This is a genomic window from Paenibacillus phocaeensis (genome assembly GCF_900021165.1).
Taxonomy (GTDB): Bacteria; Bacillota; Bacilli; order Paenibacillales; family Paenibacillaceae; genus Fontibacillus; species Fontibacillus phocaensis.
In genome coordinates, this window is record NZ_FCOQ01000009.1 from 396,833 (window position 1) to 452,242 (window position 55,410).

Here is a 55,410-nt window from a genome sequence, read left to right on the forward strand (position 1 = left end):
TCCCTTCTTGAAAATGCTGCCCAGCACGCTGCCTGCCAATATGGCAGCCGCGTTCACAATCGTTCCGATCATCTTCCTGCTCCCATCCGTCCAAAATCTTGCGTCTCATAAATGATAGCGCAATGCGGATTCGCCGTCTAGCCAAGCGGGCCGTTTCGGCCCAGCAACAGGTTCACGTCCACCGTGATCTCCGCGTGATCCCGGTTCGTAAACGCCGCAATTTTCGTAGGCTCCGCGGACCAGGCAAGCGGGCTCATCCGCACCAAATCACGCAATTCCTCCGCCTCCAACCGCTGGCGGTACTTCAAATGCACCACTTCCATCCTGGAAAAATGTTGGCGGAACAAAGAAACGATATTGGCGTTGGAATATTCCTTTCTCCGGCTGCCGACATACAGCGTTTCCCGCAGCTCCCGTAAGTAATCCGAGCCCGGAACGACTTTGACGAGGACGCCTTCGGGGGCAAGAATCCGTTTAAACTCCTGATAATTAGCCGGGGACAGCAGGTTTAAGATCCCTTGAGCCGATTGATCCCGAAGCGGCGCTTGGGCCAAATCCGCAACGAGCCAAAGTTCGTCCGCATCCCGACGGGCCGCCATTCGGATGCCTTCTTTGGACAAGTCGATCCCGAGGCCAAACCCATCTGATCGGCCTACTCCGTGCAAAATACTTCGCAAATGCGAACCTTCCCCGCAACCCATATCGACCATCAGGCCGCCAGAAACGGAGGGGTCCCCGCAGTTCGCCAGCCTTTGCGCGATCGTCTCGTGCATCGGGGAGTATAATCCGCTCCCCGTAATGATCCTCCGCCTGGCGGCGAAGAGCTCCTTATCGTAATGACCCTGGGCCGGACGGGTCGTCAGATTGAAATACCCTTGCTTCGCCCGATCAAAGGTGTGTCCTTGAGCGCAAACCAAGCTGAGCGAGTTGATCGGGAGAAACGGCCCTCCGCATACCGGACATTTTAAGATGGAAATATATTTTCTCGCGCGTTCTGCGCCGTTATCTGGTTGATTCATGCTTTCCCTTCCTTTCCTTTGCCGCACAGCGTAAAGGGGAAGAAAAGCCCATGAACATCGAAGCCCGGCCGGGCATGCCTAAATAAAGCCAATTAGGCGCAAAAAAAGAAAGACAGCACGGCCGCCTTCCTTCCATCAGTTAAGATAATTTACCGATGAAGAGTTATGAAAAATGGGCAGACTGATCCCGTTTACCCTGTTCCGGCGAACAGAGCCTTTGAACTTATAAAATTACTTGTTCAAAGCGGAAAGACGCAGTCTGATGTAATGCACCATTGAACTTAACCCACCTTATTCATCATTGAGATACCTTCCTCATTATAATCCAACTCCAAATAAAATCAAACCGTGCCGCCAAGCAGCTTGTAGCATCCTCTCTTTCTCCATCGGCGAAAGTTTTGATATACTGGGAACAAACAAACCTAGAACGGAGGGTCAAGCGATGAAAGACCAAGATATGCTGGCTGTGTTAAAGGCCCTTTCCAACGAGACCCGGCTCAACATCCTAAGCTGGCTGCGGGAACCGGAGAAATTGGAGCTCCATCTGCCGGACGTCATCAAGCAGGAATTTCCAGGAAGCGTATGTGTCGGTTCCATTCAGGAGAAGTCCGGATTAGCGCAATCCGTCATTTCCTCTTATTTATCCACCATGCAGAAAAGCGGGTTGTTAGAATCCCGACGTTACGGGCAATATACGTATTATCGGTTAAACGATGCCGGGATCGACGCCTTCCTGGAGCAATTCGCCGCGAGATTGAAAACGAAGACCTAATGAAGTGGAAGTTTTTCAGTTGGCTTGCCTATTCGCTTGTTAATCTATATATTTAGATATATGTATAAAAACTAATTGCTAAGAGGAGAGATTCCCATGTCCATTTCCAAAACGGCGGCCTCCCTGTTTCAACCTTTTGAAGGCGGCGGGCTGAAGCTTGCCAATCGGGTCGTGATGGCCCCCATGACCCGATCCTTCTCGCCGGACGGTGTTCCGGGCCCCAACGTGGCCGGGTATTACCGCCGCAGAGCGGAGAACGGCGTCGGACTGATTATCACCGAAGGCACTGTCATCAACCATCCGGCCGCGCCTGCGGATCGGAACGTGCCGCATTTCTACGGGGAGGCAGCGCTGGCTGGATGGCAGAAGGTCGTGAATGAAGTGCATGAAGCCGGCGGAAAAATCGCTCCCCAAATCTGGCACACCGGTACAGCTCGCCAGCGCGAGACCTTCCCGGAGTCGAACGTCGATCCGATCGGTCCATCCGGTCTCAGCTTAACCGGCGAGCCGGTCTCCGAACCGCTGACGAAGCAGGAGATTCAGCAACTCGTTCAGGCTTACGCCCATTCTGCCGCCGATGCGAAGCGGCTTGGCTTCGATGCCGTCGAAATCCACGGGGCGCACGGTTATTTGATCGACCAGTTCTTCTGGGACGTCACCAATAAGCGAACCGATGAATATGGCGGCGACCTTGTCGGGCGCACCCGCTTCGCCGTTGAAGTGATTGAAGCGGTCCGGGCCGCGGTCGGGCCGGAGTTCCCGATCATTTTCCGCTTCTCGCAATGGAAGCCGGTCGACTACAGCGCCAAACTGGCCGCTACGCCCGAGGAGCTGGAACGCTTCCTGGCTCCGCTAAGCGCTGCCGGCGTTGATATTTTCCATGCCTCCACTCGCCGTTTCTGGGAGCCGGAGTTCGCGGGTTCAGAGCTGAACCTGGCCGGCTGGACGCGTAAGCTGACCGGCAAACCAACCATCACCGTAGGTTCCGTTGGCTTGAACTCCGAGTTCACCAGCTTGTTCGAGTCCGGCAAAGGTGGAGAAACAACCGGGATTGAGCAGTTGATCGAGCGCCTGGAGCACGGCGAATTCGACCTCGTTGCCGTCGGCCGCGCGCTGCTGACCGATCCGGCCTGGGCGGCTAAAATCCGCGATGGCCGCGTGGATGAACTAAAGCCGTTTACGAGAGAAGCTTTGGCTACGCTGAGCTGAGCTGTTGTACTGCTGAGCTGTTGTACTAGTGTTTCTACAGCCACTTTGTGACGATTATCCCTTTTGTTCAGTTGGTAGGACTCAACTCAAACCGAGCTGCATTCCCCAACCTCATTTTTCGAGTTTATCTTCTATCTTGCTACCTGATCAAACGGGATAATGGTGCAAAGGGGGCGACAGCAGGAGTTCGCGATGAAATTGCGCTCATGCATTCATCCGCCGCCTCCATTTTCGAACTTCTTTTACCGTTCGTTCTCATATGATAAAATAGGGGGGTGGAAGGGGTGACACGTTTATGGCACGCAGTAAGGAATTCGAGGAAAATGAAGTCCTCCTGAAGGCAATGCGCCTATTCTGGGAACAAGGGTACGAGAAGACCTCGCTTCAGGACCTGGTGGAGCATATGGGAATTCACCGCCGGAGCTTATACGACACGTTCGGGGACAAGCACACGCTGTTTATCAAAACGATGGAGCGGTATGCGAAGCTTACAGACGCTACCCTTAAGGCTGAAGCGCAGCGCGGCCGTACGGCAAAGGAATCCATCCGCCTGATCTTTGACTATCTGATCGAAACCAACGGCGAGCAGCCGATCGGCTGTTTCTTTGTGAACTCGGCAACCGAGTTGGCTTACAGGGATCCCGCCGTAAACGAATTAACGAACGAGGGATTTGGCAAGGAAGAGCAATTGCTGAGAGAGCTTATCCAACAGGGGCAGCAATCGGGGGAAATCTCGGCAAATCAGGAACCCGGCCTGCTTGCATCAAGCCTGCACACGACCATGATTGGCATCCGCGTCCTAAGACGTGCATCCGCCGATAAGAAGAAACTTCATCGGATCGCGGACGTCTCGATGGCCATGCTCGACCACTAAGAGGAAGGATCGAGGGTGTCCCAAAAGTCATCATAGATGACTAGGGGCGACCCTCTTTTTCATTTCGTCAAACAAAAAGAAACCACTCTTTGGTAAAATGGAGGTACCACCCAACCATAAACCAAAAGGAGACGGTTTCTTTGTACATTCAATATACCATGGATCAACTCTGCTTACCAATGGATTTAGAAGAAGATATCCCCGCCAATCACCTCGTTCGTGTGGTCAACGCCGCCGTTAATCGTCTCGACGAAGCCATCTTCGACGCAGCTTACCCTGGAGGCGGACGAGACAGCTACCACCCTAAAATGCTCACCAAAGTCATCATTTACGCCTACACGCAGCGTATCTACTCCTCTCGCCAGATCGCCAAAGCGATCCGTGAAAACATCATGTTCATGTGGATCGCGGCCAGGCAAAAGCCGGATTTCCGCACCATCAACCGGTTTCGTTCAGAGCGAATGAAAAACGTACTGGAGACGGTGTTTACCGCCGTTCTTCAGTTTCTGGCCGAGGAAAACTACGTGCAGCTTGAGCATTATTTTTGGACGGCACGAAGATCGAAGCGAATGCCAACCGATATACGTTTGTATGGGGGAAGGCGGTAGTGAAGCATAAAGCCAAGCTCCAAGAAAAAGTCCAAACCTTGTTCGCCGCCATTGAGGAAGCTGAGAAACAAGAAGAACGTGCTCACGGGGGCCAGGATCTTCTTGAACTGGGCGAGTCCTCTGCCCTCACCGGTGAAAAGCTGGAGCAAGCCGTCAAACAATTAGAGGAGCGTCTGCAGGAGAAACCAAAGGACAAGCCGCTCAAGAAGGCGATGCGCACGCTCCGCAAAGACTTGCTTCCTCGCCTTCAGAAGTATGAGACGCAGGAAGCGATTTTAGGCACGAGAAACAGCTACAGTAAAACAGACCCGGACGCCACGTTTATGCGGATGAAAGAAGACCACATGCGAAACGGCCAGCTAAAGCCAGCCTATAATGTTCAGATTGGCACTGAAAATCAATTCATTATCGGTTACAGTTTGCACCAGCGGCCAACCGATACGCGCTGCCTCATCCCGCATTTTGAGAAGATAAAATCGCAGTTCGGCAAGCTGCCAAAAAAAGTCATCGCCGATGCAGGCTATGGCGGTGAAGAAAATTACGACTACTTGGAGCGAAATGAAGTCGAAGCCATGGTGAAGTACAACACGTATCACCGCGAAAAGAGCAAGGCCTGGCAAAAAGACATCAGCAAGATCGACAACTGGACCTATAACAGTGAACAAGATACATGGACATGTGCGGCCGGACAAACGCTCCATTTCCGAAGAGGGAGTAAGGAGAAAACGGAAAGCGGGTATGAAATCGAATACCGACATTACCGAAGCGCCGGCTGTGAGGGTTGTCCGCTAAAACCGCAGTGTACCCAAGCCCAAGGTGATCGCGAGATCAAGGTGAGTATGAAGTATTGGCGGCTAAAGAACCAGGCCAGGCAAAAGCTCCGCAGTGAAGAAGGTCATGCCCTAGCCGTAAGGCGCATGATCGAGCCGGAGCCTGTGTTTGGCCATGTAAAGAACAACCGAGGCTTTAAAAGGTTCCTGCTTCGAGGCTTACCCAAAGTAAGTCTGGAGGTGGGGTGGCTTTCCCTTGCCCACAATCTGCTCAAGAAAGCAGCGGTGGACGCCAAAAACCAAGGAGCTAAGCGAGAACAGACCGCCTAGCTCCTTGGTTTTTTATGAATCCCATCCAATTTGGCTGCTGAGGGTGTCCCAGAGTTTACTTTTGGGACACCCTCTTTCGTTATTCGGGTCGCTAGGGAAATCGGATCAAGCCGTCTCGATCCGCAGCGCTTGTACCTGGGCTTCGATGCACAATGCCGCCGCTCTAAAAGCATGCTCCTGCGTCATCGCGGTTTCCGTCCCGTTCAGAATATCCAAAATCAATTCGCCGAAATAAGGGTAACCCACTTTACCAGAGCAATCATAGTGGAATTCGCCTTCGTGATTGACCAAATAAAGATGATTCCCGGAGGGTTCCCGGCCAATGTCGATGTACTTGCGAATTTCGATATATCCATCCGTCCCTAAGATGAGGGTTCGGCCGTCGCCCCAGGTGCCGAGCCCGTCGGGAGTCAGCCAATCCACCCGGAAGTAGAAGGTCGCCCCGTTATCCGCAACCAGGGTCGCATCGCCGAAATCCTCGAACTTAGGGTAATCCTTGAATTTGTAATTGGCGACCTTGCTGTGCAGTACTTTCGCCTCCTTGGCGCCAGCATAATGCAGGAATTGCTCGATCTGGTGGGAACCGATATCACATAAGATCCCGCCGTAACAGTCGGGGTCGAAGAACCAATCCGGTCGGCTCTGGGGATTGGCGCGATGCGGGCCTGTGCCGATCACCTGTACGACCCGGCCTATCGCGCCTTCTTCGATCAGTTGACCGGCGAATACGGCGCTCTCCACATGCAGGCGTTCCCCGTAATAAATTCCCCATTTGAGCCCGGTCTCCTCCGTTTTCCGGCGCGCCCGATCAACCTGCTCCAACGTGGTGAAGGCCGGCTTATCCGCAAAATAATGCTTGCCGTGCTCCATCGCCCGAAGTCCCAACGCACATCGATCGGAAGGGATACAAGCCGCGGCAATCAGCTTGATCTGCGGATCTCTGAATATCTCCTCCTCGAATGCCGCCGCTTTCGCCTGCGGGAAGGCTTCTATGAATCGCTTTACCTTCTCCGGATCCGGGTCATAAACCGCAGCCAGTTCAGCTCCGGCCTCGATCAACCCGTTGCACATCCCGTAAATATGCCCGTGGTCCAAACCAATCGCCGCAAACCGGAATTCCCCCTCTCCGACTACCGGGTTCGGTTTTCCTTTCGGCGCGTAATTCATGCCATCCTGCTTCTTCGTCATGGCGTTTGCCCCTTTCCCTCTCAACTGTTGCCTCCCGAGGTGATGATGTTGTCGCTGAAGTTCTCCACGCTGGTCTTCTTCTCATAGAAATAAGTTGCGTTCTGCAATATCCCCTGCTGCGTATAAAAAGGACTCTCCGGGCCCAGCGGCAGCTTCACCGGCTGCCTTGTGCTGGCCGACTGATAAATCGCCGTAATCAGCTCCAGCGTTCTTCGGCCTTGAATGCCGTCCACCAGAACGGGCACGCCCCGTTCAATCGCTTGCAGGACGTCCTGAATCTGACCGCGATGACCTTCATGCGGAAGCTCAGGCTGCTCGTCGTAGGCCTGCTGGATCCGGGCCTCCCGCTCGACATCCCGCTGGGGGAACCCGTTTGGCATCGAAGTCGAGGCGGCCACTTTCCAAGGTGCAGACACCCGTGCATGCTTCCCTTGAAAGATCAGCTGCTGCTCCTGGCCATGATGCACGACGGAGCTGGTGAGTTGGGCTAGGGCTCCGTTATCGTATCTGGCGATGGCGATGGAGAGATCCTCCACCTCGGCATTGTCGTGGGAAGTGTTGCTCATCACCGCGGTGATCTCGGCCGGCATGCCGTTCATCCATTGGAAAATATCGATATGGTGCACCGCATGGTTCAGCGTGCAGCCGCCGCCCTCCTTCTCCCAGGTTCCTCGCCACCACAGATCATAATAACTATGGCCTCTCCACCAGTACGAGTCGACTTGCGTGTGCACAATCGGCCCCATCAGCTGCGTGTCCAATACCCGCTTCAGCTTCATCATGGGGGTGGTGAACCGGTTTTGCGCCACGACGGATAAGATTTTCCCACTGCGCTCCGCCGCTTCATTCATCCGATCGCATTCCTCCAGCGAGGAAGCCATCGGCTTCTCGACAAGGACATGCTTGCCGGCGTTCAGGAAAGCCACCGCCGTGTCTGCATGGGTATACGGCGGCGTGCACACCGATACCAGGTCAATGTCGCTTCGCTGGAGCAATTCCGTATAGTCGGCGTAAATATCCGCATTTAATTGAAATTGATCCGCTTTTTGCTGCGCCTTCTCCGGGTAAATATCGCAAATCGCCACGATCCGGCACTGCTCCGGAAACTGCAAGTACGCTTGAATATGGGCCGGGGATATTGCACCGGCGCCGATCACTGCTACCTGTATCAAATCGGTTCCCTCCCTGGACTCGGATGTGAATCGGGCCTCTCCAGCGAAAGCGAACATTCCCCGGAAGGCCCGATCGGTTACGGATTACTTCTTGTAAAACTCGTCATAAGCGGCCTGTTTTCCTTCAATGACCGCCTTGCCGCCCATCGACATATATTCCTCGACCTTCTGGTCATAGACCTTGTCGAATTGATCCGGTTTGGCCGTAACGATCTTGGCCAACATCTCTTTCTCGAAATCCTCCAGGATTTTGGCGTACTTGATCTCGGCATCCACCGCAATATCCACACGCGGCAAGGTATAGCCATCATTGGTTCCGACTTGAATGCTGTTGACGGTGAAATCCTTAAAGTCGGGGTCAAAGGCATTCGCCGCAATGTTCTTGTTCGGATCTTCCGTCGAGATGTATTTCCCGTTCAAAATAATGCAGTAATCGTAGTAGTTATACAGCAGGTTCTGAGCCTCCGGCGTATTCAGCAGCAAAGGCAGCCCGTCTTCGCTCATCTCGTACGATACGCCTTCCTCCCCGTTTTGCAGTACCAAAATATTGCTCGGGTCGGCCATCCAGTTCAAATATTTCACAGCCGCCTCCGCATTCTTGCTCGTCGCCGGGATCATAATGTAAGCCCCCGTCGGATCATAGACCGGCTTCGGATGCTTCCCGTCAGGTGTAGAGAACGGATCGATCGCCTCCAGCACCGCATCCGGATTGTTCGCCTTCAGGTTGGCGTAGTAACCGTTATATACCGGTTCATTGGTGTTCGGCGTACCCGCCCCGGCAATACTGTTCACGACCTGCTGAGCGAAAGCTTGGCTAAAGTCATCGCTGAGCGCAAAATCCGGATCAATCAGCCCTTCGTTGTACATCTGATTCAGCAGCCGGTAGCCTTCTTTGCTTCCCGGCTGCAGCCAGCGGGGAACCGAGTACAAATTTTTATCCGTAATTTCGTCCCATTTCCAGAAGGAGTTGACCAAAGGCATCATATGAAAGACGTCAATATAGCTGTAAGGAACGACTTTGCCTCCCGTCTTGCCGGGATCCTTCTCTTTAAAGGCGCGCATGGCATTCACGAATTCCTCGGTCGTTTGCGGCAGCGGAAGATGGAGTTGATCCAGCCAGTCCTTGCGAATAAAGGTAGTGGTCTGGGCTTGGATCACGCGCAGCGCAGGAAGAGTATACTGCTTCCCGTCAAAAACGCCGTAAGGCAGGGAGGGCTCCAGCACCTTCTTCAGATTGGGCCCATACTGATCCAGGAGCGGCCCCAGGTCGGTCAATCCTCCGCTTTTCACATAGTTCTGTACGGTGGGTTTGTTGTACGTGAACACAATGTCGGGAGCGGAGCCCGAGGCCATAAGGACATTCAGCTTATCCACCTCTTCAGCGCGCGGCACCGTGACGAATTCGACGTCGATGTTGTTCGGGTCGCCGAAATTTTTCTGAATAAACTGGGTCATGAAGTTGTCCGTAATGGGCGGCTCTCCCGCCGGCGTATTGTTTCGGTCGAACAGCTCCACTTTTAACGTGATCCGTTCCCCCTTCGGTTCGGATTCCTTGGAAGTGTTCGTGGCCGCGGTGTTCCCGCCGCCATTCCCTTCGCCGCCGGATTTGCCGTTGTTCCCCCCGCCGCCGCAGCCAGCCAAAGCCAAGCTGGCGGCCATGACCAATGCCACCAGGGCGAACATCGAGGAGCGAATTGGTTTGCGCATGGTGTTGCCTCCCTTTTCATTTTGGTTGTGGTGTATATAGTGACCTTCGGCGCAGCCGCCTAAAACGTTGGCGAGGATCGCCGAAGAGCAGCTATCGAATTCATGCGGCCTTTATTGCCGGGCTACCCTTTAACCGCCCCTTGCAGCATCCCCGAGATGAAATACTTCTGCAGCCAAGGGTAAACCAGCAAGATCGGCACAGTGGCAAACATGATGCTGGCGGACTGAATACCCTGGGGAATCGGGGTTGCGGCGTTAAAGCCTTCCTGCGCCGTGGCATCGTTCACCTGGCTGTTAATCACCATCTGGTAAAGCTTGAGCTGGAGCGGGTACAGGTTCTTATCGTTGATGTAGAACAAAGCGTCCTGAAACATATTCCAGCGATCCACGGCCGAATATAACCCGATGGTGGCGAGAATCGGCAACTGGAGCGGCAGGACAACCTGAAGCAGAAACCGGAAATGGCCGCAGCCGTCCATCCACGCCGAGTCCTCCAGTTCGTGAGGCACACCGGAGAAGGAGGTCCGCATAATGATCAGCAGGAATGCATTAATCATCAAGGGCAAAATGAGCGACAGCGGCGAATTAAGCAAGCCCAGTTCTTTGATGAGCATGTAATTGGGGATAATCCCGGGGTTAAAAAACATCGTCACCACGATCACGCCAAACATTACGTTTCGACCTCGGAAGTTTCTGCGGCTTAAGGCATAAGCCGCCATAATGGTCATGACCAAGGCGACCGCCGTATAGACGACGACCAGGACGACCGTCAATCCCAGGGAACGCATCATGGAAATGTCCCCGAATACCGAGGAATACGCATGGAAGTTCCAGTCGACCGGCCACAGGAACACCTCTCCCGACATAATGGCCCGGTTGCCGCTGAAGGATAAGGCGAAAATATGGACCATCGGCACGACGCAAAATAATGCGAAGAGCCCGATGAGCACGATCACGATGGCATCGATCACTTTATCAACCGGATTTCGGATCACGCGAGTTCCCTCCTTGTCTAGAAGATTCCTTGCTGGTTCACTTTTCTGGAAATGAGTTCGGCCGTGAGCAGCAGGATCAGCCCGATGACCGACTGGAACAATCCGACGGCGGTAGCCAGCGCGAACTGCGCAGACTGAATCCCCACCGTATACACATAGGTGCTGATGACCTGAGCAACGTCCATTACGTAACCGTTCTGCAGGGCGTACGGTTGCTCAAAGCTAATGTCCGCCATATGGCCGATTTGGATAATAAACAAAACAATGATGGTCGGCTTGATCCCGGGGAGCGTGATATGCCAGATTCTTCGCATTCGGCTGGCCCCATCCACCTCAGCGGCTTCATATAACTCCTTATTGATACCTGTAAGCGCTGCCAAATATAAGATCGTTCCCCAGCCCGCGTAGTGCCACACCCCGGCTCCTGTATAAGTCAGAACCCACAACACCGTGTCTTCAAGGAACGGAATCGGTCGACCTCCGAGACTCTTGATCAACTCGTTGATACTGCCCGTATTGGTGGACAACAATTGAATGACCATCCCCCCGACAATGACCCAGGAGATGAAATGAGGCAAATACAGCAAAGTTTGGCTTAACCGTTTGTACCACTTGACGCGCAGTTCGTTCAGCATGATCGCCAGGATAATGGGAATCGGGAAGGTCAGCAGAGCGATAACATTCAGCATCAGGGTGTTGCGCAGCGCCTTATAGAACTGCGGCATCCCGAAAATCTCCCGAAATACATCCCATCCGACCCACTCGCTGGCCCAGACCCCCTTGAAAATGTTGTAGTCCTTAAATGCAACCGCAACCCCCGCCATAGGAATGTACTTAAATACGATAAAGAACGTCATCGGCAAGAGCATCAGCAGATACAACGGCCATTGCCGCTTAAAGGCGGCCATGCCATTCCGCCGCTTGACGGGGAGCCACGATCTCGCCCGGTTCAATTCGGTTTGCATCGGCATCCTCCTTTCGGTTGGTAAGTCCATGGCTTGGTTGCTGCTTACTATACAACAGCGGGCGGATGCCGCGATATTCTCCTTTTTTGGGCGCTTCTTCTCTTTTGGAAGCGGTCGGTTCACCTTTTTTATACGCCTACCCTTTATTTTGTCGAGGTTCCGAATAGGCCGCACCACGCAAAAAAAACGCCCCGCGAAGGGATTCCCCCTCGCGGGACGCGTTGGCTTCGTAGACAGACGCCGCTTTACTCCAGATCGCTAGTCTGCTGTTGATAAGCTTGATGCCTCTCCTCCCGGACCTGCTGGCCGCCCATCATTAAGTACTCCGCAACTTCCTCATCGTATACAGCATCAAATTCCGCCGGATCCGCCGTAATCACCTTCACGAAGATCTCCTCATTCTTCTCGCCCAAAAAGGCGGAATATCGAATTTCGGAAGGAAGGATCGCAGGGATCCGGGGCGGCTCGATACCGTCGTTCATCCCGTACTCTACGCTCTTGCGGGTGAACTCCTCAAATTTCGCATTGGACGCGTTGGCTTTCAGGTTCAAGCGATCGTCGCTGCTGCTCACATATTTTCCATTCAAAATAAGGCAATAGTCAAAATAATTAAACAACAGGCGGTCTGCTTCCTCGTTCTCCAGGGTAACCGGCACCCCTTCCTCCATCCGGTACGTCACCCCCTCCACGCCGTTCTGCAGCGTGATGATGTTCTCCGGCTGCGCCATCCAATTCAAGTATTTGACGGCGGCCTCGGCATTGTTGCTCGTTTTCGGCACCATGATGTACATCCCCGTACTTTCCAGAATCGGCTTGGTCTTCTTCCCGTTGGCGTTCGTGAAGGGATCGATCGGCGTCAGGATGGCGCCCGGATCGTTCCTTAGCAGCTCAGTCAAGTAGCCCATATACACCGGCTCATTCGTATTCGGAGTCGCAGCTCCTACGCGGCCCTTAACCAGGTCCTTCTGGAATTGCTGGGCGAACCGGTCCAAATGGAAGTCGGGATCGATCAAGCCCTCATGATACAGGCGATTCAGAAACCGGAACGCCTCCTTGTTGCCGGGCATCGTCCAGCCGGGTTCGGCGTATAAATCCTCCTTCGTGATCTGATTCCAATCCCAGAACGAGTACCGCAGGGGAGCGGTATGATAATCATCGATATGACCGTAAGGGTAGATGGTCTCCCCGCTCTTCTGCAGCCGATTCTCCTTCATCGCGCGAAGCGCCCGGTAGAAGTCCTCCGTCGTCTCCGGCAACGGCAATCCGGCTTCCCGGAGCCAATCCTCGCGGATTAAGGTGGTGCTTCGCGCGGTCAGCACCCGTTTGGCCGGAATCGCAAACTGAGTTCCCTGAATCCGGCCATAGCTGAGGATTTCCTCCCCCAACAGCTGCTTTAACCCGGAGCCGTGTTGTTCCAGTAAAGGCGACAGATCGGTAAGTTTCCCTTGCAGATAAAAGTCGTAGACCGTAGGCAGGTCGTAGGTGAACACGATATCGGGCGCCTGATTTGCAGCCATCAGCACCTGCAAGCGCCTGACTTCCTCCGCGCGGGGAATGGTTACGAATTCGATCTTGATTCGCTCCGGATCTCCAAAATGCTCCTGAATGTACTGCGTCATGACATTATCGGTAATGGTCGGTGCGCCCGTCGGCTTGTTGCTCCGCTCGAACAATTCGATTCTCAGCGTATCCCAGCTATCGTCCCCTGATGCAAACGCGTCAACCTCAAGAGAACGGATCGGGTCTGTTCCCATGCCCGGTCTCTCCATCCCCTCGATACCGCTGCAGCCCGCCACTAATATTCCCAATGAAACGATGATTGTCAGTTGGAATAACCACGCTCTCCGAAGCGGCATAACGAACCCTCCTCCCCTGATTGAGTAGCAATGCTCTAAATGGTTCGGTACCTATTGCGGTACTCTCCCGGCGGAATATCCTGAAATTTCTTGAAGGCGCGATAGAAGGAGTTCACGTTCTGGTATCCGATATGCTCAGCCACCGATTGAATCGAAGCCTCAGTCTCCAGCAAGAGCTGCTTGGCGTGCTGCATCCGAACCTTTAACACGTAATCCACAAACTTCTCTCCCATCTCCTCTTTGAAAATCACACTCAGCGCGCTGGGCTGCAGGTTCAGGTAGTCACTGACTTGGACAAGCGACAGCCCGGGGTCGGCAAAATGCGCATCGATATAGTGCTTAGCCTGCATCGCCAGACTGTGGTGCCTTCGAGCTTGGCGGTCTTCTTCCACGCAAGCCTCGAACTGATTCATTTGGCTCATGAACTGTTCCTGGAATTCATCCAGCGTTTCCGTCGTTTCCGTCAAGCTTGCAAAGCGGTTCAGATCGTCGTTCTTCCAGCGGCTCTGAACCGAAGCGGACAAGGCCAGCACGGCCTGATCCATCCGTTTGATGAACGCCTGGGCAAACTCCGCCATATCCCGCTTGCGAAACCGCATTTTACCGAGTTCGCCGAAGATCTGCGTGAGCTTCTCCCGCCATTCGCTGTCGTTCATGCGGAAGGACTGGACGGCATAATCCAGAGCTTGCAGATACGCGTATCGATCCAGGTTGAGAATACCGGCACTTCTCCGGTTGTCGATGAGGGAATGCGTGCCGAAGATGGTTTTGAGCTCCACGTTCTCGTACGCGTTCCGATAGGAGTCGGCAAGGGTCTCAACCGATTTCGAATCCGCGCCGATTCCAATGGAGATCGTCAGCTCCAAATGCTGATGAATCCACCTCTTGAATTCCTCGGCATAGACCGCAGCCGGTTGGTTGCTGCTCGGATCAGACGCGGTATGATGCACGACGAAGGCAATGCGGTGCGGCTCCATCCAAGCGTGCCATACGAAGGAATGATGGCTTTGCCCTATATCGCGAAAGGCGCTTTCGATGATAAATTTAAGCAAATGCTGATCTTTGACCTTATATTTGTCCGTAAATGAGCCATATCGGTCCAGTTCCGCCACCATCACGCCTAAGCGGTCATAGGGGGCAGATAGATTCAACTCGGACAGCCGCTGCTGAAATTCTTCATCCGTCAGGACGAGATGCCCCGCCAGCAAATCGTAAAACAGCCGCTGCTGCCGCAGCAAACTATCCTCCTTATGCAGGTGCTCGTAATCCAGCGAACGCTTCAGCAGATGGTCCAGCGCCCTCTCGATGAATGTAAACTCGTTGTTCGCTCCTTTAATGCCGAGCTCCTCGCTTTTCCGGTTCGAGAACTGGCTCACCTTCTCCATAATGGATTGAATCGGCTTGTAATGAATGTGGGTCACGATCGTAAACCCGGCCAGGGCCAATACGATCAAGACCACCCAAATGACCATCCAGACGTTGGAAAAGAGCGACAGCCAGTTGTATCTCTGGTCATTCACCCCCTCGGAGACATAAGTCCAGCCGGTATAATCGGATTGAACTCGAAGGGTATCCATCGTTGTTGCTGCTGAATCTGCCGAACCCGAGAGAGCTTCCTCCGAAGCAGCATCAATCAGTCGAACCCGGTTGTAACCGCTTTCACTTAAGGAGTTGAGATACTCCAGGAATGAGCGTTGATACACGTTCACCACAAGCGCCCCGCGCATGTCGTCTCCGGTATAAGAGAACTTCACCAGGGACACGACCTGCTGCGCATCCTCCCCCCGGGGCAAATAGGCGAAGGAACGCGGGTTGAACCAACCTGCGGATTCCTTCCTGCCGTAATTGGCGGATAGGAATTCCGCATCGCCAAACGCCCCCAGCGAATACGAACCCAAGTCCGAGATAATCCGCTGCTCCGAATCATTGTAAATATAGAGGGTGTTGGAGAAGGGCAGGGCCAAACTCAATTCGATGAGCTTCTTCTGCAGGAGAAAGTCATCCAATGCTTCCTTGCGCCCGTTCGAGAAAAACTCCTGGATCTCGCTGTCCATCAATAATTTGCTGACGACATTACGCTCGATCAGCATCAGGTTCGCATCCGCGTTAAAGACGATTCGGTCGAGGATCGCTTTGTTGGTCTCCAGGTATTTCTTCTCGGAAGCGTTGTTCAAGGCCAGGAAAATCATGAAGATCATCGAGGAAATAATGACGAAGAGAATCGGAGCATAGGAAAGAATCGTACGGTAATACCAGTTCATTCTCATCTAACCAACTCTCCCAAAACGTTTCATTCATTATAAGAGATCCCTTACCCGTTGTTAATTCACAATTTATTCAGGACTCTCTTTTTTTATTTAAGTTTTAAACTATTGAAACGCCCCGCCACTCTTTGCCGGTTGGAGAGCGACAGTAGGTGCGATTTCTTTGACCGTATACATTGGTTTGACTTCCTCGAAGGGGATTCGTAAACAAAACAAGGAACTAAGCGGTCTGTTCCCGCTTAGTTCCTTGTTTTGTTGAGCTCAAACCTTACTCATGAGCCAATCTGAGAAGCAACGTCACAGCTTCCGCCCGCGTCACAGGATCGTTAGGGGCAAAACGGTTGTTCTCTTTGCCTTCGATCAGACCGGCTTGATACAGCGCCGCAGCGTAACCCGCTCCCCATGAAGGAATTTGATTCGAATCGGCAAAAGGCAAGGTCGCATTCGTTTCGGGCTGCAAATTCAGCGCGCGTGCAACCAAGGCTACGAATTCCATCCGAGTGATCTTGGCGCCGGGGCGAAAAGTTCCGTCCTCGTAACCGTTCGCCAATCCGGATTTGACCGCACCGGCAATATAAGGTCTCGCCCAGACCGGGATCTTGGCGGCATCCTTAAACGACAGTGGCATATCTTCCTGTTTCAAACCAAGCGCACGGCTCAGCATCACCAGTATTTCACTGCGCGTCACCGCGCCATTCGGGCGGAACGTCCCGTCTTCGTAGCCTTTGATGATCCCGCTCTCGACCGCTGTCGCAATCGCTTCACGCGCCCAGTGGTTCGCAATGTCCGTAAACTTCGAAAAGGTCGTTTCCGTATTTCCTTTAGCGCCGCTGTTGTTACCGTTACTAGTATTCCCACTGTTAGTGCCATTTCCATTGGTTCCGTCATTACGGTGGCTGCCATCGCTATTATTGTTGGTTCCGCTATTGGCACCGCCGCTGTTTCCTCCGTTGTTTCCGCCACCGTTGCCCGGATTTCCGGGATTTCCGTCAGGCTTCGCCTTGGCGGTCAGAACGAAGGTCTTCTGCATCTTCACTCCGTTCTTTTCTAAAGTAGCGGTCAGCGTTACTTGCGTCGTGACGGAAGGACGCTTAACGATCCCCGTTTCTGAGATCACCCCCGGATCGCTGGAAGCCCAGGTAATTGTACTTCCATGCTCCCCTGTTTTCCCCAACGTTACGTTTTGGGTTACCGAGGAATCCGAGTCTCCGGCAGTAAATCCAATTTTCAGTGCCGCGTAATCCAATTCGACATCCGAAAGCCCTGGCAAATCGGCTAACGTAATGGTGACCGAATCCGTGTTGATTGGAACGGTAACGATTCCTTTCCCCTCATCGACCACACCGACGGAGGTTTCCAGAATATTGTTCACCATGCTAGGCAACTGAATGCTGAAGCTGGCGTTGTCCGTATCCGCTTTCGCTTGCTCCAAACGGCGGGTTAATGTAACGATGAGTTGGTTTGCTTGTCTTTCGATTTTATAGCCCACTCTACCGCCCTGGAAGGCAGGATAGTTCTGTACTTCGACCACGACATGATTATGCAACGCGGCGTTCTCAACCCATTCTTTAGGGATCCCGCGGCCAATGATAATCTCGTACTTCTCGTTTTGATCAAAAATCCTTTCGGCAATAAGCGAATCTCTCAACACCTTGGAGTTGACCGCCTGCCCCCACATATGCTGGGCTGATCCGCCGCCGCCAGGCGTATTTTGAAGGCCTAGCCACTCATTCGTCGCCGTCCATGGACTTGATGCCGCAGGATAGGCCACGCCTTCCCACCAACTGAACGGTCCGCTCATAGAGTTTTCAATCATAAATTCATACGCTTTAATTCCCATATCTCTGTACTGTTCCCCGCGAAGCGCCGAGCTGCCGTAACCGGCATTATAAGCGCTGGAATAGAAGCCATGCGGATAACCGCCAAAATTATAAGGCGAGTCGGTTGTTTGCTCGTTCATGCGTCTTTCGATGCCATACGTATAAGTATCATCCATCATCGTCAGGTTGATATTGTCTTCCGGCTGCTCCGCGCCGTATAGATATCCATCCCACAGCCATCTTCCGAACAGGTACATGGAAGCCCAGTTGGCATCCCTGGAATCCCTCATCCGGTTCTTGTCGTTGCTTTCAACCACAGAGGCCGGAATGTAGTGGAGGCCGTTATCGGTAATCGTCTTTTGCAATTTGTCCGTGAATTTTGTCAGCAGATCGGCATGTTGGGCTTCGGCCCAATCGGCTTCCGCCAAATAGCTTGCGTCCCCTTTGATCCGATAGAGTTCGCGGGTAATGTACTCATAAGCCGCCAACCCCATAAGAGCGGAATAATTGTCAATGGTCCAATAGCCTTTATCATCGATGGCATAGGTTTCTTTCATAATGCCGCCGTCGCCCATGCGATCGGTTTCAATACTCCTTGCCCCGATCTTGACTCTTTTCTCAAATACGGTTCCCTGCGAACCGTCGTCCCCCGTCATCATTTTATCAAAAATGGAGGCATCCCCTGTTTTGCTTAAATATACGGCATAGGCCCAAGGAAGCTTCCAGTTGGCATCCCAATATTGGTCGGGATCCACTTCACCGGTCTCGATATTGATTCCTCCGGTCAAAGGAATACTGTTCAAATAATCCTCGGCATAAGCAAAATCACCGCTTTCGATTAATTGCACCAGGATGCCGATCGTGTCGTGAGAAAATAATCTTGCATACCCGTTCTCCCCGACATGCAGATAAGTGTCGTCTTTGATGATTAAGGTATAGATATAACCCGCTTTAAAAGCATGAACCAGTTCCTGATTCGGCAAATCGAGATCTACAATGGCGGAGAGCCTGTTATTCCAATATAACTTCATCGCATTGTAGTTATCGTCAAAATTTCCCTGTCCAGCTACTTGCTCTCTGGTTAAAGAAGTGAAGACTGTTTTACCCTCGTCAAAATATTCGTACTTATCCGCTTCGATCGCATAATCGCGGATCACGGTTTCCCCCGGAGCAATCGTATACACCTGATTGGCCGCCTCATTGATGGGAATCAAGTTATTCGATACGACGGGCAGCAATCTAGTCTCGCCGGAATGATTGGTGACGGTCATTCTGGAATAGTTGATCACGTAATCTTTTCCGTCCACCGTATGTTTATTGGCAAAAGATTCGATTTTATATTCCATTTCATTCTTGGCATATTCGTTGATGAATGCCGGCAGATAACCCTCGGCATTATACCATTTGATGTTTGATGTATCCGTTACACCGAAAGTGACCATCTGTTTCGGAGCGACAGGTCCATGTTGATAATGACGGTAACCCCCGATTTGATACGAGCCGTCAAGAAAAGCCAGCGAAGCGTTCTTGTCTCCCTCGAACCCAAATGCAGCCGTCATTTGCGGATGGGCTTCAAATTGATATTGGCCTTCCCCGCGCAATGACTCCAGTGCGTTCAGCACCTTGGAATAAGCCATGATCCGATCCTGTTCCACAGCTCCTGCACCGAGTGCCAGCGCTTCTTGAACGGCCTTCTTCAGTTCATCCACCGATTGTGCCGTATAGCCAGTCACAACCGCATTTCGAATGGAGCCGATCTGTTCCGCCACTTCATCCAGCCCAATGTTCAGCACCAGGTGGCTTATGGCTAACTCTAACTGATCATAAGCCAGATCAAGATCCGCTTGCTTTACATCCATATTGTTCAATTGAGCACGGGCTTGTGTCAGTGCGATTTCAACTTGAGACCAGCTCGAACTATTGAACAGCCTTCTGTTATATTGTTCGGCGTCCTTGACGAGAGACTGCAAACCGCTTCGATCCACATCGCTCTTCTCGACAATGCGCAGCATTCCCGTGCCGAGATCCGATTCGGATTTGAAAACGCCCGAAACCGATTTGCCGAAATACTCGTTTTGCGATTCGAAGCTTTTGTTCATTACCTTCCAGCGGTATTCGCCCGAACCCAGCGCTTGCTGCGATAAAACAAGGGCGTACCGCGTATTTTGTGTTAGAGCATACTGGAGCGGAACCGTTGTGATCGCGCCGCTTATCACCTGATTCTGAGCGACGGACGTCTCGGCCAATGCCGTCCCTGTCGGCAGTCCTTGGCTGTCTGTCGCATACAATTTAACCAACAGATCGCTGACCGGCTCGTTCGCTCTATTGACTACAACCTGAACATATTCCATCTCGAAACTTTCATTAACCGTAAACGTCTGATATCTGTCCTGCTGGTCCCCTTTAGCGCCGAAAGTATATTCTTTCGATCCGCTGCCCATAAAGTCAATTTTAATCCGGGTCTCTCTCTTTTTGAGAGCCGCCTGAGCGTCTAACAAAGCTTGGAGAGCGTCATCGATTTCCTGCTGCGTTGCATCCGGCTTCTCAAGGAGGGTCTTGGCGGTTTCCCTCGCGGTTACGAAAGCTTGCCAGGAAACGTCCGTGAATAGCCCCTGCGTCATATCCTTAACTTTGCTATATTCATTCTGCAGAGCAATTTTGTCGACAACGTCCGCGCTGCTTAGCGCCAATCCGGAAAACGTCATGTTCCCGTCTCTTGCTTTGACTTGTGTCAATCTGCCTTCCACTTTCAAACTTACGTTCGCTGGGATCGCGATCTGATACTTATAGATCTGCGAAGCACCGCCCGCACCTATTTTTCTTGTCTCGACCCGAACATCGTCACTGTAAATGTGGATGTCCGCATCCGCTTGCCATACCCCGATTCCGAATACGACAGTGCTCTCTTGCGACTGCGGAGCGATATCAAAATTCCAGCCTACATTGTCGTAAGTCCCCGGATCGCGGCTTGCTTTTGGAAAAAAGATGCCAAACCCGGTGTCCCTGTCCCCTTGCTCGTACCCGGCCATGCCATCCGTCCAGGAGTAAGACAAGTAATTGGCATCCCCGCCCTTGTCGGCTTTCCCTTCGGTTTCCGTGTCTCCATACACGCTGAAAGTGACGGTACTGGAGGAAGCTTTTTTAATTACTTCCATCTTCCCTTGAGCGTCCCTTTTAAGATGCAGCCAGTCCACATTGCCGACCTGCGACAGATCCAGCTTGTATTCGCCTTGAACCTGGCCTTCCGTAACCTGCAGCCCCGGCGCGGCGTGGGCAGTTTGAAACGGGCCAATCGACGTAACAAGCAGACCTCCCAACAGGATCAGCGAGGTTAGTTTGGTGAGCGTTTTTTTCATTGCCCCTCTTGCCTCCTTCTTGATTTTCGAGAAACGGCTGGACCTTGGCATAGCCGAAAGTCCAGCCCGGTAATTAATTTTCTCCGTATTCGTCTTGCAGATGGTTCAGCAGTTGCTCCACCGTCAATCCGTCTTTTTTGAAAATAATTTCCTCCACGCCTTTTAACAGATCGGCATGAAACGCTTTGGTTTGTTCCGGATAAGCAAACGGCATCCCGACTTTTTCCATATTGTCAAATACCGGTTTCAATTCCGGGTTTTGTTCCAGATATTTCGGAAGAAGCGCGGATACGGCCGGCGAGTAACCCACCGCATCGATCGCGTTGACTTGCGCTTCATCCCTTAGCGCATATTTAATGACCGACATCGCTTCTTCTTTATGCTTGCTGCCGGCCAGAATGGACAGGCCGTGGGAGTAAGCGCTTTGCGCTTCAACCGTGCCCTTCGGCATGGGCAAAGCGATCATTTCCATATCCGGATTGGCTTCTTTTAAGTGGCCGACATACCATGGGCCCGCCGTGGACATTGCGCCTTTCTCCTGGCTGAACACTTCGCCGTCCCATGGGGCTCCCACTTCGATCGGGGCAATAGCAACTTGATTTTTCAGGAACAAATCCACAAAGAATTGCACGCCGGCCACGTTTTCTTTGGAATTGATCGTTTTCCCGAACCCCCAATCTCCACCGAAAGCATGTACATATTGCGTGATATGGAAAGGATCGATGCTGCCGATAATTCCTTTGACATCGTTGGTGGTCATGGCTTTGGCCAGTTCGACCACCTCATCCATCGTTTCCGGATATTTCGTGATCCCCGATTGCTCGAACATGGCTTTGTTGATCGCGAGCATAGAGGTGGAGGAATCGTAAGGAATGCCGTACAGTTTATCGTCGTCCGTCCAGCCTTTGTATAGCGAAGCGGTAATCCGGTCCTTCTCGAACCCAACCTGGTCGATCAGCTCATCCAGCGGGGCTAAAACGCCTTTTTTGATATACTCGTAGTTTCCTTCATCAGACATGGCGATAATGTCGGGACCTACGCCAGCAGCAATGGCAGATGGAATCGCTTTCCAAAATTCATCGCTCGTAGGATACATTTGCATTTTGACTCTAATGTTTGGATATTCTTTTTCAATCCCGTCCACCATAAACTCAAAGTTCTTCTGCTCGGACGCATTGGCCCAATACGCCATCGTTACCTCGACGGTTTCCTTCTTTTCTTGCTTGGCTCCTTCGCCATTGCCTGAAGCGCTGTTGTTCGTGCTGCCGGCATTGGAACTCGATCCGCACCCTGCTGCGGCAAGCATCAGCAATAGGGAGCATAATAACAGGACTACGTTCTTTCTCATCTGTCACTACCCCTTTAATGAGTATGAATTTCACCTTGAAGCGGTGTTACCTTCATCTTAGCTGGGCGGAATAACGGGGCAAACAGAGGATATTTACATATCTCCGCGATTTTTTACTTTCCCAAGCAAGTTTTGCGATATTCATTTGGCGGGAGCCCGTATAGCTTCTTAAAGCAGATATAATAGTTATCAATACTATTAAATCCGACCTTTTCCGCAATCTCATAAGTTTTCAATTTCCCATCCTTCAATAATTCAAGCGATTGCTTGACGCGGTAGCGGTTGATGTAAGGAATCAGCATAGAGCCGGTCTCTTCCTTAAAAATACGACTCAAGTAGCTGTGATTCAGACCGACGTAATTTGCCAGTTCATCCAAGGTTAGATCATGCGCATAATTTTGGTGAATATAATGGATCACCCTTTTGATTTTGTAGTTCGTGGAAGCCCCGTCCGCACGGGTCTCCCGGAAGGCCTCCAGTTCCCGAACCAAGAGGAGGCGAAGCTCCTCCACCCGCTCCGCTGCCATAATATCCCGCATTCCTGCGGAGTCCTCCTCTCCGCTTCCTTCCTTCAGGAACGACTGGATCAGATAGTGCAGGTTTACGCAGAACTCCAAGGCTTCACGACGCCCGACACACCGCTTTCCCTTGATCTCGTCGAACAACCCATGAATAACAGTGATCGCCTCCGTTACGTTCTTTTCGGTTAAAGCCTTTTTGACGCCCTGCTCGGCCCGTAAGAACAGAGGCTTGGCATCATCCCCTTTTAGGGCACCGGGTTCGAAAGCTACCACATTGCCCCGATCCTCAAAAAACAGCATTTCCGAAGCTTCCCGCGCTTCATGATACGCCTTGGGGATTTCAAGCAGATCGGGATGGAGACCGCTGACGCTGAAACTGACTTGAATATTCAGAAATTGCTTTAGCGTCTTTTCGATTTTGCGGATCAATCTCCAGCGATCTTCCCATATCTCGTTCATACTTCGGGTTTCCGAATCGGATTTTAGGATGACGATTTCCTTCGGCCCCATTTGAAACAGTTCCAGTTCCTTGTACCGGTTCAGCACTTCATGTAGAATATTCAGGATCGAAAAGCCAAGCAGATGCTCCATGCCTTTCTTATAGCGCTCTTTTACTTTCTCGTACTGGTCGATACTCACCAGGATGCAGCATACATTCGGCTGCTTCAGATTCAGGCCGTACAACTTCTTCTTTTGTTCAATCTCCCATTGATGGCGAACGACCCCAATCGCCAGATCGCGCAAAAATAGAGTTTTTAATTCATTGCGGTTCTTCTCCATGTTTTGTTGAAAAGATGCAAGGTGATCCTCCTTTGGCCGGTGATGGAGCAGCTTCTGAACGCGAACCATAGCATCGAACACGGCCGCCCGGGTTAAATTGGGCTTATGAATGTAATCGCTGGCCCCCAGCCGCATGGCTTCCCTGACGTATTCAAACTCGTTATGGCTGCTGAGAATAATAACTTTGCCGGAATACTCCCTTTGCTGCAGCTCTCTCAGCACTTCAAGCCCATCCATCAACGGCATTCGGATATCCAGGAAGAGGACATCCGGACGGAGCTCATCGATTTTCTCCAACGCCTCCCGTCCATTCGAGGCCTCCCCAACCAGATAATAACCATGCTGCTCCCAGTCCAGAAAGGTCTTGAAATTCATCCGGATGAAAGACTCGTCATCCACAATCATGATTTTCATATCGCCGTTCCCTCCTCACGGGCTTGATTGAGTTCCGAATGGTGCAAGATCGCGGGGATTAGAATGCGCACCGTTGTTCCTTCATCCGGATGACTATGAATGGATACCCCATACCTCATGCCAAAATGAAGCTTCAATCTCCGGGACACATTCCCGATTCCGATCGAATTCATCGTCTGTTCATTGGACGTTTCCTGCTGCAGCAGCTCATTCAGCCGATCTGGCTCGATCCCGCATCCGTTGTCGGAGATGGTGAATCGGATATCGCTTTCCACAAGCTCCGCATGGATGTTCAGAACATATTGCCGGTCATCCCCGGCAAACGCATGAAATACCGCATTTTCCACAAACGGCTGTACCAAAAACTTCAGTGTCCTGTAGGGCAGGACTTCCGGCGCGACATCCATCTCAAAGTCAAACACATTATAGTAGCGCAGTTGGAGCAGTTCGAGATAACTCCGAATAAACGTCATTTCCTCCTCAATCGAGACAAATTCCCGGGTATTGCGCGTGGAAAAGGACAAAACCCGGATCATATCATCAATCGCATCCGTAATGTTGTCCGCCATCTGGGCCTGGGACATCCATTTAATGACCGAAAGCGTATTGTAGATGAAATGGGGATTAATTTGGTTTTGAAGCGCATTCATCTCCGCACTTCTTTTTTTCTTCTCCTCCAGTTTGATTTGTTCAATCAATTCCTTGATTTCGGCCGTCATCCGGTTAAACGAACGGGAGAGATGCCCCACTTCATCCAGACTGTCCTGCCGGGAAATCACATTAAAGTCGCCTTTCTCGACCTTGCGCATTAAGCGGTTCAACCTGCGGATCGGATTGGAAATACTGCCGGATACGAAGTACGCCGTTACGAATCCGAGTACAACGAGCAACCCTACCAGTAACATAGCAAAATTGCGAATCCGATTGATTTCGGCAAACAGCTTGTTGCGGTGAATAAGACTGTAAAACTCCCAGCCCGAAACACTCGATGTATGATGAACGACATAGTAATTGCGATTTCCCCGTTCAATTTCACCCATCAGTTGCTTGAGATCCGCCCCAATCATTCCCGGCGTCGCGCTGAACACCACCGTTCCTTGTTCATCCACGATAAATTGATTAACATCCCGCTTGTCCGTAAGTCCGCTAAACAGCTGTTCTAACTGCTCCACCCGGAAGTTAACCAGCAGCACCCCCAACTTCTGATAGTTGTTTGCATCCACCAGCACCCTGCCCACGGACAATACGGAACGGGGTTTGGCGTACATCTGCTTCTCCTCGTGCATGCCGATCAGAACCGGCTTCTCCGCATTGTCCAGAATCTTCCGGTACCAGGGTTCATTCACAGGACTGTATTTATAATTAAAAGTCGTATCATAGCCCCTTCGATAAATTAAAGTGCTGTTCACGGGATAGATTAAAATCGAATCGATGCTAGGATTAAACGTCATCAGATTCTTAAATACGCTGTCGCTAATATAGCGGTAGTCCATACTCTTCTCGAAGGTTTCATAAGGCACGGCGGAGTAATCCTTCGATAGAATTTCCATCAGCGTTTGGTCATAGAACGGCTGTTCCGACGATTTGATCATACCGCTGACGAAGGAATCCGCCGTGGAGACCATTTGCCGATTCGTCTCCTGAAAAGATTTGACGATACGGGATTCGAATATCGACATGGCATAGGTATAGAAGTAAATGCTGACCACCACTAGAGGGACAATCATGAGTATCGAATAGGTCAAAAACAGCTTCTGCCGAATGCTTCGATCCTGAAATCGCTTCCACATTAACGCATATCGACTCCTTTACGCGACAATCCATAAACTATGTAAGTTGAACGTTATAGACGGTCGGAAAGCAACGTTCAACTTACATAGCGGCTTCTGTTCTACTATCTTTCAAATTGCTTTCTTATTTTTTCAAGTGTAAGCAATCCGGTCTCTGCCACAATAAAATCAGCGGCCGATAGCGCATCCGCGTCTCCTACGCCTACGGCAAACATGCCGGCGCTTTGGATCGCCCGAATTCCCGCCTCCGCGTCCTCCACCCCAACGCAATAACGGGGATCCACCCCCATTTCCTCCGCCGCTTTCAAAAAAATATCGGGAGCGGGTTTACCGTGCGCCACGCTCGCCGGATCTACGATCACGTCAAAGTAAGACTCCACCTTTAACTGCCGCACGAGGGTTCTGGCGTTACGGCTTGCCGAGGCCAGTCCGCTTGGAATTCCCGCCTGCTTGAGATCGCGAAACAGGTCCAGGATGCCCGGCAAAATGTCCGATTCGTCTACCCGCTTAATCAGAAGTTGATAATTTTCATTTTTACGGGCGGCCCATTCCTGCTTCTGCTCCATCGTGTAAAATTTGCCCCCGTCGGGGAGTTGGCTCAGTATCTTCTCCAAGGAAGCCATGCGGTCAATTCCTTTCAATTGCTCGTTGAACTTCCGGTCAAATGGACAGCCAAGCTCATCGGCGAGAAGCTTCCAAGCTTCATAATGGTATTTTGCCGTATCTGTAATTACGCCGTCGAGATCAAAGATCATTGCCCGAATTTTCCGATGCTCTTTATTCATTCGCCGATCACCTCAAGTAGATTTACCACAATGGTATCCTTCAGCCTGTGGGTCTGACCGTAAATGGACAGACTCAACGGTTCCAAGCCTTGGGTCAGCCGCTGAATCGTCAGCTTGTCGCGGGTTACCTTCACCTGCAGACTTTCGCCCCGCCAGGAGAGCGGGAAGGATAAAGACTCCCAAGCCGGCGGAAGCTTCGGATTCAGGCGCAGCGTTCCCTCCCAGGATCGGACTCCGGCAAAGCCCATAATGACCGCCTTCCAAATCCCTCCGATCGACGCGGCGTGGATTCCCTCGTCGCTGCTGTGCATATTTGGCCCAAGGTCAATCCGGGCAGCCTTGGCGAACATTTGATACGCCAGCTCCACTTCATCGACATCGCAAGCCAGAATACTGTGCGTGGACAAGCTCAGCGAAGAGTCGTGCAGCGTTTTCGGCTCATAATAATGCCAATTGGCCGCCTTCGTTTCCGGGGAGAACCAGTCCTCAAGCAAATAGAACAAGACCAGAATATCCGCCTGCTTGGATACCTGAATATCGCTGAGCTGGGTCATGCTGTAGTCGGCCAGTATGGTCGCCACCTGCTCCTGCTTCCGGTATTTCTCCAAATCAATGACTTGTTTATGCAAGTATGTGTCGTCTTGCGGAATGAGAAGCGTCTCCGCATCCGGCTGCGGCAAATAGATAAGGTTAACGATTTTCTCCCACTCCTGCAATCTCGCGGGCAGATCGAAGCGGCCGTTTAGCGCAACATAAACCTCGCTTTGCGCTTGCATGAATTTGCGGGTACACTCGATCGCCTTTGTAATATTCCAGTAAGCCAAATAATTGGTGAATGCGTTATTGTTGACATGCTCCTTATATTCATCGGGGCCGATTACGTCACGGATATGATATTTTCGCTCCTCTTCATTCCACTCCAGCCGGCTTGCCCAGAATTCCGCCGTCTCCAAAATGATTTCATACCCGTAACGGTCCATAAATTCCTGATCACCGGTTGCTTGATAATAATGCCAGATGCCGTACGCCACATCCGCCGTAATGTGCTGCTCGATTTTCCCGGTCCAGATAAAGGTCGGCATCCCGGTCTCCACGTCAACGGGTCCCCACTCGGGTGTTTCCTCCTCGCCGGTTGCGGCGGACTCCCAAGGATACATCGCCCCGCGATATCCATTGTCCTTCGCCTTTTTTCTCGCGCCGTTCAAAGTGTGGTAGCGGTGCTCGGCCAAATTGCGGGCGACCTTCGGATCCGTATATATAAAATAAGGAAGAATGAAGATTTCCGTATCCCAAAACACATGCCCTTTGTACCCCTCCCCCGTTAACCCCTTGGCCCCCACGGAAAACCGGGGGTCATGAGCCGGCGTCATCAGGAGCAAATGATACTGGGCAAAACGGATCGCCAGTTGATCAAAAGGGTCTGCGCTCCGGATTTCAATCCGCGCCTTTGTCCATTGCCGCTCCCAGACCTCTCCACTTTCGGCGTAAAGCTGTTCAAAGCCTTTTTGTGCCGCTTCCGCAAGATGATTGCGGGCGATATCCGGCAAGGGGCGGAGATTTGCCGGCTGTTCTTCAGTCCACTCCGGATCGATGCTTGTATGAACCGTCGCCAGCTTCTCCAAGGCAATGCATTGACCGGATTCCGCTTTAACCGTATAAGTCAGCATGACTTTTCGCCGTTCCATGGACGGAACGGGGAATGAAGTCAGGCGGGCTCCATCCCGGGTCAATCGGTGATGACAGGTATGCACAAAATCTATCCCGGACTCTGTGGTAGTGGCCGTAAGCTGGAGCATCTCGCGATCAAAAATGCGCCGTTCCCCTTCCAGAAAGTGCTGTGCGCCCGAATTGGTCATTTGCCCGTTAATTCCCGACCGAATCTTAATATCCGCCTCCCGATTCAACGGGGTGATCTCCATTCGCATCCCGATCAAATGACGATCCTTCATCGAAACGAAGCGGCGAAACACGAATTCGTACCTGACACCCGCTTCGTCCTCCCAGAGGATTTCACGCCGGAGTTCCCCTTGCCGCAGGTCCAATTCCCTGCGATAACGGTGAATCGTGCCTCTCTCCAAATGAAACTGGACGCCGTTCAGGGAGATGTCCAGCTGCACCATATCCGCCGCATTCGGCAGTTCTGTAACCTCCCGATGGGCAAATCGGTTAAAAGTGCCCGCAATCAATAAATTCCGCCGCTCCCCGGGATAGGCCTCTTCCGTGGCAGCTCTAAGCCCGAGATAGCCATTCCCTTGGCACATGATCGTCTCAAACTTTGCCAGAAATCTGGGATCAAAGGCGTTCTCCGCGATCACCCAGCCTTCACTCCCGCACGCGCTCCCTCCATATTCAATCATGCTTACTTCTCCTCTCCGGTCAAATTCGGTTATCCTTTTAATCCCGTCGTTGCAATTCCCTGCACCATATGACGCTGAAAGAACAGGAACACAATAATAATCGGCACGGTTAACAGCACTACCCCGGTCATGGTCAGGTTCGGCCATTCGAAATACCGGTTCTTCAGCGTGTTCAGCCCCACGGTCAAGACATACCAGCGGCTATCGTTCACCAGAGTTACCGGCCAGACGAAGGAGTTCCAGGTTCCGGTGAAACTGAAGATGATCTGCGTGCCGATCGCTCCTTTGGACAGGGGCAGCATAATGCGGGTGAAAATACCGATTTTGTTCAAGCCATCTACCTCTGCCGCTTCTTCCAGCTCCCTTGGAACCGTCATAAAAAACTGGCGCATCAGAAAAACGAGGAAGCCTTGGAACAAGAAGGGGACGATGAGTCCCTGATAGCTGTTCAGCCATTTCAAATCCACAATCATGGAGAAAATCGGAATGATCATGACCTGGTACGGAACCATCATCATCCCGATCACCAGGAAGAACACGACGCCTCTGCCCCGATAGTTCAAGCGGGCTAAGGAGTAAGCGGCCATCGTGTTGACGATCAGGTTCCCGACCAGAATGCCCAAGGTTACGATGATTGAGTTTTTATACCAGATGAGAACGTCGGAATTCACGAAAATATCCTGATAGTTTTCAAACGTCCACCGCCCCGGAAGGACCAGATGGCCGATATCCGCTTTGGACAATAGAGACGTATAGATGGCATAACCAAAAGGCACGATGAAGAAAATGGAAAACGTGCACAGCAACAAATAACGCAAGACATGAACTTTCCGGCTGTCCGCCACTCAAATCTCCTCCCGAACAAAGCGTTTTTGCAGCATCGACAACACGATGATGATCGCGAAAATAATAAAGGCCGCCGCACTCCCGTAACCTGAGCGATTGAAGTTGAACGCCTGACTGTAGAAATAAGTCACGATCGTGCTGGTTGCCCCGGCCGGACTGCCAAGCGATCCGTTTCTCGCCAAGGCATAAGGCTGGTCGAACAACTGCATGACATTGATAATGCCCGACATCAGAACCAGAAAAGTCACCGGCTTCAGCATCGGCACCGTAAGTCTCCAGAATTGCTGCCATCCATTGGCGCCATCCACGCGCCCCGCTTCGTAAATATCATTCGGAATCGTTTGCAGTCCCCCCAAGTACACCACCATATAGAAACCTACGTAAGTCCAAATCGTTAAAATCATCAGGAAAGGCAACGCATAGGTCACGTTGGCGTACCACGAAACATCGGGAAATCCAAACCAAGTCAACAGCCTGGTGGCAATGCCTTCATGCTGCATAAACAAATACATAAACACCGTCGTCACCGCAATCGTCGAAGTGATATACGGCATGTAATACAGTGTTCGGAACATCCCTTTCAAATGGAGCACCTTGTTAAGGTTCACGGCAATCACTAGGGCGATGATCGCTTGCAGCGGAACCGCGACAACGGTCAAAGTCATGGAATGGCCAAAGGCCGTCCAAAAGTCCGCATCTTTTATAATTTCCGCGTAATTGCCCAAACCAACGAATTGCGTTGCCTCCGGATTCAGGAAACTGATGTCCTGCAAACTGTAAATAAAGGACTGCGCCAATGGGTAATAAAACCAGATGCCCATCAAGATCAAGATGGGGGCGACAAACAAATAGCCTACAAACGTCGATGAATTTCCCAATCCGGCCACTTTGGAGGCAAATCCCCGATGGGGCCGTTTCAGGGAACGCTGCGTTTTTAAATTCGGCGTCATGGTGTAGCTCCTTCCGCTTTTACGAATCCCTTGTTCGTATAATGTAGTATGACTTCGAGCCCCATTTCAGAGGAATCGAAGCTTCCACTTCATCATAATAAGAGGAGGGGGCTCGTTAAACAGAGGATATTTACAAGACTCCGAGGATTTTTACCTCATCCCTTCAAAAGGGGAACCTGACAGGCTGACGATTCGGTGCCGCGGGACGTTAGCTCCAATTTTTGCAGCAAAAGGACGGGGAAGTTACGGACAGCGTTGAGTTTGTAGCCTTTAAGGAATAGAACAAAAAGCAGCCCATCCTCGGGTGAGGATAGGCTGCTTTTGCCGTTTTGATTTTATTTTCCTGTCCATTCTGTAGCTTCTCCGCAGATGCGGAGAGAGCCCTTCCGATGAGAGCAGCCTTTTAAGGCTTGTATTCAAAATCGGGAATGGAATGCCATCTCTTTCGCAACTCGTGTGCCGCGGATTTCGGCTTGCGGTCGCGGGTGAATATCCCTTTCTTGTTGCCCTGAACCCGAATAATAGTTTGGCTCGTATGGAAATCGGCAAAATTCCAGACATGTTCCCCAACGAAATTCGCGCATTCGTCGAACACTTCATGATTCGCCCGCAAAAACTCGACCTGGAATTCTTCGGTGAACATAACGGGATCGACATCGTGAAATCCGGCGATCGTATCCGCACCGTATTCCGTCATGAGGATCGGCTTGTCCGGGCAGCGTCTTTGCCAACCTGCGAATTCCTGGCGGAGCTTGGCTTTGGCCAGGTCCCACTCCCCGCCTTCCACATACCAGCCGTAATAGCGATTTAAGCACAGCACATCTGCCAAGTCCGACACTTTGCAGTGCTCGGGGCTTCCTTCCTGCAAGGTCACTACGGTGACGGGGCGCTGCTGCGGATCGCATTCCTTCGCCAGCCGGAACAGCGGTTCGAAATATTCATACGCCCCGTCCTCCGCCGTTTCCGGTTCGTTGGCAATCGACCACATGACGACGCAGGCGTGGTTCTTATCCCTCGCGATCAATTCACGGATCGCCTGTCGGTGCGCCTCGTGGGTTCTAATCTCCTTCCACGTGTTCCGCTTCGGGCCGTTCGAGTGAATCGCCATAAAGTTCAAATGCAGCCCGACGGCCGCCACCTCGTCGATAACGACAATCCCTTCCCGATCGGCCAACCGCATGAGCTCCTCCGAATACGGATAGTGAGACGTTCGGAACGAATTGGCGCCGATCCATCTCATCAAGCGAAAATCCATCACATTGGCCGCTTCATTGAACCCTCTGCCGTGAATCGGAGAATCCTCATGCTTGCCGAATCCTTTGAAATAGAACGGTTTGCCATTGATCAGGAACTTACCCTGTTTGACCTCCACGGTGCGGATTCCGAAGGGCTGTTCGTATTCGTCGATCGTCTCGCCGTTTTGCAGCAGCTCGATTTTCATCGTATACAAGTAAGCGTGGAGCGGCTCCCAGAGCTTCGCTTCCGCGATGATCAGCCTTCCTTGCGCCCCTTCTCCTACCGCGACAACGGCTCCGTCCTCATCCAAGATACTGACCTTTGTTTCGGCCGTCCCGCCGCCGATGTCCGCCTTATAATTCACCGCGGCGGAACCGTCCGGCTGTAAGTCGGATACGATTTCAACATCCTGGACATAGATCCAGGGCGTCGTATAAATTTTCACCGGCCGATGAAGTCCCGCGTAATTAAAGAAATCGAAATTCGGGCGATTGCGGGCGATTTTGCCACGACCTTCCACCTCTTGCTCCATATAGTTGCCGACGGGCAGCGTCGATTCATCCAGCACGTTATGGACCGCAACGGTAAGCCGGTTTTTCCCCGCGATTAAAAGTCCGTTGATTTCCGCCTCGAATGGCGTAAAACCGCCGACATGCCGGGCCGCCAGCTGCCCGTTGACGTACACCTTGGCTTCATGCGTTGCCGAACCGAAGCGGAGAACGATGCGCTCGGAAGCAAGCGTGCTCGGAACGGCGAATTCCCGCTCGTACCAAACCCAGCCCACATGATTTCGAATTTCCGCGTTCACGCCCGCCTCGTTGTAAGAAGCAGGGACCGCCATCGGGATCGTCTCGGAGAGCGGCCGGTCATGCCATTTCTCAGCGAATCCGTTACCTGAATCAAGTTTAAAGTTCCATATTCCGTTTAAGTCGATCACGGTCCGGGAAGCCGTCACGATCGGGTAAAGCATTGGAATCCCTCCTATTTGGAATCGATGATTTTCTGAATGCGTTCCTGAGCGTTTTTAACCGTCGTATCGAGGTCCTGGGCCGACAGCATCATCGCATCGAATTCCTCCACGAATACTTTTTCCAGCTCCGCATGGAACGGTACGGCGACCGCCGGCGTCGTTTGCTTCGTGTTTTCAAGAACGTAGAGCAAGGAATCCTTGTCAATCATTTCCGGGGTTTGGGTACCGGCAATAAGCTTATCGACGACTTCGTTCATATCCGCTTTCTTCCAGGAAGGAAAGTACTTCCCTTGCAGCGCGATTCCCTCCGTTGTATACCAACGGATAAACGTGTACGCTTCCTCTTTGTGCTTCGATTTGCTGTAGATTCCCAGAACATCGCCGCTGACATTGCCCGAAATCGGATCTTCCTTGTTCACTTTTGGAATTGGAGCAAAAACGGTTTTAAACGCAGCCGGTACTTGCTCCGTCCCCCCGGCTTCCGGAACCAGAAACGTAGCCATCGAAAGCATACTGGTTTCCTGATTGAAATATTGCGGGCGATAGTTCAATTTTTGGCTGACAACTTCGGCATACGGCGTCACGGAGCCTTCCTTCTCCCCTTGCAATCGAAGCTCCAACGATTTGCGAACGTACGGCGTATCCGCGTTCGCTTTCGTTCCGTCATCCGTCGTCAAGTTCGCTCCGACAGCTTGGTTCATATTCTGCACAAAGAACGCCATCGTGGCCCAGCTATGGAAATAAGTCCCGTATCTTGTTTTGCTGCCTTCGGTTTTCGTCATCGCCTTGGCATACTGCATGAACTCATCCCAGGTCCAGTCCTTCGGCAGCTCCAGCCCCGCCTCTTTGAGATGGTTCTCATTGATGAAAACCAGGGGCAGGGAAGATTTGCCCGGCAGCCCGTAGGTTTTCCCCGCAATTCTGGTATCTACCGTATACTCGTCCGCCAAAACGACGCCTTCTTTCTCCATATAGCCGTCGATCGGCTCCAACATGCCAAGTTCCATACGTTGGCTGAGGAAGTTCATGTTGCTGAACATCATCACGTCCAAGTCCTCCCCGGAGGCGGCCGCGAGATCGAGCTTCTTATAATATTCGTTGGAATTGTTGTCCTCTGCGGAGACGAACTCCACTTTAATATTCGGATATTTCTTTTCAAACTCCGCGATGGCAACATCCCAGTTATCGGTCTTTTTCGGATACCAGGTATGCAGCTTAATGGTTACGCTGCCGTCGCTCGACGAGCCGCCGTTTGACCCGCTTCCCTGAGCCTGATTCCCCCCCGAACCTGAAGCACATCCCGAAACGATAAGCGTAAGGATTGCCGACGCGGCGATCAAACGAGTCCATTTTCTCTTCAACATGCGAATTCCCCCTTGATTAATTGAAATTTCATGATCCAAAGATGACTTCTTGATTTCCTCTTTATCCCTTGACACTTCCCGAGGCCACCCCTTCAATGACTTGTTTCTGGCCTGCGATGAAGATGATCAACAATGGCAAGATTGCGGACACGGCGCCCGCCATCATGAGCGAATAATATTCGCCGTTGAAATCGGCAAATTTACGGATCCCGAGCTGTAGGGTAAACAAGGCATCGGTACGCAAGAAGATGAGCGGGTTCTGATAGTCGTTCCAAGTCCATATGAAACGGAGAATCATATAAGTTGCAAGCGCGGGTTTGACCAGCGGCAGCCCGATCCGGAAAAAGATTCGCCAATGATTCGCCCCGTCGATTCTTGCGGATTCGATAATTTCGTTATGGACTCCCATGAAAAATTGCCGCAGCAAAAACGTGCCCAGCACTCCCGAAGCCCCCAGCAGCACGAGGCCAAGGTGATTATCGAACAACCCGAGCCAGCGAAACATAATAAACTGTGGCACGAGAATCGCTTGATACGGAATCATGTAGGTGGCCAGCACCAGCATAAACACCACATCCCGGCCTTTGAAATTCACCTTGGAGAATCCGTAGGCCGCCATGGCAGAGATGATCAAAGATAATGCGGTCGTCAACAAGGTCACTTTGATGCTGTTCAGATAATATAGCCCGAACGGGATGCTTCCCAGCCAGACCTGGCTGTAGTTCTCGATGATTTTCCATGTGCTCGGGATCCATTGGATCGGGTAGGTCATCACTTCAAGCTCCGGCTTGAACGATGCCGACAACATCCACAGGAACGGCAAAATAAAGAAGATCCCCGCAATGCCCATCCCCATCGTGATGATGACCCGTTTTAGACGTAGGGTTCTCATATTTAACGGCCTCCTAGTAATTGACCCACTTCTTCTGTCCAATCCATTGGACCAAAGTGATGAACAGGATCAGAATCCACAGAACGATCCCCATGGCGGACGCATAGCCGGAATTCAGATTGACGAAAGCGGCTTCATACAAGTAGAACACGATGACCGAGGTCGAACCTGCCGGCCCGCCGTTCGTCAACACCATAATCAGGTCAAACACCTTAAAGGATCCCACGACCCCCGTAATCAGCAGGAAAAAGGTCGTCGGCGACAGCATGGGCAACGTAATGCGGAAAAATTGGCGGATCGGCGAAGCGCCGTCCACGTCGGCCGCCTCATAAAGATCTTTCGGGATCCCTTGCAACCCGGCCAGATAAATGATCATGTTAAATCCCAGCGAAGTCCAAACCATAATGATCATGACCGCCAGCAGCGCATAATTCGGATCCGCCAGCCACATCGGCGGGTGCTCGACACCGATCGACCGCAGAAAACCGTTAATCGGACCGCTGTTCGGATGGAACAGCACTCTCCAGAGCAAAGCAATCGCCACAATGCTGGAAATAAACGGCATGAAATAGATCACTTTGAACAAACTTTTGAAATACGTTCCCGTGTTGATCAACGCAGCCAACACCATCGCAAGGAACATCGACACCGGAACAACTGCGATTAGAACGAGGTTATTGCGCAAGGAACGATGAAACGCTTCGTCTCGAAACAGATCCATGTAGTTGTCCCAACCGACGAATTTCAACCCGTCAATCCCCGCAATGAAGTTCCAGTCTGAGAAGCTGATCACCCCCGACAGCACAATCGGAATAACAACCAACGTCATCGTCAAAGCCAGCATCGGTAAAACAAACAGATATCCGGTAACGGTTTCATAAAACGCCTGCTTCCGAATCACCTCATCACCTCATTCGTGTTCTCTGTGTCTCCCTCATTATAGGGGAGCCCCTCCCCGGCTCACATGGAACGATTTTTTCTAATTTGAAAAAAAATTTGCGATATTTTTTCCCGCTTAGAAAAAAATGTTGAATGAAACCTTCCGAGGAATGCTTTAATATTTCCTTATAATGCAATCGTCGAGGTGATGGACAACCCATGAGAATCCGCCTTAACTTCAAGCATGTGTCCCTGCGCAAGAAACTGATTCTTACTTCAATCGCTTGCCTTGTGCTGCCTGCGATCGGTATGCTTTACACGACCAGCGTGTATTCCAAAATCATCATCCGAGAGCATACGCTCGGAAAAGCGAAGCAGTCGCTTATGATTGTACAGTCTCAAATGGAAGCCATCTTGGAGGAAATCGTTTCGATATCGAATTTCGTCCAATTCGACCCGGAAATTAAAACTCTCTTGGAAGAGGCGAAGGAAAGTCCGGTGGCCGCGAGGCAACTGACGACCCGGTTGGAGCAAATCACCGGGGAGAAGCAGGACCTGCGTTTGACCTTGCTGACGAGGGACGGCCGGGCGTATTCCGATTATTCGTTCTATGACTTTGAACCGCAGCTTTTTTTCCGGCAGGACTGGTTTACACGCGCGGAGCACCTGACGGCTTACGAGACGTTGTTCTTGGGCGGACTCGATAACTATCTACCTCCGTTGTACCCTAAACAACAGTATGTATATCTGACTGCGCGAGCCTTGACCGAGACCGTCAATAAACCGCCGTTTGCTTATCTCATAGTCAGCCGTACAGAAGACACCATCCGCGAGCTATTTGCCGGCATGGAGGAGGACGTATTCCTGCTGGACGAAAACAACAAGATCCTCTCGAATCGCAACCCCGGTTTGATCGGAAGCCAGTTTGAGAGCGTTCTGCCGCTGGAGGTCCCTGCTGCGCCGGAGATCATCCAAACGGACGGGGAGAATCGGCTGTTTCTGTCACTCCCGCTGCGTTTTGCGGGATGGAAGCTGGTGAGCGTAGCTCCATACGAGCAGCTTACGGGAAAATTGAACGGGATGTATCGAACGATGCTGATCCTGCAAGCCATGTTCGCCATCGGCTTCTTACTCGCCCTCACCTATTTATTGCGACACTTCACCAAGCCGGTTGTGGCGCTCGGAGAAACGGCGAAGAAAGTGGAGTCCGGAGATTTGAGCGTACGTTCCAACATTCGCGGACCGGATGAAATCGGCCAGCTTGGCCGTTCGTTTGACTTTATGCTCGATCGCATTCAGCAGATTTTGGCACAGGTGAAGATGGAGCAGGAATTGAAGCGGCAAGCGGAAATGGCGATGCTGCAGGCGCAAGTTCATCCGCATTTTCTATTTAACGTCCTGAACTCGATCCGCTTAAAATTGTTGATGAAAGGCGATGAAGAAACCGCCATCGTCGTCGGTTCGCTATCTTCGCTGCTGCGGACCAGCTTATCCAAACAGGATGAAATTGCCCTTCTCTATGCCGAGATTGAAACGGCAAAACAATACACGGACTTAATGAAATTCACCACGCGCTTTCCGATCGAGACCCGTTGGGAAATTCAGGCGGACCCGTTTGCCGCCAGCGTTCCCCGCTTTATTTTACAGCCGATTATTGAAAACGCTTATAAACACGGCTTTTCCCGAAGCGGCGGGAGAATCCTGGTCAAGGTACTAAGAACCGGATCCTCTTTAAAAATAACGGTTGAAGATGACGGCCAGGGAATGACTCCCGAGACGCTTGAGAACATAAAAAAACACCTGAACTACCAAAAGCGGGAGCTCATCGAGCAAATGGCCGTGGGCGAACGGATCCCACCAACCGGAATCGGGCTATTTAATGTTTACAGCCGTTTGAAACTGCTGTACGGGGAGCAGTTTGATATGGACATTCAAAGCGAATACGGCCGGCACACCCGCGTGGAGCTCCTGTTGCCGCTCGAGATACGCAAGGAGGAGGATCCTCATGTTTAAAGTTCTCATCGCCGACGATCATTACACGGTATTGGAATTTTTAAGTGCCGGCATTCCCTGGCCGAAGCTGGGCCTGGAGTTGGCCGCCGTTTGTTCCGATGGCGGCGAAGCCTGGGAGGCTTGTCAGATCCATCGTCCCGACATTCTCGTAACGGATATCGGAATGCCCGTGATGGACGGATTGGAATTAATCGGCAAAGCGCGCGCGGTCAACCCCCGGCTGAAGACGGTGATCTTGTCGTGCCACGAGGATTTTCACTATGCGCAGGCAGCGGTCAAGCTTAATGTGTACGATTATATATTGAAGGAAAGTCTTCAGATCGACCAGATTGCTTCCGTACTGAGCCGGTTATCGAACCAATTGATCGAAGAGGACAAGCTGGAAACCGACCGAAATCAACTCCAAAACGTCATTCAACAAAATCTTTCCGCAATCCGGTCCCGGTTTATCCGCAAGTTTCTGGAACAACCGGTTTGGAACGAAACGGAATGGGAGAACGAATTTCAAAATTTCGGAATCCTTCTCCGGGGCGGCATTCCTTATCTTCCGGTTGCGGCTTGGCCGGAACGAGCCGCCGAATTGGAGACTCGTTTTGGCGGAGCGGTCAATATGCAGTTTGTTATCGATAACGCCTTGCAGGAGCTGGTGTGCTTGGGGGATCGCTTTATATTTGCCCTGAACGAACAGCAATACCTGTTGTTGATCCCCTTTCCAGCTACGTTAAAACGAAACCTTTACGAAGACGTTCGGGAGGAATTGCTTCGCGTTCAACAGCAGATGTATCAACATCTGCGCGTCTGTATTTCGTTTGTCTACGGTGAAGTCAGCCGCGATTTGCTCCAACTGAAGAAGGAAATTCAACGGTTGCTTGACGCCAAAACGTTCCGTTTCTATGCGGGCGAACGGATCTATGCGAAAATACGGTCCGTGGAGACGACGAAAGAGGATCTCTTCCTGCATTATTCCAAAGCCTTGCAAGAGCTGAAAGATTGCATTTTTTCCGGGGATCAAGACCGGATTTCGCTGGCTGTAAAGGCATGGAAGCAGGTTATCGAAAGCAGGGTGTATCCGGTCGAAGCCGTGAAGAGCTGGGTGCTGAAATTAACCATGGAGCTCCAACTCAAGTATACCGTGATGCAAAATTTCGTCACAAATTTCGACACCGAAATGTTGCAGCGGAAGATCGCTTCGATCGAAACACTGGACTATCTGCTGACATGGCTTGAGGCATTTCTTGTAAAGAAATCGGGGGAGATTCAATCCCTGCGAGAGCAAACCGTGCGTCGGGAAATTGCCGAGGCGCAGCGGTACGTCCAAATCCATACCGGCAAGAAGATCGCGATGGAAGAAATGGCGCATCGCTTAAATTTAAATCCGTCTCATTTCAGCCGGATTTTCAAACAGGAAACCGGGGAAACTTTCGTTGAATTCGTCACCCGCACGAAAATGGAAAGGGCCCAGGAGTTGTTAAATCAGTCCGATATGAATATTGCGGAAATTTCCGAGCAGCTCGGATATGAGCATACGAGCTATTTTATCAAGCTGTTCCGGAATTACACCGGCATGTCGCCGAACGAATTCCGGAGATCGAATTAAATCGATGTTACTGCCGGCGTTCGGCAGCCCGATCTTGCGCGCGCGATTCCTATCGGTTATGGGGAAGTTAGGATCGTTTGCTGCAAAATCCGATGAAGAACCGTCTTATAAAGAGTAGGAAGAAAAAAGGAGCTGATTTTGTTGAAACACCGCAAGGCGCTTTTATTCGCAACTCTACTCTATACCGGTTTGGTTCTTTATTGTATGTTTTTCGCGTTCGATCGGGCCAGTTCCGATGCGGCGAGCTACACTTTTATTTTTGAGCTCGAAAATTTCTTGAAACTGCCGAATCCGTCAGATTTTCTACACCCTACCTTGATGGATCTTGTGGGTATTGGAAATACCGCAGCATTCATCCCTTTCGGGATCCTGGTTCCCTTGCTCTATCCGGTTAGATTCGTTCGATTCCTTGCCGGATTTATCCTGTCGATTCTCGTGATCGAAACCATACAGGCGTTGACTTTGCTTGGCAGCTTCGATATTAATGATGTCTTGCAAAATTCATCGGGCGCGGCGATCGGTTTCGGGGCTTACGCATTGGGCCGCCGGGCAACCAGCCTGTGGCGGAAAATTGCCGTAATGGGCCTTTCCACCGTTATCCTCCTCATCGGCGTGTGGGGAATCGGCAGCGCCATCGATCCGATTTTCACCAAACATCAAGGCCCGTTTGTGGCATTGAACGATATGGACGACAACCTCGGCCAGACGCCGAAGAGTACAATACCCTATCATTTTCAAATCGGCGATCAAGAGATTACGCCTCAATTCAATGTATACAGCGCCGAAGGAGAAGAAGCGAAAACCTATACCTATAAGTTGAAGAAGAAGGAGCTTTATTTTTCCATGTATTATGGAATTCCCGATCAAGGCGATTTTAAGGGAAGTGTAAGCGTCGCGGTAGACGGCCAGCAAATCCTGTCCGACTCCGCAGAAATTCAAGGCCATGCGCCGAATCATTTCGAATGGGTTTTCGAACAGGCCGACGAGCTTAAGATCACAGTGAAGGGAAATGAGAAGGTGTGGGACATCGGCTATAATGAGATGAAGTATCTCTGGCAATAAGAGCAAAGAAATGGGAGGTGGCTTCATCATGAAAATTCTTATCGCGTCAAGCTGCATGGCTGAATCAGGTATTATCGTTCTGAGCCTTGACTAGGCGGAGGTGAGCGAGCGCAGGGTCTGGGCATCGGAGATATTCTGCTGTATGAAAAAAAGCGAGAATGGAAGGCACGGTTGCCAATGCAGCAGGTAACCGGGCGTTTTTCTCGCTTTTTCCTATTTGAAGTTCAGTCCGTCGTGGGCGACCCGCTCACGACGGATTTGCTTATGGTTATTTCGTCATTGGACTTGCTTTTTTACCCATAATATAAATTCCAATCCAGGCTAACATTAATAATATCTGAGCCAGAACGACCAGCCACAATACTTCCGTGTAACCTCCTATAAGGCAAAATATAGTATTAACTAGAGGGAACCCCAAGAAAGTAAACAGGATAGGAAAATCTTTTTGGGGAGTGATTGAATAAATAACCTTCCGATCCCAGAACTTTATAAAAGCGAGTGCTAAAATTCCTGTTGTAATTACAGAAAGGGCAATCAACATCACCCATTGCATATTAGAAGTTCTGGCGAAGAACGGCCCCATATAATTAAAGAAGTTAGATAAAGGTGAGAACATACAAGCTAAGGACACAATTGCGGCTAGCAACGGATAGATATAACCGATTAATTTACTGTATCCTTTCTTTTTGTGCCACCATTCACCAATTAGAATAAAGGTAGTCCAATATCCCGCTATATAAATCCATCCTGTAAAATTCATCACGGGTTCCCCATATATTTGAGGTTCACCGGCTAGAGGATAATAAGTCCATCTTGCCATGACTCCATCCATGGTCTGAAATATTTGTTTAACGGCCACCGGGTCCAATGAAAAGTCAAAAACCATAGCGCTTAATCCCGTAATAAAAGGTTTGGTCCAGGACGGTATATTTACAGACTTTAGAGCACGCAAAGTTGAATAAATGATCAGAAATTCAATAATAGGAACCGTAATAGGGATATTAAATAACATTAAAATACTCCGCCCATATGCGTAGAAACCTTCCCCAAGAGATGATGCAGTAATTTCAAATACGGCTGCGTAAAAAAACACAAAACCTATAAATTGCATTAGAACCGTTTTAGGATGCTCTTCCTTATCAAGGATATAGAATACCATTAGAATAGCAGCAATTATGACTATAATATCTTGAATAATCCATACAGGCACTACCGTTATATCACCCATATTTTACCTCCATCTGAGTTGAATTTGAATTGAACGTTCAAATAAATTATAATTTCACTGTGTTAGTAAAACAACAGGTAGTTCGATATCATTATGTTCGTTAACTTACAAGCTGTATAAGATTTGTTCGTTTATGATGTGGAGGGAGGATATTATGGCAGACAAAAAAACAGATCATAGAGTGAGATATACCAAAATGGTTATCAAAGAAAGCTTGTTGAAGCTTCTGACGGAACGGTCTATCAATAAAGTTACAGTGACCGATATTTGCAGAGAAGCGAATATTAATCGCAACACTTTTTATTCACACTATGCTAACCAGTTTGAGCTGCTTTCAACGATTGAAAATGATCTTTACGAAGAAATTAAGCAAGTTGTGATCAATTCTTCAAACCTTAAAACTCCTGAAAAGCTCTCTTATGAATTATGTAAGTATATAAAAGCGAATAAAACGATATGTGAGGTTTTGTTCTCGGAGCATGGCGATAAAGCATTATTAGAACGAATCCTTTATATCAGCCACGATTTAACTATTGAGAGATGGAAGCAGGAATTAAAATATTTTGATCAACCCTTATTTGAGTCCTGGTATACGTTTACCGCTCATGGCAGCATCGCGATTATTAAGAAGTGGGTGAATAGTGGTCTGAAGGAAAGCCCCAGTAAAATTGCGGATTTTATTGAAAAGGCCACGAAATCCGTATCTAAAGCTTTTTATTCTGAGGAATCGTAGGATTTCTCCGCTCTTCACCAATCGGCCCGACCAGCTTCTATGAGGCAGAGGGGGTAGGAAAACCACAACAGCGGCAGAACAAGACTTATTTATCAAGTCTTGTTCTGCCGCTGCTTCATTAATCCATTTAAAACTTTTCTTTACTTAGCTGGCTAACATCCGTATAATCTCTTCCTTACTCCACCGTCACGCTCTTCGCCAAGTTGCGCGGCTTGTCGACGTCGTTGCCGCGAGCCAGGGCTGCGTAGTAGGCGAGCAGTTGCAGCGGTACGACAGACAATGCCGGCGTCAGCAGCGGCAGCGTCTTCGGAATGGCCAGCGCCTGGTCCACGGACTTCAGCAGGTCAGGCACATGTTCCTCGTGCGTGATCGCCATAACGTCCGCACCACGGGCTTTGACTTCCTTGATGTTGCTGACCGTTTTCTCCAGCACGGATTCCTGGGTCGCGAGCGCGATCACCGGAACCCCTTCTTCGATCAGGGCCAGCGTGCCGTGTTTCAACTCGCCGGCAGCGTACGCTTCGGAGTGGATGTAGGAAATCTCCTTCAGCTTCAACGAGCCCTCCTGCACGACGGAATAGTCGAGGCCGCGGCCGATAAAGAACAGATGCTCATGGCCGGCGATTTGCTCGGCATAAGCTTTCACCGTGTCGGCTTGAGCCAGCATGCTTTCCACCTGCTCCGGCAGCGACTGCATGGCTGCGATGACATGAGCCACGTCGTCCGCGCTTTGCGTGCCGCGCACTTGAGCCATATACAGGCCAAGCAGGTAGAACGCGATCAATTGGGACGTATACGCCTTCGTCGAGGCAACGGCAATTTCCGGTCCGGCCAGCGTCGCAATCACATCGTCCGCATCGCGGGCAATCGAGCTGCCGACCACGTTGGTGATCGCCAGTACATGCGCACCGTTGGCTTGTGCTTCACGCAGTGCGGCGAGGGTATCGGCCGTCTCACCGGATTGGCTGACAACAATGACAAGGGTATCCGGCGTAATCAGCGGCGAACGGTAACGGTATTCCGAAGCGACGTCGTTCATCACCGGAATGCGCACCAACTGCTCAATCGCCGTCCCGCCGACCAGACCGGCATTATACGCCGTACCGCAGGCGATAACATGAATCGAAGTGAGACTGCGGATCTTTTCGTCCGACAGCTTAAGACCCGGAAGCACGACTTTACGTCCGCTTTCGTCGATGCGTCCCAGCATCGTGTCACGGTATGCCTTCGGCTGCTCGTGGATTTCTTTCAGCATGAAATGATCGAAACCGCCTTTTTCTGCCGTCACAGCGTCCCAATCGACACGAATCATTTCCCGAGAAATAAAATTCCCTTCGATCGTCATCAATTCGACAGCATCCTTCGTCAGCACCGCCATCTCGCCATCATTCAAAATATACACGTTCCGCGTATAATTCAACAAAGCCGGAATGTCGGAGCCGATAAAGTTCTCGCCTTCACCGAGACCAATAATGAGCGGGCTGGCTTGACGAACGGCTACCAATTTCTCCGGTTCATACTCCGTCAGGACCCCAAGCGCAAACGCGCCGCGCATGTAACCGATCGCTTTCTGAACGGCTTTTACGATATCGCCTTGATATTCGCGGGCCACCAGATGGGAGATGACTTCGGTATCCGTTTCCGAGACGAACACATACCCTTGCTCGATCAGCTCTTCCTTCAGCTCCAGATAGTTCTCGACAATCCCGTTATGCACGACCGAGAACTTCTGGGTATGGTCGGTATGCGGATGAGAATTCACGTCAGACGGTTTGCCGTGCGTAGCCCAGCGGGTATGGCCAATCCCGGCCGATCCCTTAAGCGGGGCACCTTCCAGCTTCGACTCCAGATTCGCCAGACGTCCCAGCGATTTCGCGATTTTCAAGCCGTCCGATGTAAACACCGCGATGCCCGCCGAGTCGTACCCGCGGTACTCCAGCTTCTTCAACCCTTCCAGCAACACCGACTGCGTATCCCGATTCCCAATATATCCAACGATACCACACATAATATTTTATCCTCCGTTTCATTCTTACAAGATGGTTTTTGGCCGTAAGAAGCGGAACACGGAAGAATATTTCACGCGGTATACCGAGACAGAACTATTCAATTGTCAAAAAAACTCTCGGTTAAAAGCAGACCCTTCTGCAATTTTCAACCATTTTTTCACGAATGCCCATGTTGCTCCGTCTACCGCGGAATCTTCCGCGCTGCTTGCTTGCGTACATTCATGAAAGCTCGATGAATGTGTTGATCCATCTGCCCGCACGGTTTGTGGGAAAGGTCGCCCCTTCCTTTTGCCGCTGCGGTTACGGTGCGATGCAGCACCGGGAGGCCCCCGCCGAACATTCCGAACACCTCCACCTCGTCAACTTCGCTTTGCCGTACCTTGGGATTGGCGGACGTCTCAAGATTTCCTGACTGCCGCCGACAGGCTGGCCTTCCGCCCCTGTCCACTCGGCATCGTCTCCTGAGAACGCCGGATAGCCCTCCACGATCCCAAACCTACGCGCACAATGAAGTTCTGGCGCTTAACTTCCGGTAAACCTCACAACCCTCGCTTTCTTTACTCGAATATGCTTAATTATATGCACCTTCACCCGATTTGGCAATGATCATCTTGTCCTGTTTCGGCAATTCATGTCTTTTGTCCCGACAACCCGGATGCAAAAAACCGCCAGACAGGAATACGCTCCCGTCCGACGGTCCTTGAAGTCCTATTTATGAAAAAACGAAAAATCAGGCCGTTATACCAACTGCTTCTCCACAACTTCCACAATTTGCGCAACCAGCTGCTCCAGCTCTGCCTTCTCCGGCCCCTCAGCCATAACGCGAATCAGGGATTCCGTACCTGACGGACGAACCAGCACGCGCCCATTATCGCCCAGCTCCTGTTCCACTTCGGCAATCGCCTCGGCAATCACCGCGTTTCCGGCAAACTTGCTCTTATCCTGCACCCGTACGTTCACCAGCACTTGCGGGTACTGCTTCATGACCTTCTTCAGTTCACTAAGCGGCTTGCCGGAAGCCAGCAGGGTATCGACGAGCTGAATCGCCGTCAAAATCCCGTCCCCGGTCGTATTGTAGTCCAGAAAAATCACGTGTCCAGACTGCTCCCCGCCCAGGTTGTAGCCGCCGCGCAGCATTTCCGCCATCACGTAGCGGTCGCCGACCGCGGTCTGCTGGGTAGCGAGCCCCAGTTTCTTGGTCGCCTTGTAGAAGCCAAAGTTGCTCATGACCGTCGATACGACCGTACTGTCTTTCAGCTTGCCGGCTTTGTTCATCGCGTCGCCGCAGATACACAGGATATAGTCGCCGTCTACCTCTTCGCCCAACTCGTCGATGGCAATCAGGCGGTCCGCATCGCCGTCGAAGGCAAGCCCCAGATGCGCGCCCAGGCGGACAACCTCCTCCTTAAGCCGTTCCGGATGCGTGGAGCCGCAGTGGTCGTTGATGTTCAGGCCGTTAGGCTCAGCCGCCAACGTATGCACCTCAGCGCCCAACTCGCGGAACAGCTTCGGCGCCAGCTCGTAAGCCGCCCCGTTCGCACAGTCCAGAACGACCTTCAGCCCTTGGAACGAGGAGCTGATCGTCGTTTTCAAATGATCGAGATATTTCAGCTTCGATTCATTATCCACCGTCACCGTGCCCAGACCGCCGCCGATGGGCCGCGGCAATTCGTCGGCCTTCTTGTCGAGCAGTTTCTCAATTTGCAATTCCGTATCATCCGACAGCTTAAATCCGTCGCTGCCGAAGAACTTGATCCCGTTATCCTCCACCGGGTTATGGGAGGCGGAAATCATAACGCCTGCGTCCGCTTGAAGCAAGCGTGTCAAATAAGCCACTGCCGGGGTCGTCACGACGCCCAGACGGATGACGTCCGCGCCGATGGACAACATCCCGGCCACCAGTGCTGACTCCAGCATGACGCCGGAAATGCGCGTATCCATGCCGATCACGACCTTAGGCTTGGGAGCCTGGCCCGCCAGCACATAACCGCCGCAGCGTCCGATTTGATAAGCCAGTTCAGCTGTCAGTTCTTTATTTGCAATTCCTCTTACGCCATCAGTTCCAAAATACTTCCCCATGATTTCACTCCTTCAAATTTTACCAGCACCGCACCGTTCTCCTTGTCTCCCGGATGTCGACTGATTGGTCTATATTCGTAGTTGTCCGCATAGGTTCAAGTTACGTTCCGTTCCCCGCTGTAACGTCCTCCGTCGTATTGCTGCCATCCTCTTGGCGGGGCGGTGCTTCGTTGCCGGACGGGCTCTGTACGCCATTCTCTGGATCCGGAAGCTCTGCCGGTGTACCGGAGGTCGGATTGCCTTTCTCCGTCAGCTCCACGTCCACGGTCATGGAAGTGCCCGGATCAGCCAGGTCCACACCTTCAGGCAGTTTTACCTCGAGCGGGATCGTATGTGTCCCTGCCCCCAAATGTGCCAGATCGGCGATCACTTGAATGTTCTCCGGCTGGAGTGCGTCAAGCACCTCGCTGGCTCCGATTAACGTCAGACTCAGCTTCGGCTCCGTCGGCCGGATCCACTTCACGTCGTACAACGAGCCGGCATTTTTTACCGTGATCGGGATCTCATCCAGTTGCTTTTGTCCCCCGGGCATTACATGCAATGTGATCGTGACAGAGCTCGGCTCGATTTTCTCAAAACCTTCCGGAGGAGTCAAGTCCACCGAGTATTTCGTCTCATTTGCACCGTCAAAACGGCTCAGGTCAACCGTCACCGGATAGGAGGATATACCCTCCAGCGCTTCCTTGGAGCCGTATAACACGACTCCCTCGACATCGGTCTCGACACCGGCTAAGACATATCCGGCCGGAAGTTGCCCCGTCTTGCGTACCTCAAGCGGCACGTTCTTGTACAACTTATTGATCGGGATATCCACATCCACGGAACTAGGCGAAATCTTCGCATTCTCTATAGGCTGCCCCTGCTTATCATATGCCGTCAGCTTCACGCTTTTGCCTTTGACCGATTCCTTCAGCCCCGTGACATCCACCGTGCCTTCCACTCGGTCCAACTCTTGCACTTCACTCGCTGGCAGCGTAACGTCAACGGTTCCATTCCCGGCAACAATGGGGGTCCCAAGGACTAATCCATCGGCGGGCTCCCCTTTCGTAACGATGGACACCGGGAGCTTCCGGGTCTCCTTGGCTTCGATTGTGACCTTTACGATCGAAGGATCCATTGAGATTAATTCCACCCCAGGCGGAAGCTCATGGGTCAGAGGGAGCGTGAACGTCCCGGGTCCCAGATTTTTGAGATCCAGTTTTGCTTTATAATCAGAGAAGTTCGTGGTCAGATCAATCCGCTTTCCCTTGACTTGCATACGCACCGTACTTGGCTCAAGATCGTATAGAACAAAATGGTCCTCGTCAAATCCGGTCACTTCGATTTTGACGTTGTCGATGTATCGCGGCTGCGCCAAAGTTGTGGAATCAACAGGAGTTCCGCTGTCCAAGTGGACCATCGCCCACAGAATGATACTGAACACCAGCGCGAGGACCTTGGCAAAATTGTTATGAGTCAGCCATTTATCCATTTTTGCCGGCCTCCTTCCGTCTGCGGAACGGACTGCGCTTCTCCTTGACGTTCGCGTTGGGACCTAATTCCGCGTACAGCTTGGAGATCAGCGATTCCTCGTTGATGTCCCTGACAACTTGGCCGTCAATAGCCAGTGAGATTTGTCCGGTTTCCTCGGAAACAACGATAGATACTGCATCCCCGACCTCGCTAATCCCGATCGCCGCCCGGTGCCTTGTACCCAGCTCCTTGCTGATGAACGGATTCTCCGACAGCGGCAAATAGCAGGCAGCGGCCGATATCCGATGTCCCTGGATAATCACGGCCCCGTCATGCAGCGGCGTGTTCGGGATGAAGATATTGATCAACAGCTGTGAAGAAATGATGGACTGCATCGGAATTCCCGATTCCGTATATTCATTTAGACCCGTATCGCGTTCAAAAACAATAAGGGCACCTATCTTTCTACGTGATAAATAATTCACGGCCTTAATGATCTCGCCGATCTCTTTGCCGAACTCCTCTTCGTCCGCACTGTTCCGGCCAAACAGCTTGCCTCGACCGAGCTGCTCCAACGCACGTCTGAGCTCCGGCTGAAATATAATGAAGATCGCGAGCACCCCGAAGGTAAACATTTGGTTCATTAGCCATTTCAGGGTGTACAAGTCGAACCAAGTACTCACCGCCCAAATAAACACCAGGACCAGAATTCCCTTGAGCAGTTGGACGGCGCGCGTTCCTCGAACAAGCAAAATCAGGTGATATATAATATAAGTAACGATAAGGATATCAATAACATCCTTGATGGTATCCTGCCAAGTCAAATTCACAAAATAGTTCATGCTGCGACCCCCGGAATGTTCCTTGCGGACGTATGGCCCGCCGACAAGGAAACAATATGTACAGCTTTAACGCTTGTCTCTATAAGTTTCCCCTAATTACTAGGTTATAACGTTCACATGTCAGATGCAAGCATCCAGTAAAAATAGGTTCATTTCGTATCCATTGTTAATTTTTACCTTCTGCTGTCAAATAAAAAAGCGCCGATTCCCCAAGGGGAGGCGCCAATTTATTTAATATCGCCTTACGATCACCTATAGGCGACTTCCGTAAACGTATTGATGATCCTGTACCAGATCCAGTCCAGCGCTTGATCAATCTGCTTGACTTCGCCCGAAATATGCGCCGTGGAGGCTTGATAATAGGAGCCGTCAATCACGGTTAAATTGCCTTGAACCTCACCATAGATTTCGGCTTTGCCGTTCTCAATGGTCAAGTTCCCGACGATTTTGGAATTGCTTGGCACGGTGACCGTATCGCCATGAATAATGACCTGATCCAGGTCCGCTCCCTTGACGACGAGCTGATCGTCGCTATCCCAAAGCGATACCGCGCTGAACAACATCACCAACAAGAACATCGCCGCGGCCGTCAACGCCGGATGGCGTCGGATCCATTTAATCCATGCCTGTTGCTTAGGCTGACTCGGGATCTGGCTGATGATCCGGTTGACCAGTTCATCGGGTGCGGAGATGTTGGTGTGCTGCTTGATCGTAGCAAACAACATCATTTCGCTTCGTTCCAATTCCCTGAATTCCTTTAGGCAATCCGGACACTGGTCTAGATGCAGCTTCAGCTGTTCGGCATGGTCGCGGCTTAATTCGCCGTCCAGGTAATCATGCATCATGGATGAGGCATGTTTGCATTCCATATCAGCCAATCCTTTCAGTAGTATCATCTATGCGAAAATTGGAGGGTACGGCTAAGATCGTAGTCGTCCTACCTTACAATACGTAACGGTTCAGAATATGTTTCAAAAAATAATGTCTCGGAAATGTCCCCATTTTACAGCATTTTGTGTTCCAGCTTTTTGCGCAAAAATTCACGTCCGCGGTGAACCCGCGTCTTGACCGTCGTCACCGGCATATCTAACACTTCGCTGATCTCCTGCAGCGACATTTCCTGCAGATAACGAAGCACGATCACCGATTTGTATTTGGCAGGCAAGCCTTCGATGGCTTGATGGATGGTTTGCTGCGTTTCCGACAGCAGGTATTCCGTTTCCGGCGTTCGCTCGTCCCCAGGAATTAAGGTATATCCGTCCATGCCTTCTTGATCGTTCATCTCTGCGTCCAGATAATAGCTCGGCTTCCGCTTGCGCAGCCGATCGATACACAAATTCGTCGCGATCCGATAAATCCACGTGGAGAATTTCTGTTTGTCGTCGTATCGGCTCCAGTTTTTGTGCACCCTCAAAAACGTCTCCTGCACGACATCCTCTGATTCGTGCCGGTTAGACAACATTCGGTATGCGAGATGATACAGCTTATCCTTATATAAATCGACAAGTTCGGCGAAGGCTCCCTGATCTCCCTTGCGGGCCAGCTTCACCAGTCTTGCATCGAAATGTTCCACCACCATATTTTCCCCCAAATCGGTTGGAAAGGCTCCGTTACTTCACCCCTGCCTGTCCGGCTATTCGTCCCTTTGCTTCAAGGAAACTCCAAGAATCATCCTTCCAGCTTCAAACCTGACTTTCTGATTAAATGAAAGGGGACTTCCAGTCGTCGGCACTTCATTCAAATGTTAAAGCAACTTTTTGCAAAATGCAATACATTCAGTAAAAGCAGACCTTAAAAAAACCGGACCTCTCATAGAGAAGGCCCGGTTTGACTTCCTGATCGGCTTCCTGCGGGGATCAGCCCGTATTCCGGAGACCGGCGGCAATCCCGTTAATCGTAAGCAGCACCTCACGCAGCAGCTCAGCGTCGTCCTGCCCTTGATCACGCACCGTGCGCAATTCGGTCAAGAGCTGCACCTGCAAATAGCTCAGCGGATCCACATAAGGATTCCGCAAACGAATGGATTCCTGCAGGCCTGGCAAATTGTCGAGGATTTCGGAAATCCCCGTAATCTTCAACACCATGTCCCGCGTCAAAAGGTATTCCTCCTCAATCTGGCTGAGGATGCGTTCCTTCACCTCGGGATCCGAGCACATTTTCGCATATTCTTTCGCGATCACCAAATCCGCTTTGATCAATGCGAACTGCAGCGTATCAATCACCGTTCTAAAGAACGAGAAGTTTTGGTACATATCCTGAAGAACCTTGAGGTTCTCTTCGTTGTTTTGGTAGAAGTTGCGCAGGCCGGTACCGGCTGCGTACCAGGCCGGGAACAAGTAGCGGCTTTGCGTCCAGGCAAAGACCCAAGGAATCGCCCGCAGATCCTCGAACCGATCGCTGTTCTTGCGTTTGGATGGACGGGAGCCGATATTCAGTTCGCCCACTTCAACCAATGGCGTCGATTCACGGAAGAATTTCAGGAAATCCGGTTCACGGAAAACAAGGTCCTGGTACTTTTGAAGTGATGTCTCGGAAATACCGGCCATAATTTCTTCCCAATGCTGCTCCTCCGGACTGGGTCCTTGATGCAGCTTCGCTTGAATCGCTGCGGTAATCAGCGCCGAAGTCGCTTGCTCCAAACTGCGGTACGCGATGCCGCGCAAGGAATACCGGGACGAAATGACCTCGCCTTGCTCCGTGATCTTGATACCGCCGCCGATCGTTTCCGGCGGTTGTACGAGGATGCTGCGGTTCAGCGGCATGCCGCCGCGTCCAAGCGCCCCTCCGCGGCCGTGGAAGAACTTCAGCTTAATGCCAAATTCATGGGCGCAAGCCGTAATCTGTTTCAATGCCACGCGCAGCTCCCAGTTTGCTGTAACCACACCGCCGTCCTTGTTGCTATCGGAGTACCCCAGCATAATCTCCTGGAGATCGTTCATCGCTTTCACCGACTCGCGGTAAATCGGCATGCTGAACAACTGACGCATAATGCCTGGCGCAGCGTGAAGGTCATCTATGGTTTCAAAGAGCGGGACCGATTGCAGCGTGCAAACGACCGTGCCGTCCGCATCTTTGCGGAACAAGCCCACTTCCTTCGAGAAAACCATCACCTCGAGAATATCGCTGGCGGCTTCCGTCATACTGATGAGGTAACTGGTGATGCACTGCTGACCGTATTCCTTTTGCGCGTGGTACACGGTACGGTAGACATCCAGACATTCCTTCGTATTTTCGCTGTATTCCTGATAAGGAGAAGTCAGAGGCCGCGGGTCGTTCAATAAACGTTCCAGCAGCTTGATCTTGTCCTGCTCCTCAAGCTCGGCATAGTTGTCTACGATATTCATGTTCGCCAGAATTTCCGTCATGGCGTTCTCGTGCTCTTTACTGTGCTGGCGAATATCCAGCGTTGCTGTATGGAACCCGAACAGCTCGGCTTGACGAATCAGCTTCTTAATGTGCGTATCGGCCACATAGTCGGCATAATGATGACGCAAGCTCCGGTCGATGATTTTCAGGTCCTGGATAAACGCTTCTACACTCGGATACCGCTCCGGCGTATCCTTGGTATTCTCATCCAATACATTGTGCAGCTTCTCCGTCATATACGTCAGCTTCACGCGGTACGGTTCCTTCTCATTGTTCCATTGCGGCGTCTTGCGCAAAGTCACTTGCAGGCGATCCCGCTGAATCGAGGCCATCAGTTCATTGGTAACGTCCACGATACTGGTGCTGAAGCTAAGATGCTTGAACAAGTCGGCCAAAATCCGTTGATACTCACGAACCGCCAGTTTGCGTTGCATCCGCAGCGTCTCCCAGGTTACGCTGGAGGTTACAGAAGGGTTGCCGTCCCGGTCGCCGCCGATCCAGGAGCCAAAGCGCAGGTAAGTTGGCATGTGCCAGTGATGCTCCGGATAATATTTCGTCAGACAACGTTCCAATTCCTGATATACCTCAGGCAGTACATGGAATAAGGTTTCGTGAAAATAGTACATACCGTTTCGGACTTCATCCAACACGGTAGGCTTGCGATCGCGCAATTCATCGGTTTGCCAGAGAGTAATCACTTCATTAAGCAGCTTCTCCCGCAGTTGCTCGCGTTCACGGAACGTCAGCGTCGGGTTATCCAACTGCATGACATCGTCAGCGATTCGCTTGTGGATGTCCAGAATGGCGCGGCGCATCGCTTCCGTCGGATGGGCCGTCATGACCAACTCCAGGGACATCCCGTCCAGGATTTCCTGAGCCTCCGCATAATTAAAGCCCTGTTCCTTCAAATCGCGGACTGCTGCCTCAATCGTGCCGATCTGAACGGCATCCCCGGCAGAACGTTCATAATCACGTTTCCGGCGAATACGATGGTTCTGCTCCGCGATATTCACCAATTGGAAGTAGATCGCAAAAGCACGGATCACCTGATGACGGATCCCGGGTTCCAAAGAATTAATCATTTCCTTAAATTCTTCATGCAATTCCGGTAAAAATACAGCCCGCAGGGATTTACTGGCTTCACGTATCTTCTCGACAATATCCAAGAGCTCATTGCCGCCCTGATGCACCAGGACCTCTCCTAGAATATTGCCCAAAAAACGAATGTCGCGCCGAAGCAGATTATTCGAGTTGCCCTTTCCTGCGGTAACCGTTAACTCTGTCATGTTTCTCCCCCATTTCATCCCTAATGCAGCAAGCTAAGATCAGCATTGTCATTATCTTTGTCGTTTAGACCAAATGGCGTTCGCCAGGCGTTTCTTAACATCATACAATAAACTGCCCTGAAAATCTTCACTTAATTTGTAAGAAATATGTCTGGACCGCTTGAGCACAAGCCGCGGATCGCCATTCACTTCAACTTCACTTACCCTAACACGGTAAAGCAGTAAAATGCAAGAGTATAAACGAATGATAGAAAACTTTTATACCCGGGAAGGAGGCCCCAAATAGGGTAATGTCTAAAATTATAACAAAAAACATCATCTTATCCGATGATGTTGCTGTTATGTATGGAGCGGGTGATGGGAATCGAACCCACGCTACCAGCTTGGAAGGCTGGAGTTCTACCATTGAACTACACCCGCACCTTAAAGAAATGGTCGGGATGACACGATTCGAACATGCGACCCCCTGGTCCCAAACCAGGTGCTCTACCAAGCTGAGCTACATCCCGTCAATAAGGTGGTATTGATTTGATTTGAAAAAATGGCGCGCCCTAAGAGATTCGAACTCCTGACCTTTTGATTCGTAGTCAAACGCTCTATCCAGCTGAGCTAAGGGCGCGTATGAAGATGGAGCGGACGACGGGAATCGAACCCGCGACCCTCGCCTTGGCAAGGCGATGCTCTACCGCTGAGCCACGTCCGCATAGAAGATGGTGCGCGTGGAGGGACTTGAACCCCCACGTCAAAGACGCTAGATCCTAAGTCTAGTGCGTCTGCCAATTCCGCCACACGCGCAAGGATAATACTGGTGAGCCATGAAGGACTCGAACCTTCGACACCCTGATTAAAAGTCAGGTGCTCTACCAACTGAGCTAATGGCTCTTGCGAGGAAAAAATGGCTGGGGATATAGGATTCGAACCTATGCATGACGGAGTCAAAGTCCGTTGCCTTACCGCTTGGCTAATCCCCAATAGAATGGTGGAGGCTGAGGGGATCGAACCCCCGACCCTCTGCTTGTAAGGCAGATGCTCTCCCAGCTGAGCTAAGCCTCCAAATCTGGGATCTACATATAACGAAGATGGTGACCCGTAGGGGATTCGAACCCCTGTTACCTCCGTGAAAGGGAGGTGTCTTAACCCCTTGACCAACGGGCCTTATGTAGAGAAGCTCTCAACCGGGATCGAACCGGTGACCTCATCCTTACCATGGATGCACTCTACCTACTGAGCTATGAGAGCAAGTGGCTCCCCGAACAGGACTCGAACCTGTGACAACTCGATTAACAGTCGAGTGCTCTACCGACTGAGCTATCAGGGAACATTGCTTGGCGGCGTCCTACTCTCCCAGGACCCTTCGGTCCAAGTACCATCGGCGCTGGAGGGCTTAACGGTCGTGTTCGGGATGGGAACGAGTGGAACCCCTCCGCCATCGCCACCAAACGGTTCAAGCGTTTTGATCGCCTGAAAACTGGATACGAAACGTAGTTTGCGTGTTAGTTATTTTGGATAAGCCCTCGACCGATTAGTACCTGTCAGCTCCATACATTGCTGCACTTCCACCTCAGGCCTATCAACCTCGTCGTCTTCAAGGGGTCTTACTAATTGGGAAATCTCATCTTGAGGGGGGCTTCACGCTTAGATGCTTTCAGCGCTTATCCCGTCCGCACTTAGCTACCCAGCTGTGCTCCTGGCGGAACAACTGGTGC

At 51.3% G+C, this 55,410-nt stretch carries 37 protein-coding genes, 11 tRNA genes, 2 rRNA genes and 1 pseudogene (1 of these 51 running past the window's edge); 8 read left to right on the forward strand and 43 right to left on the reverse strand.

The window, feature by feature from the left end; all coding sequences use genetic code 11:
- Together BN3795_RS04900 and BN3795_RS04905 are read right to left on the reverse strand one after the other, a co-directional pair.
- A protein-coding gene (locus tag BN3795_RS04900; RefSeq protein WP_068783593.1) for a DUF554 domain-containing protein crosses the window boundary here: on the reverse strand, positions 1-72 show its start. Its footprint begins 612 nt before the window's first position; the window shows 72 of its 684 coding nt (coding positions 1-72); its start codon is at positions 70-72; its stop codon lies off the left edge, out of view.
- A 65-nt stretch (positions 73-137) separates the two neighbouring features.
- Complete coding sequence (locus BN3795_RS04905; protein ID WP_068783594.1) at positions 138-1,019, reverse strand: putative RNA methyltransferase; 882 nt, start codon at positions 1,017-1,019, stop codon at positions 138-140.
- A 442-nt stretch (positions 1,020-1,461) separates the two neighbouring features.
- Between BN3795_RS04905 and BN3795_RS04910 the strand changes: the two genes are divergently transcribed.
- The 4 genes and pseudogenes from BN3795_RS04910 to BN3795_RS04925 all read left to right on the forward strand — a co-directional run bounded on the left by BN3795_RS04910 (position 1,462) and on the right by BN3795_RS04925 (position 5,582).
- Positions 1,462-1,791 carry an ArsR/SmtB family transcription factor gene (locus tag BN3795_RS04910; protein ID WP_068783595.1) on the forward strand — a complete coding sequence of 110 codons (330 nt, stop codon included), beginning with the start codon at positions 1,462-1,464 and terminating at the stop codon, positions 1,789-1,791.
- Between the two features lie 96 nt (positions 1,792-1,887).
- Positions 1,888-3,000, forward strand: a complete 1,113-nt coding sequence (locus BN3795_RS04915) for an NADH:flavin oxidoreductase (RefSeq protein ID WP_068783596.1) — start codon at positions 1,888-1,890, stop codon at positions 2,998-3,000.
- Positions 3,001-3,295: 295 nt separating this feature from the next.
- A complete protein-coding gene (locus tag BN3795_RS04920; RefSeq protein WP_068783597.1) occupies positions 3,296-3,874 on the forward strand; it encodes a TetR/AcrR family transcriptional regulator in 579 nt (192 codons plus the stop codon).
- A gap of 140 nt (positions 3,875-4,014) precedes the next feature.
- Positions 4,015-5,582 (forward strand): annotated as a pseudogene (locus BN3795_RS04925) (IS1182 family transposase).
- A 105-nt stretch (positions 5,583-5,687) separates the two neighbouring features.
- Here BN3795_RS04925 and BN3795_RS04930 read toward each other — a convergent pair.
- The 19 genes from BN3795_RS04930 to BN3795_RS05020 form a co-directional block, all read right to left on the reverse strand.
- On the reverse strand, positions 5,688-6,770 hold the full coding sequence (locus tag BN3795_RS04930; protein ID WP_068783660.1) for a Gfo/Idh/MocA family protein: 1,083 nt from the start codon (positions 6,768-6,770) through the stop codon (positions 5,688-5,690).
- Positions 6,771-6,790: 20 nt separating this feature from the next.
- Entirely contained in the window at positions 6,791-7,942 is a 1,152-nt protein-coding gene (locus BN3795_RS04935) for a Gfo/Idh/MocA family protein (RefSeq protein WP_068783598.1), read from the reverse strand.
- An 84-nt stretch (positions 7,943-8,026) separates the two neighbouring features.
- Positions 8,027-9,649, reverse strand: coding sequence for an extracellular solute-binding protein (locus BN3795_RS04940; protein ID WP_068783599.1), 1,623 nt, complete (start codon positions 9,647-9,649; stop codon positions 8,027-8,029).
- Between the two features lie 122 nt (positions 9,650-9,771).
- A complete protein-coding gene (locus BN3795_RS04945) occupies positions 9,772-10,644 on the reverse strand; it encodes a carbohydrate ABC transporter permease (RefSeq protein ID WP_068783600.1) in 873 nt (290 codons plus the stop codon).
- Between the two features lie 17 nt (positions 10,645-10,661).
- Positions 10,662-11,609 (reverse strand): ABC transporter permease, encoded by a 948-nt coding sequence (locus BN3795_RS04950; protein ID WP_068783601.1) that lies wholly within the window; start codon positions 11,607-11,609, stop codon positions 10,662-10,664.
- 245 nt (positions 11,610-11,854) lie between these two features.
- Positions 11,855-13,465 (reverse strand): extracellular solute-binding protein, encoded by a 1,611-nt coding sequence (locus BN3795_RS04955; RefSeq protein WP_068783602.1) that lies wholly within the window; start codon positions 13,463-13,465, stop codon positions 11,855-11,857.
- A 35-nt stretch (positions 13,466-13,500) separates the two neighbouring features.
- On the reverse strand, positions 13,501-15,732 hold the full coding sequence (locus BN3795_RS04960) for a helix-turn-helix domain-containing protein (protein WP_068783603.1): 2,232 nt from the start codon (positions 15,730-15,732) through the stop codon (positions 13,501-13,503).
- A 265-nt stretch (positions 15,733-15,997) separates the two neighbouring features.
- Positions 15,998-20,905, reverse strand: a complete 4,908-nt coding sequence (locus tag BN3795_RS04965) for an S-layer homology domain-containing protein (protein ID WP_068783604.1) — start codon at positions 20,903-20,905, stop codon at positions 15,998-16,000.
- A gap of 73 nt (positions 20,906-20,978) precedes the next feature.
- The gene (locus BN3795_RS04970; protein WP_068783605.1) at positions 20,979-22,253 is read right to left on the reverse strand and encodes an ABC transporter substrate-binding protein; all 1,275 of its coding nucleotides are present in this window, start codon (positions 22,251-22,253) and stop codon (positions 20,979-20,981) included.
- A 113-nt stretch (positions 22,254-22,366) separates the two neighbouring features.
- Positions 22,367-23,968, reverse strand: a complete 1,602-nt coding sequence (locus tag BN3795_RS04975) for a response regulator transcription factor (protein ID WP_068783606.1) — start codon at positions 23,966-23,968, stop codon at positions 22,367-22,369.
- Positions 23,965-25,758, reverse strand: coding sequence for a sensor histidine kinase (locus BN3795_RS04980; protein WP_068783607.1), 1,794 nt, complete (start codon positions 25,756-25,758; stop codon positions 23,965-23,967). The genes BN3795_RS04975 and BN3795_RS04980 overlap by 4 nt, the downstream gene beginning before the upstream one ends.
- Before the next feature lie 104 nt (positions 25,759-25,862).
- Positions 25,863-26,543 carry a beta-phosphoglucomutase gene (gene pgmB / locus BN3795_RS04985; RefSeq protein ID WP_068783608.1) on the reverse strand — a complete coding sequence of 227 codons (681 nt, stop codon included), beginning with the start codon at positions 26,541-26,543 and terminating at the stop codon, positions 25,863-25,865.
- On the reverse strand, positions 26,540-28,900 hold the full coding sequence (locus tag BN3795_RS04990; RefSeq protein ID WP_068783609.1) for a glycoside hydrolase family 65 protein: 2,361 nt from the start codon (positions 28,898-28,900) through the stop codon (positions 26,540-26,542). The genes pgmB and BN3795_RS04990 overlap by 4 nt, the downstream gene beginning before the upstream one ends.
- Before the next feature lie 29 nt (positions 28,901-28,929).
- Positions 28,930-29,745, reverse strand: a complete 816-nt coding sequence (locus tag BN3795_RS04995) for a carbohydrate ABC transporter permease (protein WP_068783610.1) — start codon at positions 29,743-29,745, stop codon at positions 28,930-28,932.
- Positions 29,746-30,696: a carbohydrate ABC transporter permease gene (locus tag BN3795_RS05000; RefSeq protein ID WP_068783611.1), complete on the reverse strand. Its 951-nt coding sequence runs from the start codon at positions 30,694-30,696 to the stop codon at positions 29,746-29,748.
- Positions 30,697-31,099: 403 nt separating this feature from the next.
- Positions 31,100-32,902, reverse strand: a complete 1,803-nt coding sequence (gene uidA / locus BN3795_RS05005) for a beta-glucuronidase (RefSeq protein WP_068783612.1) — start codon at positions 32,900-32,902, stop codon at positions 31,100-31,102.
- 11 nt (positions 32,903-32,913) lie between these two features.
- A complete protein-coding gene (locus BN3795_RS05010) occupies positions 32,914-34,266 on the reverse strand; it encodes an ABC transporter substrate-binding protein (protein ID WP_068783613.1) in 1,353 nt (450 codons plus the stop codon).
- 61 nt (positions 34,267-34,327) lie between these two features.
- Positions 34,328-35,158, reverse strand: coding sequence for a carbohydrate ABC transporter permease (locus tag BN3795_RS05015; protein WP_068783614.1), 831 nt, complete (start codon positions 35,156-35,158; stop codon positions 34,328-34,330).
- Positions 35,159-35,171: 13 nt separating this feature from the next.
- Complete coding sequence (locus tag BN3795_RS05020; RefSeq protein ID WP_068783615.1) at positions 35,172-36,059, reverse strand: carbohydrate ABC transporter permease; 888 nt, start codon at positions 36,057-36,059, stop codon at positions 35,172-35,174.
- Positions 36,060-36,256: 197 nt separating this feature from the next.
- Between BN3795_RS05020 and BN3795_RS05025 the strand changes: the two genes are divergently transcribed.
- The 3 genes from BN3795_RS05025 to BN3795_RS05035 all read left to right on the forward strand — a co-directional run bounded on the left by BN3795_RS05025 (position 36,257) and on the right by BN3795_RS05035 (position 40,709).
- Complete coding sequence (locus BN3795_RS05025; RefSeq protein ID WP_068783616.1) at positions 36,257-38,050, forward strand: sensor histidine kinase; 1,794 nt, start codon at positions 36,257-36,259, stop codon at positions 38,048-38,050.
- The gene (locus BN3795_RS05030) at positions 38,043-39,647 is read left to right on the forward strand and encodes a response regulator transcription factor (protein WP_068783617.1); all 1,605 of its coding nucleotides are present in this window, start codon (positions 38,043-38,045) and stop codon (positions 39,645-39,647) included. Before BN3795_RS05025 ends, BN3795_RS05030 begins: the two co-directional genes overlap by 8 nt.
- 141 nt (positions 39,648-39,788) lie before the next feature.
- On the forward strand, positions 39,789-40,709 hold the full coding sequence (locus tag BN3795_RS05035; protein WP_332835585.1) for a VanZ family protein: 921 nt from the start codon (positions 39,789-39,791) through the stop codon (positions 40,707-40,709).
- A gap of 268 nt (positions 40,710-40,977) precedes the next feature.
- Here BN3795_RS05035 and BN3795_RS05040 read toward each other — a convergent pair whose 3' ends face one another.
- Positions 40,978-41,937, reverse strand: a complete 960-nt coding sequence (locus tag BN3795_RS05040; protein WP_068783619.1) for a carotenoid biosynthesis protein — start codon at positions 41,935-41,937, stop codon at positions 40,978-40,980.
- 154 nt (positions 41,938-42,091) lie between these two features.
- Here BN3795_RS05040 and BN3795_RS05045 point away from each other — a divergent pair, with 154 nt between their 5' ends.
- Positions 42,092-42,670 carry a TetR/AcrR family transcriptional regulator gene (locus BN3795_RS05045; protein WP_198524649.1) on the forward strand — a complete coding sequence of 193 codons (579 nt, stop codon included), beginning with the start codon at positions 42,092-42,094 and terminating at the stop codon, positions 42,668-42,670.
- Positions 42,671-42,845: 175 nt separating this feature from the next.
- Here the strand turns inward: BN3795_RS05045 and glmS are convergent, their stop codons facing one another.
- The 21 genes from glmS to BN3795_RS05145 form a co-directional block, all read right to left on the reverse strand.
- Positions 42,846-44,678 carry a glutamine--fructose-6-phosphate transaminase (isomerizing) gene (gene glmS / locus BN3795_RS05050; RefSeq protein WP_068783620.1) on the reverse strand — a complete coding sequence of 611 codons (1,833 nt, stop codon included), beginning with the start codon at positions 44,676-44,678 and terminating at the stop codon, positions 42,846-42,848.
- 182 nt (positions 44,679-44,860) lie between these two features.
- Positions 44,861-45,127 (reverse strand): hypothetical protein, encoded by a 267-nt coding sequence (locus BN3795_RS25465; protein WP_198524650.1) that lies wholly within the window; start codon positions 45,125-45,127, stop codon positions 44,861-44,863.
- 290 nt (positions 45,128-45,417) lie between these two features.
- On the reverse strand, positions 45,418-46,758 hold the full coding sequence (gene glmM / locus BN3795_RS05055; protein ID WP_068783621.1) for a phosphoglucosamine mutase: 1,341 nt from the start codon (positions 46,756-46,758) through the stop codon (positions 45,418-45,420).
- Positions 46,759-46,858: 100 nt separating this feature from the next.
- Positions 46,859-48,229, reverse strand: coding sequence for a CdaR family protein (locus tag BN3795_RS05060; RefSeq protein ID WP_068783622.1), 1,371 nt, complete (start codon positions 48,227-48,229; stop codon positions 46,859-46,861).
- Complete coding sequence (gene cdaA, locus BN3795_RS05065; RefSeq protein ID WP_068783623.1) at positions 48,222-49,052, reverse strand: diadenylate cyclase CdaA; 831 nt, start codon at positions 49,050-49,052, stop codon at positions 48,222-48,224. The genes BN3795_RS05060 and cdaA overlap by 8 nt, the downstream gene beginning before the upstream one ends.
- A gap of 248 nt (positions 49,053-49,300) precedes the next feature.
- Positions 49,301-49,921, reverse strand: coding sequence for a zf-HC2 domain-containing protein (locus tag BN3795_RS05070; RefSeq protein ID WP_068783624.1), 621 nt, complete (start codon positions 49,919-49,921; stop codon positions 49,301-49,303).
- Between the two features lie 134 nt (positions 49,922-50,055).
- A complete protein-coding gene (gene sigW / locus BN3795_RS05075) occupies positions 50,056-50,631 on the reverse strand; it encodes an RNA polymerase sigma factor SigW (protein WP_198524651.1) in 576 nt (191 codons plus the stop codon).
- Between the two features lie 277 nt (positions 50,632-50,908).
- Positions 50,909-53,704, reverse strand: a complete 2,796-nt coding sequence (ppc, locus tag BN3795_RS05080; RefSeq protein WP_068783625.1) for a phosphoenolpyruvate carboxylase — start codon at positions 53,702-53,704, stop codon at positions 50,909-50,911.
- A gap of 346 nt (positions 53,705-54,050) precedes the next feature.
- Positions 54,051-54,124, reverse strand: a tRNA-Gly gene (locus BN3795_RS05085).
- 12 nt (positions 54,125-54,136) lie between these two features.
- Positions 54,137-54,213 (reverse strand) — tRNA-Pro (locus BN3795_RS05090).
- A 33-nt stretch (positions 54,214-54,246) separates the two neighbouring features.
- Positions 54,247-54,323: transfer RNA gene (locus BN3795_RS05095), tRNA-Arg, on the reverse strand.
- A gap of 9 nt (positions 54,324-54,332) precedes the next feature.
- Positions 54,333-54,407: transfer RNA gene (locus BN3795_RS05100), tRNA-Gly, on the reverse strand.
- Between the two features lie 8 nt (positions 54,408-54,415).
- Positions 54,416-54,499: transfer RNA gene (locus tag BN3795_RS05105), tRNA-Leu, on the reverse strand.
- 11 nt (positions 54,500-54,510) lie between these two features.
- A tRNA-Lys gene (locus BN3795_RS05110) sits at positions 54,511-54,586 on the reverse strand.
- A gap of 14 nt (positions 54,587-54,600) precedes the next feature.
- A tRNA-Gln gene (locus tag BN3795_RS05115) sits at positions 54,601-54,675 on the reverse strand.
- A gap of 6 nt (positions 54,676-54,681) precedes the next feature.
- Positions 54,682-54,757 (reverse strand) — tRNA-Val (locus tag BN3795_RS05120).
- Positions 54,758-54,784: 27 nt separating this feature from the next.
- Positions 54,785-54,859 (reverse strand) — tRNA-Glu (locus BN3795_RS05125).
- Positions 54,860-54,870: 11 nt separating this feature from the next.
- Positions 54,871-54,943: transfer RNA gene (locus BN3795_RS05130), tRNA-Thr, on the reverse strand.
- A 3-nt stretch (positions 54,944-54,946) separates the two neighbouring features.
- Positions 54,947-55,022, reverse strand: a tRNA-Asn gene (locus tag BN3795_RS05135).
- 5 nt (positions 55,023-55,027) lie between these two features.
- Positions 55,028-55,144: ribosomal RNA gene (gene rrf, locus BN3795_RS05140) — 5S ribosomal RNA — on the reverse strand.
- Between the two features lie 62 nt (positions 55,145-55,206).
- Positions 55,207-55,410: ribosomal RNA gene (locus BN3795_RS05145) — 23S ribosomal RNA — on the reverse strand; the annotation flags it as partial.

Excerpts from the sequence above, each read along its gene's own strand:
- BN3795_RS04930 (WP_068783660.1), bottom strand. The coding sequence starts at position 6,770 with ATGACGAAGAAGCAGGATGGCATGAATTACGCGCCGAAAGGAAAACCG.
- BN3795_RS04965 (WP_068783604.1), bottom strand. The coding sequence starts at position 20,905 with ATGAAAAAAACGCTCACCAAACTAACCTCGCTGATCCTGTTGGGAGGT.
- glmS (WP_068783620.1), bottom strand. The coding sequence starts at position 44,678 with ATGTGTGGTATCGTTGGATATATTGGGAATCGGGATACGCAGTCGGTG.
- glmM (WP_068783621.1), bottom strand. The coding sequence starts at position 46,758 with ATGGGGAAGTATTTTGGAACTGATGGCGTAAGAGGAATTGCAAATAAA.
- BN3795_RS05030 (WP_068783617.1), top strand. The coding sequence starts at position 38,043 with ATGTTTAAAGTTCTCATCGCCGACGATCATTACACGGTATTGGAATTT.
- BN3795_RS05070 (WP_068783624.1), bottom strand. The coding sequence starts at position 49,921 with ATGGAATGCAAACATGCCTCATCCATGATGCATGATTACCTGGACGGC.
- BN3795_RS05010 (WP_068783613.1), bottom strand. The coding sequence starts at position 34,266 with ATGTTGAAGAGAAAATGGACTCGTTTGATCGCCGCGTCGGCAATCCTT.
- BN3795_RS04960 (WP_068783603.1), bottom strand. The coding sequence starts at position 15,732 with ATGAGAATGAACTGGTATTACCGTACGATTCTTTCCTATGCTCCGATT.
- BN3795_RS04990 (WP_068783609.1), bottom strand. The coding sequence starts at position 28,900 with ATGATTGAATATGGAGGGAGCGCGTGCGGGAGTGAAGGCTGGGTGATC.
- BN3795_RS04940 (WP_068783599.1), bottom strand. The coding sequence starts at position 9,649 with ATGCGCAAACCAATTCGCTCCTCGATGTTCGCCCTGGTGGCATTGGTC.
- BN3795_RS04980 (WP_068783607.1), bottom strand. The coding sequence starts at position 25,758 with ATGTGGAAGCGATTTCAGGATCGAAGCATTCGGCAGAAGCTGTTTTTG.
- BN3795_RS04975 (WP_068783606.1), bottom strand. The coding sequence starts at position 23,968 with ATGAAAATCATGATTGTGGATGACGAGTCTTTCATCCGGATGAATTTC.
- BN3795_RS04920 (WP_068783597.1), top strand. The coding sequence starts at position 3,296 with ATGGCACGCAGTAAGGAATTCGAGGAAAATGAAGTCCTCCTGAAGGCA.
- BN3795_RS05060 (WP_068783622.1), bottom strand. The coding sequence starts at position 48,229 with ATGGATAAATGGCTGACTCATAACAATTTTGCCAAGGTCCTCGCGCTG.
- BN3795_RS05040 (WP_068783619.1), bottom strand. The coding sequence starts at position 41,937 with ATGGGTGATATAACGGTAGTGCCTGTATGGATTATTCAAGATATTATA.
- BN3795_RS05045 (WP_198524649.1), top strand. The coding sequence starts at position 42,092 with ATGGCAGACAAAAAAACAGATCATAGAGTGAGATATACCAAAATGGTT.
- BN3795_RS04905 (WP_068783594.1), bottom strand. The coding sequence starts at position 1,019 with ATGAATCAACCAGATAACGGCGCAGAACGCGCGAGAAAATATATTTCC.
- cdaA (WP_068783623.1), bottom strand. The coding sequence starts at position 49,052 with ATGAACTATTTTGTGAATTTGACTTGGCAGGATACCATCAAGGATGTT.
- BN3795_RS04970 (WP_068783605.1), bottom strand. The coding sequence starts at position 22,253 with ATGAGAAAGAACGTAGTCCTGTTATTATGCTCCCTATTGCTGATGCTT.
- sigW (WP_198524651.1), bottom strand. The coding sequence starts at position 50,631 with ATGGTGGTGGAACATTTCGATGCAAGACTGGTGAAGCTGGCCCGCAAG.
- BN3795_RS04955 (WP_068783602.1), bottom strand. The coding sequence starts at position 13,465 with ATGCCGCTTCGGAGAGCGTGGTTATTCCAACTGACAATCATCGTTTCA.
- uidA (WP_068783612.1), bottom strand. The coding sequence starts at position 32,902 with ATGCTTTACCCGATCGTGACGGCTTCCCGGACCGTGATCGACTTAAAC.
- BN3795_RS04915 (WP_068783596.1), top strand. The coding sequence starts at position 1,888 with ATGTCCATTTCCAAAACGGCGGCCTCCCTGTTTCAACCTTTTGAAGGC.
- ppc (WP_068783625.1), bottom strand. The coding sequence starts at position 53,704 with ATGACAGAGTTAACGGTTACCGCAGGAAAGGGCAACTCGAATAATCTG.
- BN3795_RS04910 (WP_068783595.1), top strand. The coding sequence starts at position 1,462 with ATGAAAGACCAAGATATGCTGGCTGTGTTAAAGGCCCTTTCCAACGAG.
- pgmB (WP_068783608.1), bottom strand. The coding sequence starts at position 26,543 with ATGAATAAAGAGCATCGGAAAATTCGGGCAATGATCTTTGATCTCGAC.
- BN3795_RS05015 (WP_068783614.1), bottom strand. The coding sequence starts at position 35,158 with ATGAGAACCCTACGTCTAAAACGGGTCATCATCACGATGGGGATGGGC.
- BN3795_RS04950 (WP_068783601.1), bottom strand. The coding sequence starts at position 11,609 with ATGCAAACCGAATTGAACCGGGCGAGATCGTGGCTCCCCGTCAAGCGG.
- BN3795_RS05000 (WP_068783611.1), bottom strand. The coding sequence starts at position 30,696 with ATGACGCCGAATTTAAAAACGCAGCGTTCCCTGAAACGGCCCCATCGG.
- BN3795_RS05025 (WP_068783616.1), top strand. The coding sequence starts at position 36,257 with ATGAGAATCCGCCTTAACTTCAAGCATGTGTCCCTGCGCAAGAAACTG.